General features: G+C 30.5%; 55 protein-coding genes and 1 other RNA gene (2 of these 56 cut by a window edge). 18 read left to right on the forward strand and 38 right to left on the reverse strand.

Translation table 11 applies throughout. The features are described 5' to 3' along the window. The 3 genes from AQ1689_RS02490 to AQ1689_RS02500 form a co-directional block, all read left to right on the forward strand. On the forward strand, positions 1 to 751 hold the 3' portion of the coding sequence (locus AQ1689_RS02490) for an alpha-2-macroglobulin family protein (RefSeq protein ID WP_101955078.1). It extends 5459 nt beyond the left edge of the window; 751 of the gene's 6210 nt are visible here — the last part of the coding sequence; its start codon lies off the left edge, out of view; it ends in the stop codon at positions 749 to 751. Between the two features lie 151 nt (positions 752 to 902). After that, complete coding sequence (locus AQ1689_RS02495; protein ID WP_101955079.1) at positions 903 to 4337, forward strand: leucine-rich repeat domain-containing protein; 3435 nt, start codon at positions 903 to 905, stop codon at positions 4335 to 4337. 142 nt (positions 4338 to 4479) lie between these two features. Then, complete coding sequence (locus AQ1689_RS02500; protein ID WP_101955080.1) at positions 4480 to 4977, forward strand: hypothetical protein; 498 nt, start codon at positions 4480 to 4482, stop codon at positions 4975 to 4977. 126 nt (positions 4978 to 5103) lie between these two features. On the opposite strand, the gene AQ1689_RS02505 is transcribed toward AQ1689_RS02500, so the two are convergent. The 3 genes from AQ1689_RS02505 to AQ1689_RS02515 form a co-directional block, all read right to left on the reverse strand. Next, on the reverse strand, positions 5104 to 5622 hold the full coding sequence (locus tag AQ1689_RS02505; protein WP_180947519.1) for a DUF4136 domain-containing protein: 519 nt from the start codon (positions 5620 to 5622) through the stop codon (positions 5104 to 5106). Positions 5623 to 5724: 102 nt separating this feature from the next. After that, entirely contained in the window at positions 5725 to 7227 is a 1503-nt protein-coding gene (locus AQ1689_RS02510; protein ID WP_101955082.1) for a S8 family peptidase, read from the reverse strand. A gap of 94 nt (positions 7228 to 7321) precedes the next feature. Beyond that, on the reverse strand, positions 7322 to 8344 hold the full coding sequence (locus tag AQ1689_RS02515) for a M28 family peptidase (protein WP_232122523.1): 1023 nt from the start codon (positions 8342 to 8344) through the stop codon (positions 7322 to 7324). 109 nt (positions 8345 to 8453) lie between these two features. Here AQ1689_RS02515 and kdsA point away from each other — a divergent pair, with 109 nt between their 5' ends. The 3 genes from kdsA (at position 8454) to rmuC (ending at position 12382) form a co-directional block, all read left to right on the forward strand. Then, the gene (gene kdsA, locus AQ1689_RS02520; protein ID WP_058885548.1) at positions 8454 to 9272 is read left to right on the forward strand and encodes a 3-deoxy-8-phosphooctulonate synthase; all 819 of its coding nucleotides are present in this window, start codon (positions 8454 to 8456) and stop codon (positions 9270 to 9272) included. 39 nt (positions 9273 to 9311) lie between these two features. Further along, positions 9312 to 10271 (forward strand): transglutaminase domain-containing protein, encoded by a 960-nt coding sequence (locus AQ1689_RS02525; protein WP_101955083.1) that lies wholly within the window; start codon positions 9312 to 9314, stop codon positions 10269 to 10271. A gap of 449 nt (positions 10272 to 10720) precedes the next feature. Further along, positions 10721 to 12382 (forward strand): DNA recombination protein RmuC, encoded by a 1662-nt coding sequence (gene rmuC / locus AQ1689_RS02530; protein WP_101955084.1) that lies wholly within the window; start codon positions 10721 to 10723, stop codon positions 12380 to 12382. 188 nt (positions 12383 to 12570) lie between these two features. On the opposite strand, the gene AQ1689_RS02535 is transcribed toward rmuC, so the two are convergent. Beyond that, positions 12571 to 12786 carry a DUF3820 family protein gene (locus AQ1689_RS02535; RefSeq protein WP_101914718.1) on the reverse strand — a complete coding sequence of 72 codons (216 nt, stop codon included), beginning with the start codon at positions 12784 to 12786 and terminating at the stop codon, positions 12571 to 12573. Between the two features lie 5 nt (positions 12787 to 12791). Beyond that, positions 12792 to 14000 (reverse strand): NAD(P)-dependent oxidoreductase, encoded by a 1209-nt coding sequence (locus AQ1689_RS02540; RefSeq protein ID WP_101955085.1) that lies wholly within the window; start codon positions 13998 to 14000, stop codon positions 12792 to 12794. Positions 14001 to 14172: 172 nt separating this feature from the next. Between AQ1689_RS02540 and ssrA the strand changes: the two genes are divergently transcribed. Continuing rightward, positions 14173 to 14566: a transfer-messenger RNA gene (gene ssrA, locus AQ1689_RS02545) on the forward strand. Between the two features lie 255 nt (positions 14567 to 14821). Here ssrA and AQ1689_RS02550 read toward each other — a convergent pair. The 5 genes from AQ1689_RS02550 to AQ1689_RS02570 all read right to left on the reverse strand — a co-directional run bounded on the left by AQ1689_RS02550 (position 14822) and on the right by AQ1689_RS02570 (position 18945). Further along, positions 14822 to 15193 carry a hypothetical protein gene (locus tag AQ1689_RS02550; RefSeq protein WP_101955086.1) on the reverse strand — a complete coding sequence of 124 codons (372 nt, stop codon included), beginning with the start codon at positions 15191 to 15193 and terminating at the stop codon, positions 14822 to 14824. Positions 15194 to 15235: 42 nt separating this feature from the next. Further along, positions 15236 to 15508 (reverse strand): hypothetical protein, encoded by a 273-nt coding sequence (locus AQ1689_RS02555; protein WP_101955087.1) that lies wholly within the window; start codon positions 15506 to 15508, stop codon positions 15236 to 15238. A gap of 10 nt (positions 15509 to 15518) precedes the next feature. Continuing rightward, positions 15519 to 16751, reverse strand: a complete 1233-nt coding sequence (locus AQ1689_RS02560) for a hypothetical protein (RefSeq protein ID WP_101955088.1) — start codon at positions 16749 to 16751, stop codon at positions 15519 to 15521. 206 nt (positions 16752 to 16957) lie between these two features. Next, a complete protein-coding gene (locus tag AQ1689_RS02565) occupies positions 16958 to 17239 on the reverse strand; it encodes a helix-turn-helix domain-containing protein (protein WP_058885555.1) in 282 nt (93 codons plus the stop codon). A gap of 362 nt (positions 17240 to 17601) precedes the next feature. Further along, a complete protein-coding gene (locus tag AQ1689_RS02570; RefSeq protein ID WP_101955089.1) occupies positions 17602 to 18945 on the reverse strand; it encodes a tyrosine-type recombinase/integrase in 1344 nt (447 codons plus the stop codon). Between the two features lie 288 nt (positions 18946 to 19233). Between AQ1689_RS02570 and AQ1689_RS02575 the strand changes: the two genes are divergently transcribed. The 3 genes from AQ1689_RS02575 to AQ1689_RS02585 are packed head-to-tail and all read left to right on the forward strand — an operon-like array spanning position 19234 to position 26060. Further along, positions 19234 to 21747 (forward strand): type I restriction-modification system subunit M, encoded by a 2514-nt coding sequence (locus AQ1689_RS02575; protein ID WP_101955091.1) that lies wholly within the window; start codon positions 19234 to 19236, stop codon positions 21745 to 21747. Then, complete coding sequence (locus AQ1689_RS02580) at positions 21748 to 22932, forward strand: restriction endonuclease subunit S (RefSeq protein WP_101955092.1); 1185 nt, start codon at positions 21748 to 21750, stop codon at positions 22930 to 22932. Positions 22933 to 22958: 26 nt separating this feature from the next. After that, a complete protein-coding gene (locus AQ1689_RS02585) occupies positions 22959 to 26060 on the forward strand; it encodes a type I restriction endonuclease subunit R (protein ID WP_101955093.1) in 3102 nt (1033 codons plus the stop codon). Positions 26061 to 26132: 72 nt separating this feature from the next. On the opposite strand, the gene prfA is transcribed toward AQ1689_RS02585, so the two are convergent. After that, entirely contained in the window at positions 26133 to 27209 is a 1077-nt protein-coding gene (gene prfA / locus AQ1689_RS02590) for a peptide chain release factor 1 (RefSeq protein ID WP_101955094.1), read from the reverse strand. A 257-nt stretch (positions 27210 to 27466) separates the two neighbouring features. Between prfA and AQ1689_RS02595 the strand changes: the two genes are divergently transcribed. After that, a complete protein-coding gene (locus AQ1689_RS02595) occupies positions 27467 to 29332 on the forward strand; it encodes a PLP-dependent transferase (protein WP_101955095.1) in 1866 nt (621 codons plus the stop codon). Between the two features lie 600 nt (positions 29333 to 29932). Here AQ1689_RS02595 and AQ1689_RS02600 read toward each other — a convergent pair. From AQ1689_RS02600 to AQ1689_RS02615, 4 genes are all read right to left on the reverse strand, one after another. Next, positions 29933 to 30796 (reverse strand): OmpA/MotB family protein, encoded by an 864-nt coding sequence (locus AQ1689_RS02600; RefSeq protein ID WP_101955192.1) that lies wholly within the window; start codon positions 30794 to 30796, stop codon positions 29933 to 29935. Between the two features lie 74 nt (positions 30797 to 30870). Further along, entirely contained in the window at positions 30871 to 31803 is a 933-nt protein-coding gene (ctlX, locus tag AQ1689_RS02605) for a citrulline utilization hydrolase CtlX (RefSeq protein WP_101915909.1), read from the reverse strand. A gap of 42 nt (positions 31804 to 31845) precedes the next feature. After that, positions 31846 to 32886 carry a flavin-containing monooxygenase gene (locus tag AQ1689_RS02610; RefSeq protein WP_101955096.1) on the reverse strand — a complete coding sequence of 347 codons (1041 nt, stop codon included), beginning with the start codon at positions 32884 to 32886 and terminating at the stop codon, positions 31846 to 31848. Between the two features lie 227 nt (positions 32887 to 33113). Then, positions 33114 to 33902 carry a S1/P1 nuclease gene (locus AQ1689_RS02615; protein WP_101955097.1) on the reverse strand — a complete coding sequence of 263 codons (789 nt, stop codon included), beginning with the start codon at positions 33900 to 33902 and terminating at the stop codon, positions 33114 to 33116. Positions 33903 to 34020: 118 nt separating this feature from the next. Between AQ1689_RS02615 and AQ1689_RS02620 the strand changes: the two genes are divergently transcribed. From AQ1689_RS02620 to AQ1689_RS02645, 6 genes are all read left to right on the forward strand, one after another. After that, positions 34021 to 34881 carry an SPFH domain-containing protein gene (locus AQ1689_RS02620; protein WP_101955098.1) on the forward strand — a complete coding sequence of 287 codons (861 nt, stop codon included), beginning with the start codon at positions 34021 to 34023 and terminating at the stop codon, positions 34879 to 34881. A gap of 5 nt (positions 34882 to 34886) precedes the next feature. Further along, positions 34887 to 35045, forward strand: a complete 159-nt coding sequence (locus AQ1689_RS02625) for a DUF4177 domain-containing protein (RefSeq protein ID WP_101915997.1) — start codon at positions 34887 to 34889, stop codon at positions 35043 to 35045. After that, complete coding sequence (locus AQ1689_RS13265; RefSeq protein ID WP_101955099.1) at positions 35046 to 35531, forward strand: hypothetical protein; 486 nt, start codon at positions 35046 to 35048, stop codon at positions 35529 to 35531. It abuts the gene before it with no gap. 67 nt (positions 35532 to 35598) lie between these two features. Continuing rightward, on the forward strand, positions 35599 to 35763 hold the full coding sequence (locus tag AQ1689_RS02635) for an Arc family DNA binding domain-containing protein (RefSeq protein ID WP_101915995.1): 165 nt from the start codon (positions 35599 to 35601) through the stop codon (positions 35761 to 35763). 160 nt (positions 35764 to 35923) lie between these two features. Beyond that, the gene (locus AQ1689_RS02640) at positions 35924 to 37231 is read left to right on the forward strand and encodes a DUF819 family protein (RefSeq protein ID WP_101955100.1); all 1308 of its coding nucleotides are present in this window, start codon (positions 35924 to 35926) and stop codon (positions 37229 to 37231) included. Between the two features lie 40 nt (positions 37232 to 37271). Next, positions 37272 to 37976 carry a DUF4369 domain-containing protein gene (locus AQ1689_RS02645; RefSeq protein WP_101915993.1) on the forward strand — a complete coding sequence of 235 codons (705 nt, stop codon included), beginning with the start codon at positions 37272 to 37274 and terminating at the stop codon, positions 37974 to 37976. A 211-nt stretch (positions 37977 to 38187) separates the two neighbouring features. On the opposite strand, the gene AQ1689_RS02650 is transcribed toward AQ1689_RS02645, so the two are convergent. The 19 genes from AQ1689_RS02650 to AQ1689_RS02740 all read right to left on the reverse strand — a co-directional run bounded on the left by AQ1689_RS02650 (position 38188) and on the right by AQ1689_RS02740 (position 53545). Continuing rightward, a complete protein-coding gene (locus tag AQ1689_RS02650; RefSeq protein WP_101915992.1) occupies positions 38188 to 39021 on the reverse strand; it encodes a universal stress protein in 834 nt (277 codons plus the stop codon). 83 nt (positions 39022 to 39104) lie between these two features. After that, positions 39105 to 39803 carry a sulfite exporter TauE/SafE family protein gene (locus AQ1689_RS02655; RefSeq protein WP_101915991.1) on the reverse strand — a complete coding sequence of 233 codons (699 nt, stop codon included), beginning with the start codon at positions 39801 to 39803 and terminating at the stop codon, positions 39105 to 39107. Continuing rightward, positions 39803 to 40249, reverse strand: coding sequence for a FixH family protein (locus tag AQ1689_RS02660; RefSeq protein WP_058885572.1), 447 nt, complete (start codon positions 40247 to 40249; stop codon positions 39803 to 39805). Before AQ1689_RS02660 ends, AQ1689_RS02655 begins: the two co-directional genes overlap by 1 nt. A gap of 87 nt (positions 40250 to 40336) precedes the next feature. Further along, positions 40337 to 41758, reverse strand: coding sequence for a cytochrome c oxidase accessory protein CcoG (ccoG, locus tag AQ1689_RS02665; RefSeq protein WP_101915989.1), 1422 nt, complete (start codon positions 41756 to 41758; stop codon positions 40337 to 40339). 27 nt (positions 41759 to 41785) lie between these two features. Further along, positions 41786 to 42913, reverse strand: coding sequence for a cbb3-type cytochrome c oxidase N-terminal domain-containing protein (locus AQ1689_RS02670; RefSeq protein ID WP_232122525.1), 1128 nt, complete (start codon positions 42911 to 42913; stop codon positions 41786 to 41788). 11 nt (positions 42914 to 42924) lie between these two features. Continuing rightward, entirely contained in the window at positions 42925 to 43092 is a 168-nt protein-coding gene (locus AQ1689_RS02675; protein WP_058885574.1) for a cytochrome C oxidase subunit IV, read from the reverse strand. 5 nt (positions 43093 to 43097) lie between these two features. Continuing rightward, a complete protein-coding gene (gene ccoN / locus AQ1689_RS02680) occupies positions 43098 to 45296 on the reverse strand; it encodes a cytochrome-c oxidase, cbb3-type subunit I (RefSeq protein ID WP_101955101.1) in 2199 nt (732 codons plus the stop codon). A 26-nt stretch (positions 45297 to 45322) separates the two neighbouring features. Continuing rightward, a complete protein-coding gene (gene ccoS, locus AQ1689_RS02685) occupies positions 45323 to 45493 on the reverse strand; it encodes a cbb3-type cytochrome oxidase assembly protein CcoS (RefSeq protein WP_101955102.1) in 171 nt (56 codons plus the stop codon). 214 nt (positions 45494 to 45707) lie between these two features. Then, a complete protein-coding gene (locus AQ1689_RS02690) occupies positions 45708 to 46058 on the reverse strand; it encodes a DUF5713 family protein (protein ID WP_101955103.1) in 351 nt (116 codons plus the stop codon). A gap of 37 nt (positions 46059 to 46095) precedes the next feature. Then, the gene (locus tag AQ1689_RS02695; RefSeq protein ID WP_101955104.1) at positions 46096 to 46635 is read right to left on the reverse strand and encodes a rhomboid family intramembrane serine protease; all 540 of its coding nucleotides are present in this window, start codon (positions 46633 to 46635) and stop codon (positions 46096 to 46098) included. Next, positions 46632 to 47411 (reverse strand): ion transporter, encoded by a 780-nt coding sequence (locus AQ1689_RS02700; RefSeq protein WP_101955194.1) that lies wholly within the window; start codon positions 47409 to 47411, stop codon positions 46632 to 46634. Before AQ1689_RS02700 ends, AQ1689_RS02695 begins: the two co-directional genes overlap by 4 nt. Beyond that, positions 47411 to 48055 (reverse strand): hypothetical protein, encoded by a 645-nt coding sequence (locus tag AQ1689_RS02705; RefSeq protein ID WP_145993717.1) that lies wholly within the window; start codon positions 48053 to 48055, stop codon positions 47411 to 47413. The genes AQ1689_RS02700 and AQ1689_RS02705 overlap by 1 nt, the downstream gene beginning before the upstream one ends. Before the next feature lie 115 nt (positions 48056 to 48170). Continuing rightward, positions 48171 to 48476, reverse strand: a complete 306-nt coding sequence (locus tag AQ1689_RS02710; protein ID WP_180947520.1) for an S-adenosylmethionine decarboxylase — start codon at positions 48474 to 48476, stop codon at positions 48171 to 48173. Between the two features lie 2 nt (positions 48477 to 48478). Then, entirely contained in the window at positions 48479 to 50035 is a 1557-nt protein-coding gene (locus AQ1689_RS02715) for a polyamine aminopropyltransferase (protein WP_101955107.1), read from the reverse strand. Then, complete coding sequence (locus AQ1689_RS02720; RefSeq protein WP_198913860.1) at positions 50023 to 50904, reverse strand: DUF350 domain-containing protein; 882 nt, start codon at positions 50902 to 50904, stop codon at positions 50023 to 50025. The genes AQ1689_RS02715 and AQ1689_RS02720 overlap by 13 nt, the downstream gene beginning before the upstream one ends. Before the next feature lie 21 nt (positions 50905 to 50925). After that, positions 50926 to 51732, reverse strand: a complete 807-nt coding sequence (locus AQ1689_RS02725) for a hypothetical protein (RefSeq protein WP_101955196.1) — start codon at positions 51730 to 51732, stop codon at positions 50926 to 50928. A gap of 37 nt (positions 51733 to 51769) precedes the next feature. Beyond that, complete coding sequence (locus tag AQ1689_RS02730) at positions 51770 to 52321, reverse strand: DUF4178 domain-containing protein (protein ID WP_101955108.1); 552 nt, start codon at positions 52319 to 52321, stop codon at positions 51770 to 51772. 90 nt (positions 52322 to 52411) lie between these two features. Next, entirely contained in the window at positions 52412 to 53110 is a 699-nt protein-coding gene (locus AQ1689_RS02735) for a PspA/IM30 family protein (RefSeq protein WP_101915980.1), read from the reverse strand. Positions 53111 to 53149: 39 nt separating this feature from the next. Next, positions 53150 to 53545 (reverse strand): type III secretion system chaperone family protein, encoded by a 396-nt coding sequence (locus AQ1689_RS02740; RefSeq protein WP_101915979.1) that lies wholly within the window; start codon positions 53543 to 53545, stop codon positions 53150 to 53152. 137 nt (positions 53546 to 53682) lie between these two features. Here AQ1689_RS02740 and AQ1689_RS02745 point away from each other — a divergent pair, with 137 nt between their 5' ends. Beyond that, on the forward strand, positions 53683 to 54426 hold the full coding sequence (locus AQ1689_RS02745) for a helix-turn-helix domain-containing protein (RefSeq protein WP_101955109.1): 744 nt from the start codon (positions 53683 to 53685) through the stop codon (positions 54424 to 54426). 3 nt (positions 54427 to 54429) lie between these two features. On the opposite strand, the gene AQ1689_RS02750 is transcribed toward AQ1689_RS02745, so the two are convergent. From AQ1689_RS02750 to AQ1689_RS02765, 4 genes are all read right to left on the reverse strand, one after another. Then, positions 54430 to 54849: a hypothetical protein gene (locus AQ1689_RS02750; protein WP_101915977.1), complete on the reverse strand. Its 420-nt coding sequence runs from the start codon at positions 54847 to 54849 to the stop codon at positions 54430 to 54432. Positions 54850 to 55226: 377 nt separating this feature from the next. Next, positions 55227 to 56588, reverse strand: a complete 1362-nt coding sequence (gene hemN, locus AQ1689_RS02755) for an oxygen-independent coproporphyrinogen III oxidase (protein WP_101955110.1) — start codon at positions 56586 to 56588, stop codon at positions 55227 to 55229. Between the two features lie 87 nt (positions 56589 to 56675). Then, on the reverse strand, positions 56676 to 57341 hold the full coding sequence (gene deoC / locus AQ1689_RS02760) for a deoxyribose-phosphate aldolase (RefSeq protein ID WP_101915975.1): 666 nt from the start codon (positions 57339 to 57341) through the stop codon (positions 56676 to 56678). Between the two features lie 14 nt (positions 57342 to 57355). Continuing rightward, on the reverse strand, positions 57356 to 57671 hold the 3' portion of the coding sequence (locus AQ1689_RS02765) for an AraC family ligand binding domain-containing protein (RefSeq protein ID WP_101955111.1). Its footprint extends 17 nt past the window's final position; only the last 316 of its 333 coding nucleotides appear in the window; its start codon lies off the right edge, out of view — the gene reads right to left on this strand; its stop codon occupies positions 57356 to 57358.

Consider the following 57671-nt stretch of genomic DNA (forward strand, 5'->3'; position numbering starts at 1 on the left):
GTTGCTTAAAAACAAACAAACAAATCGTTGGAAAACTACCAAAGCAACTACCGAAGCCGTTTATGCCTTACTTTTACAAGGAAGCGACTGGCTTTCAATTACCGATATGGTAGATGTGAAAATTGGAAACAACAAAATTGAAGCATCGAAACTAGAAAATGTAAAAGTAGAAGCTGGTACAGGCTATTTTAAAACATCATGGAATGGCAACGAAATTACACCAAATATGAGCGAAGTTACTATTTCTAAAAAAGGAACAGGTATTGCTTGGGGAGGTTTATATTGGCAGTATTTTGAGGATTTAGATAAAATTACATCGGCAGAAACTCCGTTAAAACTACGTAAGAATCTATTCAAAAAAATAACTTCGGATACTGGTAAAGAACTTATCAAAATAACCGATAAAACAACCTTAAAAGTTGGTGATTTAATTACCGTAAGAATCGAATTACGCTGTGATAGAAACATGGAATTTGTACATATGAAAGATATGAGAGCTTCAGGAGTTGAACCTATAAATGTACTTTCGCAATATAAATCACAAGATAATTTATATTATTATGAAGCTACAAAAGACGCTTCAACAAATTTCTTTTTCGACCGTTTACCAAAAGGTGTTTTTGTGTTCGAATATGATGTTCGTGTAAATAATTCTGGTAACTTTAGCAACGGAATTACAACTATACAAAATATGTATGCACCAGAATTTAGTAGTCATTCAAAAGGAGAAAGATTGGTTATTAATAACTAGTCAATTTATCTTTTTACTATAAACAATAATATACACCTCACCTGTTTTAAAACTTGTGAGGTGTTTTTACGAAATAGCAAAAACTACACTAAAAACTTTCGGGCAAATTTGTATCTTGTATTCGCATAAAAAAGATTAAAGAAAGAAAAAAATGAGTAAACCACAAGAAATTTTAGCCCTCGAAAAAGATTTTGGAATTGTATTAACAGAAACAAAAAATGAAAGAGATATTACCCATTTTGATAAGTCAAACTGCTATTTTTTAGATAGATCAAAAAAAATTACAGGGCTTAATATGTCAGGAAATAATATTACTAAAATTGAAAATATTAATAAATTAACAGAGCTTTCAATATTAAATATCTCAAAAAATACAATTTCTAAAATTGAAAACCTTGATAAATTAACGAAGCTTTCAATACTACGTCTTTCTTTTAATCAAATCATTAAAATTGAAAATATTGAAAAATTAATAAATCTTTCTGAATTATATATTCATAATAATCAAATCACGAAAATTGAAAACATTGAAAAACTAACAAAGCTTTCATTATTAGATATTTCAGGAAATAAAATTATAGAAATTGAAAATATTGATACACTAACCAATCTTTCTCAATTATCTATTTCAAGAAATAAAATCACTAAAATTGAAAACCTGGACACACTAACGAATCTTTCTTTATTAGATATTTCATTTAATCAAATTACGAAAATTGAAAATCTTGATAAACTAACAAACCTTTCTAAATTAAAAATTATAGGTAATCAAATTACGAAAATTGAAAATATTGACAAACTTACGAAGCTTTATGAATTAAATATTTCACAAAATAAAATTATAGAAATTGAAAATATTGATAAACTAACAAACATTTCATTTTTAGATATTTCATTTAATCAAATTGCTAAAATTGAAAATATTGATAAACTAACAAATATTTATCAATTAAATTTTCATAATAATCAAATTATGAAAATTGAAAATATTGATAAACTAATAAAGCTTTCATTTTTATTTCTTTTTAATAATCAAATTACGAAAATTGAAAATCTTGATAAACTAATAAGCCTTTCATCATTAGATATTTCAAGAAATAAAATTACCAAAATTGAAAATCTTGAAAAATTAATAAACATTTCATTATTAAATATTTCAGGTAATAAAATTTCTAAAATTAAAAATATTGATAAACTAACAAACCTTTCTAAATTAAATATTTCTGGTAATCAAATAACTAAAATTGAAAATTTAAAACAAGTACTTAATCTTAAAAACCTTTACGATTTATCTGCATACGGAAACCCTTTTACGGAAAATCATCAATTAGTTTTAGAAATAAGTACTAATCATTTAGATATTATTAAAAGTGAGTTACAAAAACTAGAAGAAAACGATATTTCCATTCAACTTCCTGTAAAAATAATGCTTTTAGGAAATCATGCTGCGGGAAAATCTACTTTATTAAAATACTTACAAACAAAGCGACGCTATAAAGTAAACCCTAATAAAAATACAAGTACGCATGTTTTATCTGTCGAACATTCTAATGAAAAGATAAATTATAATTTACCAAAAGCTATTTTTTATGATTTTGGCGGACAAGATTATTATCATGGAATATATCAAGCTTTTTTTACGCAAGAATCTGTAAATTTATTGGTTTGGAATCCTCAAAATAATGAAAATAAATTAGTTGAAAAAGATAGTAATCAGCAAAGCACTCGCAATTACAACCGAATGTATTGGTTAGCACAATTAGAATATTCTTTTTTAAAAAATTTCAATAACAAAGAATATACCGACCCTTTATTATTAGTGCAAACCCATGCCGATATAGATATCGCTAAAAAAAATTGGCAAGAAGATTTTCAGAAACATCGTATTGTAGATGAATTTCATGTGTCTTTAAATAGTGATGATAAATCGCCAAAAAACAAGGCTTCTTTAGCCTATTTAACGGCTACTTTTTGGGATGTTATTGAACAGCAACAAGCTTCGGATAAAAAAGTTCCTGAGTGGTATCCTGAATTTTTAACCTATATTATTGATAATAAGAATATAAAAGAAACTTCTTTAGATGAAATTATAAAATATTATAAACGTAAAAATTTATCCGAAGAAAAAAAGAAAACATTTTTAAAAGAAGATTTAGAACAACTTGCACGTAAAGGTTTGTTGCTATATTATAAAAATGATGAAAAACTTACTAACGTGGCTTGGTTGAACCCAGCGGGAACGGTTGAAAATATTCACAAAACTATTTTAAATAAAAAAAACATTGAAAAATATAAAGGAAAACTTTCTGAAAAAGAATTTTCAAGTTTTAATATTGATTATAAAATAGAACATTTATTACGTAATGAAAAAGTACTTTTTTATGACGATGTCAAAGGTTCGGAACAATATATTATTCCGAATTATTTGCCTTTAACTTCTGAAAATGATGAAATTTTTGATTTGCTAAAGTTCGATTTTAACAAACCAACTTTTGTTTTAAAATTTGAGCGTTTTATTCCTTTTGGGCTTATCAATCAGTTAATTTGTTATTATGGAAAAAATCAGGATAAGAAACATTATTGGCGAGACCAATTGATTTTCACTTTAGATAATGAATTTAAAGTATGGATTCAACTTGATTTTTCGAAATTAACAATTGCTGTTTCTATCAAATCGCAAGAGCCGAAAAATTCAAAAATAAACGATTGTATTGAAAAAGTATTTATAGAAATATTGACTTTATATTGGAATAAACCTTTATTCGCTTTTGAAAATAATGAAAATATAAAAAGTCCAATTAATATAAAGTTTGAAAAAAAAATGAATTCTTTTTATGCATATAAAATTGATTTTGAAAAGCTAAAAAAACCTAATGATTTATATATTTCTGTAGATAACAAGTATTTTGTGCATTATAATACTTTAAATGATGAAGAAAAAACGCATGAAAATATTGTCGCTTATGAGTTACCAAATCAAAAAAATGATTTAGATAAAACCAACACAAGAACACAACGAAGTTATGGATATCGTAACTTTACTAGCAACAAAAATATTAAAAAAATGAAAAAGATTTTTATTTCATATTCCAGAGAAGATGTAGAATATAAAGATGAATTACGAAAACATTTAAACATGCTAAAACTTTTTGATGTCGCTGATAATTGGAGTTGCGAAGATATTACCATCGGCAAATGGCACGACCAAATTCAACAGGAATTAGAAGAAAGTGATTTTGTTATTTTTATGCTGTCTATAAACTTTTTTAATTCTAAATATATTTTAGAACAAGAAGTGCAAAAAACCATGGATGAAATTGCAAACGGTTCTGATAAAAACGTGTATTCTATTATTGTTAGTGATTTTCCTGGATTAGAACTTTTTAATAAAGAAGACATGAATGACAAACAAAAAAGTGTTTTAGAGTTAGGTTCTTATCAATATGGAATGTATACAAAAACCGAAAATAGGATTACGGGAAATAAAAAAGAGGAAATAATCAGTTTAAAAGAAGCTTCAAATAGAGGAATTATTGATACTCAACTTACAAAAATTGTAACTAAAATCATGAAAGATATTTCATAGTAATTTTAGTGTAAAAATTGTCAGTTCGAGAACTTTTTTATCTTCAAAACAAATAAAAATAAAAAGGAGAAAGATTAATCATAAAATAGTTTGGCATCTAAATTGTGAGGTAGTACTTTTAATACCCTTAAAAACAAAAATTATGAAAAAATTATTATTAGCCATTGGCTTTTTAACTTTAGGAGTAACATCTGTAAATGCACAAGATATTTCAGAAAATGCCATCGGTGTCCGTTTTGGCGATAATAGCGGATTTGGAGCCGAAATTTCATATCAAAAGAAACTAAGTAATACCAATAGATTAGAAATTGATTTAGGCATTAGAGGCAATAATAATTATAGCGGAATCAAGGCTACAGGGCTTTATCAATGGGTTTGGCAGTTAGAAAACGACTTTAATTGGTATGCTGGTTTTGGTGGTGGATTAGGAACTTGGAAAGTAAAAGATAAAACCATTTCAGGAGTCAATGTAAATGGAGATTCTGAAACTTATTTATTCGGAGCTGGTGTTATTGGCGTTGAATATAATTTTGATATTCCGTTAATTATTTCTTTAGATTATAGACCAGAACTTGGTTTTGGTGATTTTTACGAAGGCTTTAATTCCGATTTTGGCTTAGGAATCCGTTACCAATTTTAAACATTTTAAATTTTAAAACAGCTAAAAACCTCCAATATTTGGAGGTTTTTTATGTTACAAACAGTACTTTTTCATCAGAATTAAATAAAACTCCATCGGGGCTAGGCATTGGTACTAATTTGAATATTACTTTTTATTTGGAGGATAATTTACCAGTATTTTTCCGATTACTTTTTTATAATGCGCTACTTTTTCTGTCGGTGTTCTTTTTTCGTTTATTTTAGTATTCGCTATTCCTTGCCATAGTAATTCATTGTTTTTGCTAGTAACAAAATCAATCGTTAATTGCTCATTTATTTTTTTACTACCAATAGGAATTCCTCCTGAAAGCCCAAAATTAACAGCTCCTCCACCGCCTATTCCAACGCCAATTGTGTTTCTATTAACAGCCGCACTTTGTTTTGATAAAATATGAATATAGATATCAGGATTTTCGGCTAAAGTCATCCCCTTTTCTTGAAGCCCCAATGTTAATTCACGGGAAATTCTTTTAACATCCAACTCATTTAATCCTTTACCTGCATCATCAAAAAAATGAAATGTTTTATAATTTTCAAAAGTAGTCTGACGATCATAATCGTACACTACTTTAGTCGATGAACAGCCTAGTATAAATAGTAAAAAAAGAATTTTTAATGGTTTCATAATAATATAATTTATTAAAACTACTACAATAATCATACCTTTTAAAACGTAAAAACCCTCGAATAATCGAAGGTTTTTATTCTTTAATTTAATTAACTTATTTTATTGAACAGCTTTTAAGGCATCAATATTTCCATACCCAAACGCTGAATTTTTATTCGGATAAAAAGACGCTGACTCTTTCATTTTTTGTAATACTTGATTTCTATCCCAAGATGGGTTTTTAGCCCATACTAAAGCGGCAATACCTGCTGTTGTTGCTGTCGCCGCCGATGAACCACCTATATAATTTGCCTGTTGGTCAAAATAACTTAATACCGCTATAAAATTACCCGCACCCGTTTTTCTCTGCATTTGAACAGTAAAATCAATTTGAGATCCTGTATGACAAATATCACATTGATTATATTCTTCGCCTTCCATTATACCTGTTACAGCAACGGTCTCCTCCATGCTTGCTGGAAAAATAACCCCATACCAAGTTGTGTATGATGTTGAAGTTCCTCCGGCAGCTAAAATCATTTTACCCTTACTATACGCATACTTTATAGCATCTTCTATTTTACCAATACCAAACGGAAAACCAATAGACATTGAAATTACTTTTACATCAGCTCTATCGGCTAAAGCAATTAAAGCATCTGCAACACCTTTTCTTTCATGATAATCATCTATAACAACATTTTCAACAGCTCTATAAGTAACTAAGTTTGCATTATACGCTACTCCTACAGGTAAATTATCATCATTTCTAGGCGCTGTGGCTATCGCTGCCATTTTTGTACCATGACCACAACGGTCATCAACACCATCATAATTTTTTGACCAAATTAACCACGAATCTATAAATGTACCATATTTTTCAACGGTTCTTCCTGATGAATATCCGTCATTAAAATATTCGTTCATCCATTTTTGTTCTGGTGATAACCCTGAATCTATAATTGCAACTGTAACACCTTTACCTGTACTATAATCCCAAGCAGCTGGAATATTATGTGCATCAAAAGTCCAAGGAACTCTTGCACCTGGTGAAATCGTTCTATAATCATTTTGTTCTAAAACAGCCGTTCCATAGCCACACCCCGAACTTTCCGAAGATGATTTTGCCGTTAAACGTGCTGCTGTTTTAGGTGATTCTTCAAATTGATAACCACCCGGTTCAATATAACGTACGCGACTGTCTTTTAAAAGCGCCTCTATAACCTGTTTATTAGTCACTTTTATATCTAAAACATTGATTACTTGATCCGCATATAACTCAGTACTAGCGCCTCTAGCTGCTGTTTTTTCAAAACCACGTACTAATTCAATAATTTCAGATTTTACATCATTCGATTTAGAACCTCTTGCAAAACTATTTTTAGAGCTACCATAACCAATTGTTAAAATATTTTGACCATGTTTTACAGCGCTCCAAATTGTATGGGCACTTTGTGTATTCCAATTAAAATTTCCTGTAGTTTTTAATGATTTTTCAATAATCGTATTAATTTCCTGTTTTGAAAGCGCTTCATTTTGCTTTACAGGCATTTCTAGCACGGTATTGTTGGTACATGAAAACATTGTAATAACAATCGCCAAGCTTACTAATTGTTTTTTCATTTTTGAAGGATTTTTAGTTAAATTGTTACGAATATAACAAAACCTTCGAATAATCGAAGGTTTTTATTAAAATACCATAAATTTCAAACAGAAATTACTCTTCTAAAACAACTCTTGTAGGCGTATCTTTTCCGTTGATAATACTCTCTGTTCCTTTTGCTACCGCTTTAATCGTTTGAGTAATTACCCCCATATTTAAGGTTTTTGCTTGATCAGAAACCTTATGATAATCTTTATCAACATCAATTGGCGTTGTAGAAAATGTATGTGAAGGAACTCCTAAACGAGCCAAAGAAGCATTGTCTGACCTAAAAAATAAATTAAATTTCTCATACGGATCAGGAAATAATTGATACCCTGTACCTACCAAATTCTTTTGGATGATTTTACCAAAATCAGAACGTTCAAACCCTGTTAACCAAGCGGTATTTTTCCCAAAACTTGGCGTTTTACCAATCATTTCTAAATTAATTCCTGCAACAAATTTAGTAGGGTCGATTCCTTTTCCAAAAAAGTCAGAACCAATTAAACCCATTTCCTCAGCAGTAAAACACACAAATAAAATAGTTCTTTCGTTTGTACCTTTTTGAGCAAAATATTCGGCTAATGTTAACACCCCAACAACCCCTGAAGCATCATCATTTGCACCGTTAAAAATTAAATCTCCTTCACCTGATTTTTTAACGCCTAAATGATCATGGTGTGCAGAAATCACTACAATTTCTTCCTTTTTACTTTTCCCTTCTAAAACCCCAATAATATTACTCATTTTAATGCCTTTATGCGTAAAATTCTGGCGATAAGTAGCCAAATTCCCATAGGTTTTTAACCCAATACGCTTAAATTGGTTTTCAATATAAACCGTGGCTTTTTCCATCCCTTGAGTTCCGGGTTTACGCCCTTGCATTTCATCCGAAGCCAAGGTGTATAAATGTTTTTTAACCGATAATGAATCAAATACAAAAGCCTTTTTCACACTCTTTTTAGCCGTATTTGTAATTACTTCGGATAAAGAATTAGCCGTTTTATTCTGATCATTTTTCACTGTTTTACATGACGATAAAAACATCGGAATAAATGCTGACACGTATACTATTTTTTTAATATTGTTTTTCATTTCAGTATAATTTGGGTGTAATTTTTAGGGTCGATTCTTATTTAATTTAAAACCGCTAAAATAGCTAAATTAATTTCTTAATTTTGTTGAAAACCTACAACTTAAAATCATGGATTTAAATCTTATTCCAAATATAAAACATACCGATGCTAACAATTTTTTCCTTTTAGCAGGTCCTTGCGCTATTGAAAGTGAAGAAATGGCAATGCGAATTGCCGAAAAAGTACTTACAATTACCGATAAATTACAAATTCCTTATATTTTTAAAGGAAGTTTTAAAAAAGCAAACCGAAGCAGAATTGATAGTTTTACAGGAATTGGTGACGAAAAAGCGTTAAAAATTCTAAGAAAAGTTTCTGAAACCTTCAATGTTCCTACCGTTACTGATATTCACGAAGTTTCAGATGCTTACAAAGCTGCCGAATATGTCGATGTTTTACAAATCCCTGCTTTTTTAGTGCGTCAAACTGATTTAGTAGTTGCTGCCGCAAAAACGGGTAAAGTTGTTAATTTGAAAAAAGGACAGTTTATGAGTCCTGAGGCAATGCAACACGCTGTTAAAAAAGTACACGATGCAGGAAATCAACAAGCGTGGATTACCGACCGAGGAACTATGTTTGGCTATCAAGATATGATTGTCGATTTTAGAGGAATCCCTACAATGCGTGAATTTGCACCTACGGTTTTAGACGTAACACATTCGTTACAACAACCCAACCAAACAAGCGGTGTTACTGGCGGAAGACCCGATATGATTGAAACAATCGCAAGAGCTGGAGTTGTTAATAATGTCGATGGATTATTTATTGAAACACATTTTGACCCTGCAAATGCAAAAAGTGATGGTGCTAATATGTTACACCTTGATTATTTAGAAAAGCTATTAACAAATTTAGTAGCCATTAGAAAAACTGTCAATAATTTATAGGCACAATTTTTGATAAATAAAGTTGTTTTAAACTCTTATATGAAGCAACTTTATTTATTTTTAGTATTCGTTATTACTAGCGCTACCCTATCGGCTCAAGATTTTTCAATTGTTGATGCCAAAATAAAAACCTACCCTAAAAGAATTACCGCCAAAAAATTAGCTGACAAAATTTCTACAGATTTTACTTCTGATAATGAAAAAGTCAGAGCCTTATTTAGCTGGCTTGCTTTTAATATTCGATACGATTTAATTGCATTTAATAACCTTAGTGCCAGAAAAACACAGTTTAGCTATAGAAACGAAGCTGAAAAAAAAGCGAAACTTAAAGCTATAAAAGATGCTCTTGTAAAAAAAACATTGGCTAGAAGAAGTGGCATTTGTGAAGATTATGCACAAACATTTGCTAATATTTGTACGCTTTTAAATATTGAAAACGAAGTAATAAAAGGTAATGTTCGAATTTCTTCAAACGATATTGGCAAAGTAAATAACCAAGCGAATCACGCTTGGAATGCTGTAAAACTGAACAATAAATGGCTGTATTTAGATGCTACTTGGGCAGCAGGAGCTGTTAAAAACGGACGTTGGCAACGTAATTTTAATGATTATTATTTTAATATTCCTAAAGAAAAATATTTCTTAACCCATTTTCCTGAAGATATTTTATGGCAATTACGTGTAAAACGAATGTCTTTAAAAAGCTATTTTCAGCAACCAATATACACCACTGATTTTCTTAAAAAACAATACAAATTAATAGCTCCAACTACTGGTATCATTACTAAAAAAACAAATACACCCATTACTTTTATCCTTGAAAATATTGCTAAAAACCAAGCTATATATTGTGGATTTAAAGGTGTAAAATATGCTCAAAAACCAAAAATTTCTTTTGAAAAAAATCAGACAATTGTAAGTATTCTCCCTCCAAAAAATAGCAACGAAGTTTTTTTACTTATTGACAAACAGGTTGTGGCAATCTTTTTAATAAAATAAACTACTATTTAAATAACGATTTTTTAGAAGCTATTTCCCGCTTTCCGCACTCGCTTTTTTTATTTTTCAAAAGAAAAAAATAAAAAAGAGCTCAAACAAAGCTTCAATCGGGGCTAGGTATTTAGTACATCAAACTTTATTTTTTAACTAAAATTGAATAATCCTGTTCAAATTCTCGATACAATTTTAATTCCTTTTAGTCATTAAAATCACTCGAATTGACAAGAGTTATCAAAATAACTGTCAGTTCGAGTGTTTTTTTCCTTCAAAAAATGTATCGAGAACTTTTTTAGTATCAACAGAAAACACTTTAAATCAGGATGTGATGCTGAACTAAATTCAGCATGATGTTTAGCTGTTTAAAAAAAAAACATTTTTCCGTGCATTATAAAAGAAAAATAGTAAATTTAAATACCTAATAATTAACACTTTATAAAAACAAAAAAGCAATGGAACAAACTATTATTTATCTTATTGTAGGCGCGCTACTCGGCGCTGTTATTGGTTGGTTTATCGGAAACTTAAAAACAAATTCGAAAATTAATTCCATTAAAGAAAAAGCTCAAACAGCATTTAATTTAATCGATAAAGAATTTGATTCTTTTAAAGCGACTTCAAAACATCAGCAAGCACAACAAACTGCAACTATTTCTGAAAAAGAAAGACTAATTACAAACAAAGAAAATCAATTAAAAACATCCGAAGAAAACAGGTTTTTTTTAGAAAAAGAAAAAGCAACATTAGCAGCAAATAATAATTCAATATCAAAAATACTTTTAGAAAAACAAGAATTTATTATCAATTTAGAAGAACAAATTATTCTTAAAACATCAGAAAATAAAGACCTATCAAACGAATTATCTACTAAAACTGCCAATTTTAACGCTGCTAAACATACACTTACACAACATGCTGAGAGTATTGAAAAACAAACATCAGCATATGATAATCTAAAAGAAAAGTTTAATACAATAAATGAACACTTAGCCACTGCAAACGCCAAAATTGTTTCATCAAACGAAAAATTAACCCGAGAAAAAAACGAAATTAAAGAACTTCGAAATCAGTTTAATACCGAGTTTCAAAATATTGCGAGTCAAATTTTAAAAGAAAATACCAAATCTTTTTCAGAAGTTAATGAATCTAAAATTAAAGAGTTATTAAGTCCTTTAAATAAAGATATTAAAGAATTTAAAACTAAGGTCGAAGATGTTTATAATAAAGAAAGTAAAGAGCGTTTTTCTTTAGGTGAAAAAGTTAAGGAATTAGCCGAAAAAAGTGAGCAAATTAGTCAAGATGCCATCAATTTAACCAATGCGTTAAAAGGCGAAGCAAAAACCCAAGGAAACTGGGGCGAAATGATTTTAGAGAGTATTTTAGAAAAATCTGGCTTGCGTAAAGATGAAGAATATTTTATGGAGCATGAGCTAAAAGACGAGAACGGAAAAGCAATTCGTTCCGATGCTGAAGGTAAAAAAATGCGCCCCGATGCGGTTATAAAATATCCTGATAACAGAAATGTAATTATCGATTCGAAAGTTTCGTTAAATGCCTTTACCCGATATATTGCCAGTTCAGATGTCGATACGCAAAAACAAGAATTGACCGCGCATATTTCGGCAATCAAAAATCATATTGTTGCATTGAGCACAAAAGGCTATGATGATTATGATAAATCCTTAGATTTTGTAATGATGTTTATCCCTAGCGAGCCAGCATATATTGCGGCAATGCAAGGCGATCACAACCTTTGGAATTACGCTTACGACAAGCGTATTTTATTAATGAATCCTACGAATTTAATAACTTCATTAAAGTTAATTGTCGATTTATGGAAGCGTGAATATCAAAATCAAAACTCGATTGCTATTGCCGATAGAGGTGCTAAATTGTATGATAAATTTGTTCTTTTTGTCGAAAATTTAGAGAAAGTAGGAAAATATATCGACAACGCACAAACATCTTACAATACCGCGTTTAAACAATTAAGCACCGGGAATGATAATTTAGTTTTACAAGCAAGTAAATTACAACAATTAGGCATCAAAAATAAAAAAGAACTCTCTAAAGAATTGAAAAATGAAGCCGCGAAGCAACTAGAGATAATCTAAAAAATGTATCGAGAACTTTTTTAGTATCAAAAGAAAACAATTCAAATTCTCGATACTATTTTAATTCCTTTTAGTCATTAAAATCACTCGAATTGACAAGAATTATCAAAATAATTGTCAGTTCGAGTGTTTTTTTTTATTTTTCTGTTATAAAACTTTTTTAGATGAAATTTAAACAGACTCTAAAATTAATTTCTGATTTTTCGTAAAATATCTTCCAAACCATTTAATTGCATTTCATAAACCAAGCCCATCATTTTACCTAGTTTCCCCGCAGGAAAGCCTTTGTTTTTATACCAAACAATATAATGTTCAGGTAAATCATCTAAATAATAACCTTTGTATTTTCCAAAAGGCATTCGCATTTGAGCCGTATCAATTAAAAATTGCTTGTCTGCTAACATATTTATTATTCTTCGCCGTTTACATAGGCCTGTAAATACGCGTAACGCTCGGCTAATTCTCCGTTTTTTGTGGTCATTTTAGCGCGTTTTAAAACACCGTCTTTATCATCATTGAAAAAAGCTGGAATTACATTTTTTAAAAACATTTCTCCAAATCCTTCACTGGCGTCTTTTGGTAATTCACAAGGTAAATTATCCACTGCCATTACAGTTATTGCTTTTTCAGTGGTAAAATCAACCTCCTTTTCGGTTTGAGCATCATAGCCATAAATAGGATCAGCAATTGTTGAAGAACGAAGTGTTGTTGCTACCGGACCATCAACATCACAAGAAATATCAGCGACATATTTAATTTTAAAATCAGCATGTTTTACATCTTCTCTAGTAAATAAATACGGCGCTCCATCGCCATAAAAATGACCTGCGATAAAGAAATCTGTTACTTTCGCATAGGGCATAAAATTACTTTGATAACCGCTCGGGTCTTTATAAAAAGCAAACTTCTCACCTACTTTACCGTCGATGCGCTTGTTATATTCCATCACATCCGACACGCAATATACAGGCTCGGTAAAATCAGCCGTTAAATATAAAGCATCACTAATTTGTGCTATTTTTAAATAATCTAGAATTTCTTTTGCTCCTTGCGCTACTTTTCCTGTTCCTGTTACTAAAATTTTGATGTTTGGCAACGTAATTTTATCTAATTCAGCTTTTACAGCATCTAAATCAGCAAGGCTTTCTACTTTTGGTAAAGTGAATAATTTTTCACGTAAACCTAAAGCTCTAAAACCATTATAAGCACCTACTAAACCTGCATAACGACCAAAACCAATTAATCGAGCACCATTTTCTTTAATGATGGTTTCATGGTCGTACATTTCAATATTTTTAGCTAACATCCCTTGTAATAACGCACGGTTGTAAGGTTGCTTTTTGATGGTGTGCGAAAAGAAAAAATATTTTTTATTCGGAATTAAAGCCTCTAAAGGAACTTCTTTTACCCCTAATAATACATCACAATCAGACATATCGGTTACAACCTCTAAGCCTGCATCTTTATAAGCTTGATCGCTAAAAACACGAATATCTGAACTTTCAACTACTATTTCTGCCGTTGGAAATTGCGCTTTAAATTCTTGTAATTTTTCAGGAGAAAATACCACTCTTCTATCTGGTGGATTTTTACGTTCTTTAATGATTCCGAATTTCATGTATGTATTTTGTATAAAATTAAACAAATAATCTACAATTGTTAAAATATAACAATTTAAGCGAAAATACTTGATTTAAATGTATTTTACAAGTAGTATTTTATTACCTTTGCATTCTGTATTCAAATATATTAATAATATTTGATACTATTTTTTAAAATTTTATCATTTTGGGGACGACTGGTTTTGACAGCGAGACCAGCGATAATGTAAGCATGCCGAGCAGTGAATAGAAACTCGTTAAACTTAATTTCAACTTTTTAAACGGCGAGAATAACTACGCTTTAGCTGCTTAATCCGAATCATAGTAGGATTGGCCTAGGCACACAAGGTGTGCAAGCTTTATGTCCACGGATAGCCTTGATTTACGGCGCTTCACTTTTGGATATCGTAAAAGTAAATATAGAAAACTTGAAGCTTCGGCAGGTTTTTGAAACTAAAGAAGATAAGCTTTTAATAGATTGTTCTTAATCAATTACTGGTCGAAAACTAAGAAAGAAATATGTATGTAGAAAGCATTTGAACTGCTTGTTTGGACCCGGGTTCGATTCCCGGCGTCTCCACTTTTACAGACCTTAATAAGCTGTTAATCAACTTGTTAAGGTTTTTTTTAGTCAACATTTAGTCAACAAGTTAGAAATACACTCGTTTTATTCACTCAAAACTTACATTTATAACCAGCTGATTTATTGATAATAGCAAACTTTTATACACCCGCATAACAAACATCCACGAACTACAAAAAAAAACCTCAGCAAACTTAAAATATAAATTAATATACTTTGTCGCTGAGGTTTAAAGATAGCTTAAAACGGCTCTTTTTACGGTTCACAATCATTAATGCTGTCTAATAAATCGACTTGATAAGGCTCTTTACTAAGCATTTTCTTAACCTTAGAGACTTTTGTATGTGATACACTTAGATTTACTGCTATTTTACGTAAAGATGTATTAGGCTCTTTAATTATTGCATTCACAATTGCCTTGTTTGCTTTTAAAAAGTCAGTTCTTAACGTCTTAGTACCTTTTTTTCTGCCTTTGTAATTATTATTTACTGGCTGTTCCTGCTCCTGTTCGCAAACTATAAGAATATCAAACCCATTTTTACTTAAATCAGTAAGCACCGTTATTATTTCCGATGGTGTTCGCCCTATTGCTGAAATAGAACTAAATATTTTTGTTTTAGCTTTCATCTTATGTAAAGTGTATTTTTTTAGAATCCTAAATATTTACAGTTATCGACTTAGTAAATTATACTGGCTAACTTTTCGAATCAACAACCTTGCATTGCTATTGTATATTGTTACTGATGGCTTTTTGTAAATTTCCGCTTTCACTTTCGTAATGGTCTTTATAAATTCACTTTTAGCTTGTATTTCATCCTGTAGCAATTCATCTGAATATATAATACCAGCACAATTGTAATAAACCGTTAAAAGCATTTTATTTGCAGGAATAATATTTAATAAATTATTTAATACTGTTTTTTCTGTTCTCTTTAAATTCATAACTATTTTTTTAAAAGATTGATGTTTGATTATTATTGTAGTTCCTTTTTCTGATTACATTTTTATCTCTAATCGAATGGGCAATTTCTTTAATCTGAATTTCAATATCTAAAAACCTATATTTCGGATAGATAAATTTATTTCTGATTTTTTCGAACTGGCTAAAATCTGTTTTTAGTAGATACTTCAATCCTGTATGGCTAAGTAAAAAACTATCTTCTTTTTGCATTGAAATATTAACACCTGTTATAAGGCAAATACGAGGACTGTTTTTAAGTTGGTTTTCTAAATATGCATAATGATACTTAGTAGAACTATCAATCTGCATATTTTTGACGTTTTTTAGTACTTTAATAAGTTGCTTCTTTTTATTGTTTTTTACTCTTTTTACAAGTGGTAAATCTGCATATTTTAAGATTTCTTTTAGTTCCGTTTCAAGTTGATTTTTTAAAGTGAAATACAAACTTTCTTTTGGTAACTTTTGCAAATACTTCTTTTTTTCATTGCTGAATTTATTTCTATCTTTATGCTTCATTGCATCGAGCCAAAACTCCGTTTGATGTTCTTTTTCAAATCCTGTTAATTTAAAATCAAACAATAATATCTTCTCCCATTGTAAAAACAAACTATCTGCCAATCTTAAATAAGTTACTGGTTCAAGTAAATCCTCCAATGTATAAATATCTAGTTTCTGTAATACTTGACTTTTTCTTGCTTTTGCTTCAAATCGCAATGTATTTTGTAAAGCGTGTTTTTTACAGTCCTGTGTTTTATTGTAAATCTTTAACGATTTGTAAGTAGTACCAGCAGTATAAAAATTTTTGTATTGCTGACTTTCTGTAATTCTTAGTTTACCGAAAAAACGCAAACAATCTAAAATATAGTTTACATCTTCTTTTGTCTGAATATTAACTCCATATTCTAAACCAATTACTTTAAATTCTTTAGGTGTTATATTAAAAGTATTTATTAATTCATTCAGTACATTAATGCAACTTAACACCGTGAACCTATTAGCATTGTGTAAACCATTATTATAGAAGTAATGCACACTACCTACAATCTCAAGTCTATTGTAATATTTTATAAAAACTAAGTTCTTATAAGTCCTGACTTCTTTTGTTCTTATTTCTCCATCTTTTGTAGAACGCTCTGTTATACTCTGATATAACAAATTAGTATTGTCCCAAATTTTATTTATTTGACTACTATTATTTGTCATTATTTTTTGATTATCAATCATTTATTAATTAATACTATCGTTAAATTTTGGCATAAGTAATGCCGTACCGCTTAGGATTAAGCAGTAGCATAATAGAAAAAGAACGCCCTAAAATAAGGCGCTCTAAGGTTTTACAATTCTAAAAAAAGAATACAATGATTATCGTTATGATAGTGGCTACAATATCAATAATTAAATCTTTTGTTTGTTGAGGTGTTCGCATTGTGCTACTTATTAAGAGTTATAAGCGCATCTTCAATACTTTTGCGGGTGTATAATACCCTGTTACCGATTTTTAAAGGAACAAGCGTTCCGTTATGCCTCCAATTATGAAGCGAACTTAAATCGACTTTTAAGAGGTCGGCGGTCTCCTGCCTGCTTAAATATTCTGTTGGTTGTTTTGGTTGGAATGTTTTTTTTAATTCCTGCAATTGGTCTGCAATGCCTTTAATGATTGCGTCCTGTAGTTGCTGTGCTGTAATCTGAATAAGTTGTACCTGTTGTTCCATATTTCACGGTTTTTTTAAGACGAACTAATCATTTTAATAAGAATACACTACATTTGTAGAATTATTTTATCCGGCAAGATTAATAATTCACAAGGTGTTTCTTTTCATTTCGATGATTAAGAGCATCTTTTTTTATACTCGAAATTGTTTAATAAGAGCTAGGCAAATCTAATCAAAATTTTAATACACCAAACAATGTTCTGAACAATTAATTAAAAAAATATCCTTGAACACCTTTTTTAAGGCTTTTAAGCTATTTTCTTGATATCATCAATGAGGTGTAAACGGATAAAAAAAAGGATGCAAATATACACCTTTTTTTTACATTGTAACGTTTTTATTCTTTTTGGCTTTACCTACTTTTATTCGTTGGATGCCTTGCCTACTACCTTTAAATCTGCTTTTGGTTTGATTGCTTTTTTATTCTTTTTACCTATTTTCTGCCATATTTTTGCTAGTTGTATTCCGTAGTCAATAGGCTCTTTACCGATATAAGTAAGGAACATTTTTTCTGTTTTATGGGCTGTTATATTCATTAAAATAGGCGTTGGATATAATTCACTCGCATAATGATTTGATGCAAATGAGCGTCTGCAAATGTGAGACGAAACTAATTCGTGTTTTGGATATATTCCGCCGATGTATCTTTTTTTAACCTCATCGAATTTATTGCCATTTACTAAAGTGTCTATTCCTGCAAGTTTAGTAAGAGCCTTTAAATGCCTATTAAATAAGGCTTTACTACTATCAATATTGTTAGAGAAAATAGGCGGAAATTGCCCATCTCTTTTGTTTAAAACCTCTAATACTTCAAAATGTATCGGTATTTGTACTAATTTATTTGTTTTCTGTTGAGTTAATACGATGAAGTCAAAATCTTGTATATGCTGAATAAAACTAACATTCATTCGTAATAAATCCGATACTCTTTGCCCGGTAAAACAGCCTATTATTAGCCAATCCCTTGCAATTTGGTGGGCTTCATTAACAAACTTTGTATTTTTTATTTGCTCTATTTCGTTGAGGTTTAAAATTACCTTTGGAGCTTCAATAGTAAATCCTGTAAAGTTTTTAAGCTGTTCACTTACTTTGAAGCCATTTTTTTCAGCATCTAAACAGATACTTTTTACAAACTTTAAATAACGCCCTATTGTGTTATCGCCTAATTTGTCAATTTCGCTTAAATAATCTATAAATTTTATTCTAAACATCAAATTAACATCTATAATCTTTGTACGACTTTTAGTGTGTTTATCAAATGCAGTTAATTTATTTACAATAGTTTGATATTTTTTTTGTGTACCAATTGAAACCCCCATCTTTTTGGTTTTATCATTTGCCTTGTATTTTAAGTTCTTAATAAAATAATTTCCGTATTCCGTAATGTAGTCAAGTTCGGCAATTTCGGATTTATTAAAATGAATATCAATTTTTGATTGAAGCCAGACGCCGTTTATTTCTACTCCTTTTGTATTTGCGTTATTCACTTCTTTTGATATGAACGTGTTTAATTCGTTAAGTGTATTTGATATATTCTCAACATCTTTAAAATTATCTGCTGGTCTGCCTTTTATTGTACTCCAATTATCAGAATGAATACTTAACGATGTTTTGCGCTTGTATAATTTATTCCGCCCTAAAGATAATCTTAAATAGATCTGTGTATTTTCTCCTTTACTTTGAATAATAAATTTTATAGTAGCCATAATTTGATATCTTTTGATTATTCAAATGTAATGACAATAAAAATTCTAGTCAACATCTAGTCAACATATATTCAATTCCAATGAATTTAACTCAATTTGCTTAAATGCTCTAAAGACCAATAACAGCAAGCCATCCATTGAAAACACTAAAGAAACAGCAGTTTTACAAGGGTTACGAAAACCACCAAAAAGAGCCGTTTTACTCCCGGCGTCTCCACTTTTACACCCTGTAAACCCCGTGTTTACAGGGTTTTTATTTTTAAGAACTCTAAAATATCCAAGCAACAAATGAATAAGCAACAATTAGCTACTAAAATATGGGAATCTGCAAACCAAATGCGTTCGAAAATTGAAGCAAATGAATACAAAGATTATATTTTAGGATTTATTTTTTACAAATATTTATCAGAAAAACAGATAGAAACATTAAAAAAGAATGAGTTTTCTAATAATGATATTCAAAACCTCAACGAACAGGATACCGAAAATGTAAACTTTATTAAAGAAGAAATTGGCTATTTTATAGCTTACGATAATTTATTTAGTACGTGGATTAACGCAGGAAAAGATTTTGAAGTAGCAAATGTTCATGATGCCCTTTCGGCTTTTAACCGTTTGATAGACGACAAACATAAAAAATTATTTGAAGGTATTTTTGAAATACTACAAACTGGTTTAGGTAAATTAGGCGAAAATGCTTCAAAACAAACCAAAGTTATTAGCGATTTAATCCATTTGATTAATGATATTCCGATGGACGGAAAACAAGATTACGATGTTCTTGGTTTTATTTATGAGTTCTTAATTGCTCAATTTGCTCAAAATGCTGGTAAAAAAGCAGGAGAATTTTATACGCCTAATGAAGTATCTGTATTAATGTCTGAAATTATATCAGACCATTTAAAAGATGCCAAGGAAATTAAAATTTACGATTCGTGTAGTGGTTCGGGTTCTTTGTTAATTAATATTGGTAACAGTGTAGCCAAATACATGACCAATAAAGGTAATATTAAATACTACGCACAAGAACTAAAAAGAAATACCTACAACCTTACTCGTATGAATTTAATTATGCGAGGAATTTTACCCGATAATATTTTTACAAGAAATGGCGATACTTTAGAGGAAGATTGGCCATTTTTTGATGAAAATGAAAAAGAAACATCATACGAAAGATTGCGTGTAGATGCCGTAGTTTCGAATCCACCGTATTCGCAAAATTGGAATACCGAAAATAAAGAATCTGAAGCTCGTTACAGCCGTTTTGGTGTAGCTCCTAAAGGAAAAGCAGATTTTGCCTTTTTATTACACGATTTATATCACCTAAAACCAAACGGAATTATGAATATCGTACTTCCGCACGGTGTGTTATTCCGTGGTGGCGAAGAAGGTAAAATCCGTAGAAATTTAATCGAACAAAATCATATACACGCAATTATTGGCTTGCCTGCTGGTATCTTTTTTGGTACGGGAATACCAACAGTAATTATCGTATTACGACAAGAACGTACAGAAAGCAATATTTTATTTATTGATGCATCCAAAGGATTTATTAAAGACGGTAAAAATAACAAACTTCGTGCTTCCGATATTAAAAAAATAGCCGATACCGTTAATCAGCGTATTACAGTTCCTAAATTTTCGAGCGTTGTTGCTAAAGATGAAATTCGTAACAATGAATACAATTTAAACATCCCTAGATATATAGATGCTTCTGAAAAAACGGAAAGTTGGGATATTTACGCTTCCATGTTTGGCGGTATTCCTAAAAATGAATTAGACGATTTAAACCTCTATTGGAATGCTTTTAACGGTTTAAAAGAACATCTTTTCAAAGAAAATACTCCCGAAAATTATCATATAAATGTTACCGATATTAAAACCACTATCAAAAATCATCAAAGCGTACAAAACTTTATAAATCAGTTTACTGAAAATTTTAACGATTTTGATGCTTTTTTAGATACACAACTTATCCAAAATAAAACAACATTACATATTTCATCAGAAAAAAATGTAATTAGCAATGCTATTTTTAAGCGTTTAAAAAATATTCCGTTATTAGATAAATACGTTGCCTACGAAGGTTTTTCCAACGAATGGGAAAAAATTAGTATCGATTTAGAAATGATACATTCCGAAGGAAGCCAAACCATAAAAAAGGTAGACCCTAATATGGTTGTTAAAAAGAAAAGCGGTAAAGATGTAGAAGTACAACAAGGCTGGAAAGGGCGTATTATTCCGTTTACTTTAGCCCAACAAATTTTATTAGAAGATGATGTAAAGGCACTTCAACAAAATGAAAACCAACTACAACAACTACAATCAGAAATTGACGAACTAACCGAAAACATAAACACCGCACAAGAAGCTATTGAAAATGGTGCGGAAAATGACGAGGAATTAGAAACTGAAATTGTTGAACATAACAAACAACTAAAAATCAATAAAACAAGCCGTACAAAATTAAATAAAATCATTAAAACACAAACAGACAGCCTACACCTGCAAACAAAAGAAACTATTGAAAACCTTACCGAGGCACAAGTAAACCAATTACTTACCGCAAAATGGATACAACCTATTGTATTGTTTGTTCATAAAATGCCCGAAAACAGCTTACAACAGCTAAACCAAAAAATAACCGCTTTAGCGAAAAAATATAGCACAACCTACGCACAAGTAGCAAACGACATACAAAAAACCCAAAATAGTTTATCTGAAATGATTAACGAATTAGAAGGTAACCAATTTGATATGCAAGGATTAACAGAACTTAAAAACCTTTTAAACCATAAATAAATGAGTACAAATAAAATACCTAAAATTAGGTTTAAAGGGTTTACTGAGGAATGGGAAGTGAAAAAGTTATCTGAATTACTACAATTGGAAAATGGCTATGCTTTTAAGAGTGAATATTTTCAATCTAAAACCTCAGAATATATTGTACTAACACCTGGCAATGTTCATTTAAAAGGAGGTTTTCAATATGGCAAAGGTAATTATTACAATATTTTAGGTAAATACCCTGAAAGATTTAACTTAAAAGCTGGTGATATTTTTGTTACTATGACAGATTTAACACCAACTGCTCAAACCTTAGGTTTACCTGCTATTGTACCTGATGATGGAAATAAATACTTACATAATCAACGATTAGGAAAATTAACAAATTTAAAAGGAGATAAGGAATTTTTGTTTCAACTTTTATGTAGTAGTAAAAACCAAAAGAAAATTGTTGTCACTTCATCTGGAACTACTGTAAAACACACTTCTCCTCAAAAAATACTTGATTGTATTAACCATTTCCCCAAACAAGAAGAACAAACGAAAATAGGTTCATTTTTTGAAAATATAGACCAATTAGTAAACCAACACCAAACGCAACATAAAAAACTAACCGCTCTTAAAAAAGCAATGCTTAGTAAGCTATTTCCAAAACAAGGAAAAAAAATCCCTGAAATTAGGTTTAAAGGATTTAATGAGGAATGGGAAGTTAAAAAATTAAATGAAGTGACAACTTACCGTTCTTCAACATTATCTGTAAGTGATGCTAAAGAAGTTGGAAATTATGAATTATATGATGCCAATAAAGTTATTGGCTATACTGATAATTATATTCAATCTTGTGAATATATTAGTATTATTAAAGATGGTTCAGGTGTTGGACGTCTTCGTTTACTGCCTAAAAACACAAGTTTTATAGGAACATTGGGAGCGATAATCGCAAATAACGTTGATATTTATTTTATTTATAATTACCTCCAAATTATTGATTTAATTAAACACGTAACAGGAGCTACTATTCCTCACGTCTATTTTAAAGATTATGGAGAAGATGAATACTTAATTCCTGTTGATAAAAAAGAACAAGAAAAGATAGGAAATTATTTTCAGAATTTAGATAGTTTAATAGCAAACCACAGCCAACAACTAGAAAAATTAGAGGTTTTAAAAAAGGCGTGTTTAGCTAAAATGTTTGTTTAAAAAATTGTTATTGAAAAAGAAAAAATATGTTTAAAAACGAAGCTGAATTTGAAAAAACTTTTATTGAAACTTTAAGAAATTTTGGTGATTGGAACGATTCCGAAGTACTTAAAAACCCAACAGAACAAGATTTATTAAATAATTGGGCTAAAATTTTATATAAAAACAATAAAAGTATTGATAGGTTAAACGAAAAACCGCTTACCAATGGAGAAATGCAACAAATAGTTGCACAAATAAACACCCTACGCACGCCATTAAACTTAAACGGATTTATAAAAGGAAAAACCATTTCGATAAAACGAGATAATAAAGACGATAAATTACATTTTGGTAAAGAAATTAGTTTAAAAATATACGACCCTTATGAAATAGGACAAGGGCAAAGTAAGTATCAAATAGCACAACAACCGCAATTTCCTACTAAAAGCAAGATGTTAAACAACCGCCGTGGCGATGTAATGTTGTTAATAAACGGAATGCCTTTAATTCATATCGAACTAAAAAAATCGGGCGTTTCGGTATCACAAGCCACGCATCAGATAGAAAATTATGCACGTTCGGGAATTTTTACAGGTTTCTTTTCGTTGGTTCAAATATTTGTAGCTATGAATCCTGAAGAGGCGGTTTATTTTGCAAACCCTGGCCCTGACGGAAAATTTAATTCAGATTATTATTTCAATTGGGCAGATTTTAACAATGTAAAAATTAATAATTGGAAAAATTTTTCTAGAAAATTATTAACCGTCCCCATAGTACACGAATTAGTAGGACTTTACACTATTGCCGATAAAAGTGATGGTATTTTAAAAGTAATGCGAAGTTATCAATACCATGCCTGTCATGCAATTTCTGATAAAGTTGCAAAAACCAATTGGAATATTCACGATAAAACCAACCATTTAGGCGGTTTTATATGGCACACCACAGGTTCGGGAAAAACCTTAACCAGTTTTAAATCGGCACAATTAATTGCCAATTCAAAAGATGCCGATAAGGTTATTTTTTTAATGGATAGAATTGAGTTAGGCACACAATCGTTAAAAGCCTACAATCATTTTACCGAAGATAACGAAGAAGTACAAGCCACAGAAGATACGCAAGTATTAATAAATAAGCTAAAAAGTAACGACCCTGCCAATACGTTAATTGTATCTTCTATTCAAAAAATGAGTAATATTACCGAAGATGGTTTACGCTCGGCAGACATTAGCAAAATAAACCAAAAACGTATGGTAATTATTGTTGATGAAGCGCATCGCTCTACTTTTGGCGATATGTTACAAACCATTAAACAAACGTTTGATAACGCTTTATTCTTCGGATTTACAGGCACACCCATACTAGACGAAAATCAGAAAAAAGACAGTACCACTACTACCGTTTTTGGGCAAGAATTACATCGATATACTTTAACTGACGGAATTACAGATAAAAATGTTTTAGGTTTTGACCCTTACAAAGTTTTAACCTATAAAGATAAAGATTTGCGTTTGGAGGTAGCTTTAGAAAAATCAAAATCGGCAGATATTACCGATGCTATGGCAGACCCAAAAAGAAAAAAAATATTTAACAAGTATATGAACGATGTTCCTATGGCTGGTTATTTAGATGAAAATAGCGTTTATAATGTTGGTATTGAAGATTTATTACCAAAATCGCAATATCAAACAGAAAACTATTATAATGCGGTTGTAAAAGATATTTTAGAGGGTTGGAAAGTTTTAAGTCAAGATAATAAATTTCATGCTATTTTTGCAACCAGTAGTATTGCTGATGCTATTATGTATTATCGAAAATTTAAAAGCGAAGCGTCACATTTAAACGTAACCGCTTTATTTGATGCAACTATTGATAATAATGGGAGCGCACCATTTAAAGAAGATGGTTTAGTTGAATTAATGGAAGATTACAACGCCAAATTCGGGCAAAACTTTACATTAGCAACACACGGTAAATTTAAAAAAGATATTGCTTTACGCTTGGCACACAAAACACCTTATCAGCGCATAACAACAAGCCCCGAAAAGCAATTAGATATTTTAATTGTCGTTGACCAAATGCTAACGGGTTTCGACTCTAAATGGGTAAATACGTTGTATTTAGATAAAATGTTAAAGTATGAAAACCTAATACAAGCCATATCACGTACCAACCGACTTTTTGGCGAAGACAAACCTTTTGGAACTATTAAATATTACAAGTTGCCACACACTATGGAACGTAATATTAATGATGCTGTAAAACTTTATTCAGGCGATAAACCCTTAGAATTATTTGTTGATAAATTAGATAAAAATTTAATCGCTTTAAATGATGTATTTACGGAGATAAAAGAATTATTTGAAAATGCTAAAATTGAATCGTTTAGCAAATTACCAACAGAAAAAGCAGAACGTGGTTTATTTGCAAAATTATTTAATACGTTTAATCATTATTTTGAATCAGCAAAAGTACAAGGTTTCCGTTGGGATAAATTAAATTATACTTTTGAAGAAAAGAATTTAAAAATAGAAATACGTTTTGATAAACAAATTTTTTTAACGTTAGTACAACGTTATAAAGAGTTATTTAGCAATTCTGATACTGATGAAAAAGATTCAGATATTCCTTTTGATATAAAAACACATATTACCGAAATAGACACGGGTAAAATAGATAGTGATTTTATGAATTCGAAATTTAAAAAGTTTTTAAAAAACTTAGAAAGTTCAGAGATCAGTAAAACAGAAAAAGAAAAAACGTTAAATGAGCTTCGAAAATCGTACGCAAAACTAAGCCAAAATGAACAAAAATATGCCGAAATATTTTTAAGAGATATAGAAAGAGGTGACGTTGTTTTAGAGCAAGATAAAGATTTTATGGATTATATTGTCATATATCATCAAAATGATGAAAACGATAAAATAAAACAAATTTCTATTGCATTTGGTTTAGAGGAATCTTTGTTACGAGGAATGATAAATACGGAGTTTTCAATGGCAAAATTCAACAGATTAAAAGAAACTGTTGATAAAGAAAAAGCAAAAATTTATTTTGAAAAATTAGAAGGTGTCAAAATATCTAAACCTAAGGTAAATATAAAAACGCATAATTTATTAAAAGAATTTATTGTAGAACAAAATTAAGAAACAACAAAAAAACACGCAACCCATAACAGATTGCGTGTTTTTCAATAAAATATATACTTGTTGATACTCTTAAATAGTTTCTCCTAATTCTTTTAATTTAGACGTATTTTCTGCAAGCATTAACTCATCAATAATTTTCTGAATATCACCATTAATAATATTTGATAAATCATATAAAGTTAACCCAATTCTGTGATCTGTCATACGCCCTTGTGGGAAATTGTAAGTTCTAATTTTCGCACTTCTATCTCCAGAAGTAACCATTGTTCCACGTTTTAAAGCATCAGCAGCATTTTTCTTTGCCAACTCCATGTCGTATAAACGAGAACGCAATACTTTAAAGGCTTTCTCTTTATTCTTATGTTGCGATTTCTGATCCTGACATTGCGCTACTAAACCAGTAGGAATATGTGTTAAACGAACCGCTGAATACGTCGTATTTACAGACTGACCTCCAGGACCTGATGAACAGAAAAAGTCAATACGTACTTCCTTCGGATTAATAACTACATCAAACTCTTCTGCTTCTGGGAAAACCATACACGTAGCTGCCGATGTATGCACACGACCTTGTGTTTCGGTTTGTGGTACACGTTGTACACGGTGTACACCTGCCTCAAACTTTAAAGTTCCATACACATCATCACCAGAAACTTCAAACTGAATTTCTTTAAAACCACCGTTTGTTCCTTCAGAATAATCTACTGTTGATACTTTCCAACCCCTACCTTCACAATATTTGGTGTACATTCTAAATAATTCACCAGCAAAAATACTTGCTTCATCACCTCCAGCACCTGCTCTAAGTTCAACAACGGCATTTTTACTATCTTCAGGATCTTTCGGAATTAATAAAAACTTAATTTCATCCTCTAAAACAGGAATACGCTTTTTAGCATCATCCATTTCCATTTTAGCCATTTCCGTCATTTCGGCATCGCTTCCGTCAGCTATAATTTCTTTAGCTTCTTCAATAGAGTCCGTTAAACTTTGATATTCTTGTCCTTTTTTAACAACCTTACCTAAATCTTTATATTCTTTACTTAACTTAACGTAACGTTTTTGATCCATTATAACTTCAGGTTGGATAATTAAATCCGAAATTTCGTCATAACGTTGCTTTATAATTCTAATTTTATCTAACATCTTCTAGCTTTTCTGGTCTGCGAATTTACGGATTTTATCGGAATTATTTTTAAAATTCATTTAACTATATTTTTAAGGCAAATCTCCTTGTTTTGCATCAATACGCTAAAACTTTATTTAGCTTTTGATAAAAGAGCCATTTCAACCTTTTTTAGTCGTTTATTTATCTCTAAAAAACAAGCAAACAAAGCCGACACTCACTCTTTTTAAATACCGCTACTTACTGTATATTTACAGCTTATATAAAGTTGGAAATTATGCAAAACAATAACATACTAGATTATATTAAAGAAGTATTAAAAAACATGCCTGCTGATTGGCTAACCCTAACCACACATCGACTAGATATTTACAATGAAAAATTAGCGAAAGTTGAATTTACAAATCAGTTCGAAAGCTTATTTAATAACAATAACAGTCAATTATCAGCATTAAGTGAATTGCCTACTGCTTATGATTATATTCGACTTGGACATCCGTTGTCCTGTGTTTTAGAATGGGTTATTTCAAAAATGAATGATTTAAATTCTGAAAATATCATCAGTTTTTCTTCTACTACAATGCCTATTTTAGCTATTCTTAGAAGTAATTTACAGCAAAATAAAAACACCCAAATTATTTATTCAGATAAATTGCCAAGCGCTTTTAATGCCGATGTTTTACAAAATATTTATGGCTATAAATTTGAACTAAAAAAAATTGCTGATAAAATTTCTAATTTCGATGGTAGTACTATTTTAATATCCGAAGAAAAAGAAATTTGTAATTTCAATATAAATAGCAACCCAAACATTGATTTTTTTATCAATATAAACACAAAATCAGGAAGTGTTTTAGCAGTAAATAAAAAAGAAAATCAAGAATATATTTCTGCAATTCAACATGTAAGACGTAGAGAAAGTATTGCGATGACTCCTGCCGATTCACTAGCTGTTTTACAATCATTTGTAGCTAAAACAGTAAACAAAACAAGTTCAATTTCTTCGGATATTCCTAAAAACACTTTATTAGAAGATAAGGCTTCGGTTTTAAAAAGCATCCAACAAATTACCCAAAGCACCACAAAACCATTAGTTGCCTCTAGCGGACTGTCTATTCAATATGCTATTTTAATGGGATTAGTTGACCATGCACAACAAAATAATAGCGGAAAAACTATTAAAATTGTCGTTCCACCAAATTGTTACGGAGGTACCAACGACCAAGCAAGACGTGTTGCCGCTTGTCTTGAAAATGTAGAAATTGTTGATTTATTAGTCGATGGCGGTAACGATATGGTAAAAAGTATCGATGCTGTGTTGGCAGAAATAGCCCTAGAAGACGCTGTTCCTTTTATCATTGCTGAAATTCCTACCAACCCAAGAGTTGAAGTTCCTAATTTAGATGATTTAAGAGCTGTTTTAACTAAAAAACGTACTACAAATTCAGGAATAGTCGCTGTTGACCCTGTTTTTATTTTAGATCAAACTTTTTGCCCGAACGTTCACTTTTTAGGAGAAAACGCCATATTATCAAGCGTTCGTACTATTTCATTTGCTAGTGGCTCAAAATTCCCTAGTGGCGGAAAATGTACCGCAGGTTATTGTGTTGGAAACAAAAAATCGGAAACCTTAATGGATAAAATAGCCATTCATTTAAACGTTACCGACAACGAAGCGACTGATTTTCAATATGAAATATTAGCAAAACAATTGCCCTCTATGAACCAACGAATTATAGATGCGTATAAAAACACCCGTGAATTTGTAACTTTTATTACCGATAATTTACCAGGCGCAAAAATAAATTTTGTATCTGAAGAATTAGCTTCTCAAGGCTTTACGCCGTCTGTTTTCTCGTTAGATTTACCGACAAAAGGAAATTCTGATGCCGAAAAAGAGACTTATAAAAGAGCTTTAAATTTAAAATTAATCAACCTAATGATTACCGAAATACCTACCCAAAGTAAATTTTGTGTAAGCTACGGACAATTAAAAGGATGCTACTGGACGATTCCTGCAACCTCAACCCAAGGAACCACCAAAGAAGGCGATAAAGATTATATTGTACGCGCCTCACTTTCGGCAAATATGGATTTAGAATTGCATAAAAAAGTATTTTTAGACTTTGTAAAAAGCATCTAATATTTCTTTTTAAAATACTTAGAGCCTGTTTAAAAATTAAATAAACTGTCAGTTCGAGTGATTTTTTTCCTTCAAAAAATTGTATCGAGAACTTTTTTGTATAAAATTCATCAACATAAAAGAACTCAAATTCTCGATACAATTTTAATTCCTTTTAGTCATTAAAATCACTCGAATTGACAAGAATTATCAAAAAAAGCTAAAAAATACGGCAAATCAGGATGCGAAACTGAACTAAATTCAGTTTGACAGATTCGATTTCTTATTTTGATGTTACAAAACTTTTTTAGATGAAATTTAAACAGGCTCTTAGAACAGCCTTTCTATTTCTTTAATATGAAGGCTGTTTTTTTTGTGTATTACTAAAAATTATTTGAAGCTATTTCCCGCTTTCCGCACTCGCTTTTTTTGAAAAAAATCAAAAAAGAGCTCAAACAAATGCGTCAATCGGGGCTAGGGGTTTGTAACACTCTTTTTAAAGATAGTTAAAATCAAGTATATTTATCAGCAATACATCTTTCAACATAAGAAATTAACAACAAAAAAACCAGCCTTTAATTTTACATCAAAGGCTGGTTTTTTATTCAATTTTAGTTTCTATTATGGCTGAATTACTTCTTCTGAAGCCATTAAACCAAAAAACTTATTTAAGTTTGGTAAAATAATTATTTTAGTTCTTCTGTTTCTTGCTCTGTTAGCGCTTGTTTTATTATCAACCAAAGGCAAAGATGAACCTCTTCCTGATGCAATTAATCTGCTAGCATTAACGCCATATTTATTTTCTAAAATACGTACAATTGACGTAGCTCTTTTTACACTTAAATCCCAGTTATCTTTAATAACCTCATTATGAATTCCTCTTGAATCGGTGTGTCCTTCAATCATCACATCCATACTAGGTTCCGATTTAATGATATCTGCCAATTTTTTAAGCGTTTTATACGCGTTTCTATTTACATTATAACTTGCTGTTTTAAACAACATTTTATCTGAAATAGAAATCATCACTACTGTTTTATCAATATTTACATTAATATCGTCAGAATTTTCTAATTCAGAAACATTTATAGATTTTTTCAGCTGATAAGAAACCGCTAAATTCATAGAATCTTTTAGCGTTTTAGCATTTGCTAATTCAGTAGCATCAACATTTTCTAAGGTTTTACGCATCTTAATTTTCATCGAATTAGATATTACAGCACCTTCCACCATATCTAATTTTATGTCATTCTGTTTTCTTAACCCTGAATTAATGCCTCTTAATGAATTTATTTTGGTGTTATAAATAGCAACTCTATTTTCAATTTTTGAAAATTTTGCTGCTAACGTTTCTTTTTCTAGGGTTGTTTTTTGAAGCGTTCCTTGTGTTGCTTTGTATTGCTGTTCTAATTGAACATATTTTTTCTTTGAAACACATGCTGTTGTTAATACAGTAACAGCTGCTAAAACTGAAACTTTTTTCATTACTTTTTTCATTACTTAATTCTATTTAATATGACAGCTAAACTTAACTTTTAAGGTTTTAGTATACAGAGTATTTATTTTTTTAAAAACACCTCAGCCATCATACAGCGGGCACTTCCACCGCCACAGGTTTCAATAACCTCTAACGAACTGTGTATTATCGTTGTATGTTTATTTATTTCCTGAAGTTGGTTTGCTGTTAATGAATTATATGCCGATGAACTCATTATTAAAAATTGCGCATCGTTTGCACCTTTTACCTGTAACATGTTTCCTGCAAACTGTACTACCTGCTCTTCTGTAATTGCAATTACCTGTTTTCCGCTTGTTTTTAAATGCTTAACAACCGATTTTTTTTCTTTCTTATCATCAATTGAAGCTAAACAAACAATAGCAAATGTTTCGGCAACACACATCATTACATTGGTATGATAAATTGCAGCAACTTCTCCATTTACGGTTTGATTTGCGGTAAAAATTACGGGTGTATATTCAAAATCTTCACAAAATTCAATAAACAATTCTTCGTCAGCTCTTGGCGATAAAGCGCAATATGCTTTTCTATTCACACGATCTAAAATCATGCTTCCTGTACCTTCTAAAAAAATACCTTGCTCTTCGGCATCAGAATAATCAACAATACTATTTATTTTAAAACCCTGTTCTTCTAAAATAGTCAATACATCTTCTCGCTTTTCTAAACGCCTATTTTCAGCAAACATTGGGTAGATAGCCACATCGCCATTTTCATGAAAAGAAATCCAATTATTAGGAAATAAGGCATCAGGAGTATCTGTTTCTTTGGTATCTTCTACGACAATAACAGTAACCCCTACTGCTTTTAATTTTACAACAAAAGCATCAAATTCTTGCTGTGCTTTTGCGTTAATTGTAGCAGGTAACATATTAGCTAATTCTTGCTGATAATAATTATTTACAGCCGTTTGCTCGTTCATTCTAAAACTAGCAGGACGCACCATTAATATGGTATTTGTAGTTTGTTGCATCTGTTTAAAAGTGTAATTATTAAAGTATAATTGTATAAAAATTTATTTATTTTTGATGATATTCACTAGGTAACTCGCATCATTTGCAACGCCTCCTAAGGTTGCCGATCCACGGGTAAACATCCAAGGTAAACCGATAAAATATAAACCTTCAATCGTACTTACGCCACGGTAATTTTTTGGATACCCATCTTTGTCTAACTCTAAACTTTCAATCCAACTAAAATTTGGGCGATATCCTGTTGCCCAAACAATATTTTTAATGCTAGAAACCGTTTGTTTTTCAAAAGTAATATCAGTGTTTAATGCGCTATTTGTACGTCCTACAGCAATCACATTTTTTCGAGAAAGAATCTCTTTTACATCCGTTCCAATAACAGGTTGTAACGACGAATTTATTTTTTTACCAATCCAGCTATATTTGCTGTAACTTAAAAAACCGATAAGTGTAAACCACCACCATAATGTTTTTCCTAAAAATTGCTGTGGTAACGACTTTACATTAGTATTCCCTGAAAAATAAACCGTTCGAGAGCCATCTTTCGATAATTCATTTAAAATTTGATAACCAGAATCACCTCCACCCACAACAAGCGCATCACCATCTTGTAATTGACTATCATTTTTATAAAAATTACTGTGCATTTGCAAAACACTTTCAGAAATTTTAGTGTGGCAAGGTGGCGTGTACGGAATATGAAAAGGACCGGTAGCTACAATAACATTTTTGGTTTGAATTTCACCCTCTTTATAGCCTACCAAAAAACCATTTTCATTTTTTTTAACCGATGTCACCAAGGTATTTAACTGTACATTGATATCAAATTTTTTCACGTAGTTTTTAAAGTAATCACTCACCTCAACCTTTGTTGGATAATGTCCTTTTGGAGCATCAAATTTAAAACCTGGTAAATGATTATATTCTGTTGGTGTAAATAATTTTAAAGAATCCCATCTGTTTAACCAAGAAGCCCCAATTTCTTTCTCACCATCTAAAACGATGAATTTTTTGCCTATCTTTTTTAAATGATACGCCATTGATAATCCTGCTTGTGCTCCTCCAATTACTACATAATCTAACATCTGTTATCTTTTTATAATTTACCCTTCAAAGATAGGCAAAATAAGAGGCATCAATTTTTGACACTAAAAACATATTGATAGTCTTTAGTGCTTAATTTTAAGCTATTTTTATTTTAAATGATTAATTCCATGTAAATCAATAAAATAACATCATTTTAAAGTGAATTCAATAAATAATGTTATGTAAAATAGAGACGCAATAAATTACGTCTCTACCTATCTCTGTTTTAACAAAAAATTTCGTTTAATAATTTTGCCAAACGCAAGCCTCCTTTTTGCAACTGTTCTCTTACTACAGGAAAATAATCATACGAATAACGGTAACTTAGTTTATCGCCAGTTTTTACAGAACCATATACTTTTTTCGTTAATGTATGCGTGTCTTGCATCCAGTCGATAACAGTTCCTTTTTGAAGTACTTTAATTTGTTCTTTTGACAAACGCTTTGCATTATCGGCTAATTCTAAATAGCTCATATCCCACATATTTATTAAATCGCCATCCCAAACTCTATGTAGGTTTGACCCTTTTCCATGCCATTGTACCTGTATTGCATTTCCTCCTTTATTTTCTTTCTGACCAATATGCAATGGCTGGTGTAAATCACCTATTAAATGCACTAGCATTTTTAAATAAAAACGCTTGTCTTTAATACTGCTATTTTCATCTTTTAAAATTTTAACACAAGCTTCAATACCTGTAATTAAATCACCTTTTGGATTTTTAGCAACCTCGCTATATTTTGCATCCAACGGCATGTTTATGTAATGCCAAGTGTAAAATTTTCCGAAGTTTTTTCTATCTGATTTTATTTCATCAGCATACGTTGACACAAAAGCCAAGCTTTGTCCTTCTAATAATTTATCAATCTGACGTTTTGCTTTTTTCGTTAAATTATTTTGCGCAATTTCTCCTGTTGCCCTATGCCCTGTTTGCCCCCAAAAATCTTCATTATTTGCGATAGCCGATGTGCTTATTAAAAAAACACAAAACAATACTAATACCTTAAGTTTCATAAAAATTACTTTAAATTTCTACAAAAATATACATTTATTTACTCAGACATTTGGTTTTAACAAAAATTTAAACATATCTTTACGATATCATTTTGATATCACTTTAAATTAAAAAAAAATGCAAAAAGAAAAAATTATCAATCCAGTAAACGGTTATTTAATGTTCGCAATCGTTTTACTGCTCGTTATTAGTGGAATTGTAGCATCAGTAATGAATGAGAATATCGGTTTTATAGTCATTTCAATAGCAGGTTTTATACTTTCGCTTGGCTTTATTTTGGTAAATCCGAATTCCTCTAAAGTATTATTATTTTTTGGTAAATATGTAGGAACGGTAAAACAAAACGGCTTGTTTTGGGCAAACCCTTTATACAAAAAAAAGACTATTTCATTACGAGCAAGTAATTTTGATAGCGAACGTTTAAAAGTAAATGATAAATTAGGAAACCCTATAATGATTTCTACCATTTTAGTGTGGCGGGTTACCGAAACCTATAAAGCAGCTTTTGATGTTGATAATTACGAAAATTTTGTCCGTGTACAAACCGATGCAGCCGTGCGTAAATTAGCAAGTATGTATCCGTATGACAATTTTGCCGATGAAGGACACAAAGAAGATATTACCCTACGTTCTAGTATTAATGAAGTTAGTCAAGCTTTAGAAAAAGAAATAGAGGAGCGTTTGTCTATTGCAGGTATTCAGGTTTTAGAAGCTCGTATTGGTTATTTAGCCTATGCCCAAGAAATTGCAAGTGCTATGTTGAAACGTCAGCAAGCAACCGCTATTGTTGCGGCACGTCATAAAATTGTGCAAGGAGCCGTAGAAATGGTTGAAATGGCTTTGAATGAATTAAATAAAAAACAAATTGTCGATTTAGACGACGAACGAAAAGCCGCAATGGTTAGTAATTTATTAGTTATTTTATGTGGCGATAAAGAAGCCTCGCCCATTGTAAACACAGGAACTTTAAGCCATTAAATAAGATGAAAGAATACAAAGTAATTAGCACTAATTTAGGATTTTCTAAACAAAAAGAAAAATTACAAGATTTATTAAATCAACACGCACGAGAAGGATGGATTCTTAAAGAGATAGAACAAGAATGGTCTATGGTTATTTTAGAGCGTGATAAAAACAGATAAATGAAAGTATTTAAAGAAGCACAAAAATTCACACAAGTTTGGGTTATTTTACTCTTTATTTTGTTGAATAGTTTTTTCCTATATGGAATTTATCAACAATTTATTTTAAAAATTCCTTTTGGAGACAATCCAATGCCGAATTCAGTTTTAATACTATCGACTATTGGTTTTATACTATTAACACTCTTTTTTTTCAGTATGAAATTAAAAACAACAATAGATGAAACAGGTATTTATTATCAATTTTATCCGATACAATTAAAGGCTAAAAAAATAAGTTGGAGCGCTTTAAAATATGCTAGCGTTGTAACATTTAACCCAATATTAGACTATGGAGGCTGGGGAATTAAGCACAATTCATACACTGTAAAAGGTCGTATTGGCATACAACTTGTTTTAAAAAGTGGCAAAAAACTACTTATCGGCACTCAAAAAGAACAGAATGCCACACGAGTTTTAGAAACCTATCAAAAAAAGATGAAATGATTGCAATTATTACGCTAATAATAGTCGTTATTTTTAATAGTATCATTTATTTTGCAAAAAAATAACAATGGCAAAAAAGAAAGCATTTGCACTTCGTATAAATGAAGACATGATTAAGGCAATTGAAAAATGGGCTGCTGATGAATTTCGTTCAACAAACGGACAGATTGAATGGATGCTTATGCAAACACTCAAGCAAGCCAAACGTGAACCTAAAAAGGACGAACAGTAATTTCATTTGTCTTTCTCTTATAAAAACAAAAACCTCTTAATTTAATATAAATTAAGAGGTTTTTAAAATAAACACTAACAATTTAAACCGAAACACCTACTTTTAATATTCCCTTTTTTTATGCTATAATTTTGATACTTTAGCAGAAAATTAGATATTAATGACAGCACCAATTATTACAAACGATGCCATTGTTTTCGGAATTTTAATGATTTCTTTAGGCTTTGTATTTTATACCGAATCAAAAACTAGCGGTTTTTGGCATAAATTTTACAAAATAGTTCCAGGATTATTTATGGCGTATTTTATACCCGCACTTTTCACCACCTTTGGCGTAATTTCCCCTGAATGGGAAACCTTAAATTCCGCAGGTGAAATTGTACAAGGAAAATCGCAATTATATTATGTGGCGAGTCGATTTTTATTACCCGCTGCTTTAATTTTAATGACTATCAGTATCGATTTAAAAGCCATTTTTAACTTAGGCTCAAAGGCGTTAATCATGTTTTTTACAGGAACTGTAGGAATTATTATCGGTGGACCAATTGCTATTTTATTAATCTCTATCTTTTCGCCAGAAACTGTTGGAGGAGCTGGTTTTGATGCCGTTTGGCGTGGGCTTTCTACCCTTGCAGGAAGTTGGATTGGCGGAGGTGCAAACCAAACAGCGATGTTAGAAATTTACAAATACAACCCGCAAAAATACGGAGGAATGGTCTTTGTCGATATTGTCGTTTCTAATATCTGGATGGCTATTTTATTAATCGGAATTGGTAAAAAAGATAAAATTAACAACTGGTTAAAAGCCGATACCTCAGCAATTGAAAAGCTAAAAGAAACCATGTCAAAATTTACAAAAGGCGTGCAAAGAAACCCAAGCTTAACCGATTTTATGATTATGCTAGCCATTGCCTTTGGTACTGTTGGTTTTGCACATTTTGTTGCAGGGTATTTAAGTGTTTTTTGTAGTAATTTAGTGGCGGGAATTCAATCAAAAGGTTGGCAGAATATCTTTTCATTTTTAGGGGCAAGCTTCTTTTGGTTAATTAGTGTTTCAACCATTATTGCTATTGGATTATCGTTTACAAAAGCCAAAAATTACGAAGGCGCAGGCGCTAGTAAAATAGGAAGTATTTTTATCTATATATTAGTGGCATCTATCGGAATGAAAATGGATTTAGCCATGATTTTTGACAACCTCGGATTAATTGTTATTGGCGTAGTTTGGATGGCTATTCATGCAGGATTACTAATTTTAGTGGCAAAATTAATTAAAGCACCCTATTTCTTTTTAGCCGTAGGAAGCCAAGCCAATGTTGGCGGTGCCGCTTCTGCCCCAATTATAGCACAAGCATTTCACCCATCGTTAGCCTCGGTTGGCGTATTATTAGCCGTATTTGGATATGCAATTGGAACTGTTGGTGCAATTATCTGCACAATTTTAATGGAATTATCCGCTACTTTATAACAGAATTCAGCATATTTGCAACTCAAAAATTATACTTATTATGAAAAAAATCATCGCAGTTTTAGCGTTTTCTATACTAGCTTTTGCTTGTTCTTCTAAAAAAGAAGGAAATATGATTGTTAAAGGTCAAATTAAAGGATTAAAAAAAGGAACGTTATATCTTCAAAAAATGAACGATACCGTATTGGTTTCTGTTGATTCTGTTGCTTTATTAGGAAGCGATAAATTTACTTTGTCAGACGATGTAAGCTCGCCGGTAATGTATTTTTTAACTTTTGATGGAAACACCGATAATAAACATATTATGTTTTTTGGTGAACAAGGAAACATTACTATTAACGATAACTTAGAAGAATTTGGCTTTAAACCTGAAATAAAAGGCTCTAAAAACCAAGAAGTAATGGATAATTTTAACAAAATTGACACAAAATTTAAAGATTTACGTTTAGGATTTATTAAAAAAGATTTTGATGCACGTGCCGCCAAAAACACTGAATTGGTAAAGCAATTAGAAAATGATTATAAAAAAATGATGAAGCGTCGTTTTTTATTTTCTACTAATTTTGCCATTGCAAATGCCAATAGCGAAGCTGCTCCTTACATCGCTTTATCTGAATTATTTGATGCCAATGTTGTATTATTAGACACCATAAATAATAGTCTTTCTAAAACTGTTAAAAGTTCTGATTACGGAAAACGTTTGCAAAAATTTATTACCGAAATTAAAAATAAAGAAACTGAGTAATTTTATATTTCTTACAACAACAAAAAGCTCGATATTATAAAATATCGAGCTTTTTTACTTTATTTTTGGTAATTTCACTCTATTTTTTTGGAGCTACTTCCCGCTTTCCGCACTCGCTCTTTTTTGAAAAAATCAAAAAAGGAGCTCAAACAATTGCTTCAATCGGGGCTAGGCTTTAGGTATTCATTTATTATTAAATAACTAAACTACCTTATATTTTAAACGATATTATCGGTAATTTACTATGATTAGCAATATCTTCAGAAATACTTCCTTCAAAGAAATGAGAAATTCCTTTACGCCCATGTGTTGCCACAGCTATAATATCGGCATTGCTTTTACCCGCGTAATATAATACACCACTCTCTACGGTATAATCTGAAATAATTTTTACATTTTTTACATTGGCAACATCTTCACCTGCTTTTTCAAAAAAACCAAGCATATTTTGCTCAATTTCTTTACTACTTTTAAAACTAATCGTTGGCGTGCTTACATATAATAATTCTAGTTCGCAATCTAGTTTTTTAAAGAAATTTTTAGCCGTTAAATATGACGTTACATCATTGGCTGAAAAATTACAAGCAAATACCGCTTTTTGTAATTTCGAAGTAATTGGCGCATCTTTTACTACTAAAACTGGCGTAGTTGCATATCTAATTACCTTTTCGGTATTTGAGCCAATAAACATTTCCTCAATACCACTTGTACCTTTAGATCCTATAACAATTAAATCTACATTTTCACGCTTTGCTAAGGCATCTAATTCTGTAAAAATTTTAAAATGCTTAATAATAGGTGTTACTTTAATTTCTGATAAATAATCTTTATCTAAAAATTCGGTAAACTTTTTTTTAGCCAATTCTAATAAAAAAACCGATTCTAATTGCGTAAAATTTGCCGATTGATTCATCATTGCATGCGACAGCTCTAACATATGAACAACAACAATTTCCGCATTATTTTTTTTAGCTAAAGAAGCGGCAGTTTTTAAGGCATTTTCAGAATACACTGAAAAATCAACGGGAACAATTATTTTTTTCATCTTAGTATTTATTTAGGTTTTAGTACTCACTAAAGTTACTAAATTTAATTGATAAAAAGAGCTATTAGTATGGCTAATTCAATTTAATGACAGCCCTGAATTGGTGCCGTTAAATTACTTACTGGCAATGGAGAAATATAGGGTATTCCTAAGCCTAAACCTCGTAAAATAAATAAGATTCCTATAAAAACTACTACATAAGGAATGGCTTGTTGTATTGTTTTTCTTAGCAATCCGTTGGCAAAATTACCAACATATACAATTATGGTCATTAAAGGAACTGTTCCTAATCCGAAGAGAAACATATACAAGCTTCCCGACAAAGCATTAGAACTAGCGAGCGCACCAAAAACAGCCATATAAACCAAACCACAAGGTAAAAACCCGTTCAAAAAACCTATGGTAAAAAAAGTATCATTCCCTTTGTTTTTAAGTTCTTTTCCTAGTGATGATTTTACCTTCATTACCCATTTATTAATCGGTTTTGAAAAATTATATTTTTGAAACGTTTTTGGTAAAAGAATTACCAAAATCATCAAAATACCTGCTGCTATTGAAAGTTGCTGCTGAAATCCGAAGAAATAAAAACCTTTTCCTAAAAAACCAAACAACAAACCGATTAAACTATAGGTGAATAATCGCCCAAAATGATAGCTTAAAATTTGAAAAAATTGGGTTATTTTATTTGTTCTATCAACAGGCAACATAAAAGCGATAGGACCGCACATTCCTATGCAATGAAAACTCCCTAACAAACCAAATATGAGCGCTGATAAAAACATTAGTACATTAATTCTTGCTCAAATAAATAAGGCGTATTTTTGTAGTTCCAAGAAACAATAATGTTCCATCGACCACCCAATAAACGTTTCTCAGGCACGAGCAAATATGTATTAGAAATTGAAATAGGTATTTCAAAATCTAATTGCTTATTAGATGGTCGGTATAGGAACACTTTTCCTGTAATATCAGTAGGATTAAATGCTGTTGGAAAATAGATTTTTAATCCTTCTGATACTCTTTGTACTTTAATGTTTTCTGATAATTCTTTGGCGTTTTTAGTAGCATCTATATCGCCCTGAAAAACCAACTCTTTTTGATAATACTCTTCTGATACCAAATCATGATTGTAATTATTTCCTGTACTCATTGATATAACAAAATACAGAATAAAACTCATAAATGCGATAATTGCAATTACGATACCCGCGCCCCAGTTTAGTTTCATTTTAAGTGTTTTAATATGATTAAAAATAAAGTAAGCCGCCTAAAAAAAACAGCGAACTTTATGTATATTTTTAGCTAGGAATAATAACTAGCGATAACTTCTTGGTCCTAAGAAATTAGTTTTTGTGGTTTCAATCAATTTATCGCCACTAAAAACACCAATTCTAAGGGTTACTTTTTCATCTTCCATTTCAGCTTGGTGCATTTCAATAAATAAGGTTCCTTCTGCTAATCCTTGTTTAGGAACCTCAAAAGCTTGCTGAGTTACCGTTTTTATCGTCCCTTTATGAGAAAGTAATTTATAGGTTACATTATCAATCTCTTTGGTTGTTTTATTGATAACCTTAAAGGTATAAACATTGCTAATTACATCATTTTTTTTGTGTTCGTATAATCGCCCTGGTAATCGTAAAATAGTAGCTTCTACGTCATTTCTTAAAAATAACATTCCTATTAAAACGGCTATTAAAATACCTAAAACAGCAGTATATCCTTTCATTCTAGCGGTAAATTGAAAAGGTGTTTTCTCTTCAATGTTTTCTTCACTAGCAAATCGAATTAATCCTTTTGGTAAACCGACTTTTTCCATCATGTGGTCACACTCGTCAATACACGCGGTACAGTTTACGCATTCTAATTGTGTTCCGTTTCTAATATCAATTCCGGTAGGGCATACATTTACACATTGAGCACAGTCAATACAATCTCCTTTTCCTGTGGTTGCTCTGTCTTCTTTTTTACTGAATTTCCCACGTCCTTTTTCACCTTCTCCTCGTACGTGATCGTAGGCTACATTAATTGTTTTATTATCTAATAAAACTCCTTGTAATCTTCCGTAAGGACAGGCAATAATACACACTTGCTCTCTAAACCATGCAAAAATAAAGTAAAAAACTCCTGTAAAAATTAATAAAGAAATTAAGGTACTTGTATTATCTAACGGATTGCCTGTTGCGTATTGAATAACAGTATCACCACCAATTAGATAGGCTAAAAACACATTGGCTATTAAAAATGAAATAATAAAAAAGATACACCATTTTAAAAGTCGTTTTTTTATTTTTTCGGCATTCCAAGCTTGTTTTTCTAAACGAATTTGTTTCCCTCTATCGCCGTCAATCCAATATTCAATTTTTCTAAAAACCATTTCTAAGAAGATGGTTTGCGGACATATCCATCCGCAGAAAATCCGACCAAAAACAACGGTAAATAAAATAATAAATACAATTCCGACAATCATCGAAACTACTAATAAATGAAAATCTTGTGGCCAAAAAGGAAATCCGAAAATATTAAATTTTCGCTTTATTACATTGAATAATAAAAACTGATTGCCGTTAATTTTTACAAATGGTGCTGCTAATAACAACAACAGTAAAAAATAACTTACATACGATCTGTATTTATAAAACCGTCCGCTCGGTTTTTTAGGATATACCCAAGCACGCTTACCGTCATTATTGATGGTACCAATACTATCTCTAAATTGTTCGTTCTTGGGTGTTTCCATTATCAACTATTAAAAACCTATTATTATTTATTGTACACTATCTTTTGCTTGTGTAATAACCTCTTCTACTGCTGCAGATTCATCTTTAAATAATTCTCCTTGCGCAGCTTTCGGGTTTGCAGGCGTAGTACCTTGAAAAGCCATAATATAACTTGCCACTTTTTGAATATCCTTAGGTTTTAAAGTTTTACCCCATGCAACCATTCCTTTTCCGTCTCTACCTCCATTGGTAATGGTGGTAAATACGTTTTTAATTCCACCACCTAAAATCCAATATTTATCGGTTAAGTTAGGACCGATACCTCCACCACCATCAGCAATATGACAGGCGGCACAGTTTAATTTATAGATAGCTTTACCTCTTTTTAAATCACTTTCTGAAGTTAAAATAGTAACGCTTTCAGCATCAATAACAGCTTCTTTTGATGTTGACTTATAGGCTGCTAATTCTCTTTTAGCAAGGGCTACCGATTCTTCATATTCCATTACTTGTGTATATCCATCTAAAACTTCAAAACGCACTAAATAAACTACAGCAAAAATAATTGAAGCATAAAATAATCCTACCCACCATGGTGGTAATGTGTTGTCTAATTCTCTAATACCATCGTAATTATGGTCTAAAATAATTTCAGCCTCTTCTTCAACAGCTTTGGCTTTGGTCCATTTAGATATTAATGTTCTTGCCCAAGCTAAATGATCTACTTCCTCAGGATTTATTCCTGCCTTAATCATTGCTGCTGCTTCAATTTTTTTAACACCTATTATTGTTAAAGCTTCTTTTGCTAAAACAACCAAACCAAAAGCTATAATTCCAAGCCAAACTAACGGGTTTTCTAAAATATTATAAGGATTTGCATACGAGCTAATTGCTTTTGCCAATGCAAATGGTGTTAAAAAGATAAACAAAAATGATATTGCCGATTGAACTCTTGTATAGTTCTTTGGCATTGCTTCATTTGCTTTGTTTACCACTGTGTTAGATAGTACTTCTTTTAGAAGTACTACCAAACCAAACCCAATGGTGATGTATAAAACTATTGAGTTTTCTAAAAAATTAAACGGTTCTTTATATGCCTTAAATACCACTGCTAAAATAAATGGCATTGAAAAAACAAAAAGAAAAGATACTATGGATTGAATATATTTTTTCATAATAATTTGTTTTAGTCATTTAAAGGTAAATCGCTTACCTTACTTATATATTCTTTTTTGGCTGTAAATACCCACCAAAATAACACTACAAAAAATGTAAAGAATATTGTTAATGAAATCAAAGGGTATATTTCAATACCTGCAATGCTATCCATATGATTTTTTACGAATTTTAACATCTTTTCTATTTTTTACTTAGTTGTTTTTGAACATCTTTTACTTTAATATCAGTACCTAAACGTTGTAAATAAGAAATTAAAGCGACAATTTCTCTATCTTTCATTTCGATAAATTCTTGTCCGTTTTCTTTCGCATATTTTTTGTCAGAAGCATAATTTTTAGCAAAATCAGGATCTTGATGTAAGTTCTCTTGAATTTTAGCTCCTTGTGCATCCATATTGGCTTGCGCATTTGCTATTTCTTGCTCAGAATAAGGAACTCCTAAAGTTACCATTACTCTCATTTTATCTTCGGTACTGCTTTTGTCTAATCTGTCTCTTATTATCCATTGATAAGAAGGCATTATTGAACCTGGCGAAGTACTTTGTGGATCGTACATGTGATTTAAGTGCCAGCTATCAGAATATTTACTTCCAATTCGGTGTAAATCTGGACCCGTACGTTTAGAACCCCATAAAAATGGATGATCATATACAAATTCACCAGCTTTTGAGTATTCACCATATCGCTCAACTTCACTTCTAAATGGTCGAACCATTTGAGAGTGACATCCTACACATCCTTCTCTAATATAAAGGTCACGCCCTTCTAATTCTAGCGGTGAATATGGTTTTACACTCGATATAGTTGGTATGTTCGATTTTACTAATATCGTTGGTACAATTTGAACCAAACCTCCTATTAAAATTGCAATGGTAGCAAAAATGGTTAATTTAATTGGTTTTCTTTCTAACCAAGTGTGCCATGCTTCTCCTTTAGTTCTGTGCTTAGATACTTTTGTTAATGGTGCTGCTTCGGCTAAATCATCAGTAACATCGCTACCAGATCTAATCGTTTGTACCATATTGTAAATCATTACAAATGCTCCAATAATAAACATACTTCCTCCAATAGCACGCATCCAATACATTGGAATTATTTCTGCTACTGTTTCTAAGAAATTCCCATAAGCTAATGTTCCATCAGGATTAAATTGTTTCCACATTGATGCCTGTACAAAACCTGCAACATACATTGGTAATGTGTACATAATAATTCCTAAAGTTCCTATCCAGAAATGGAAGTTTGCTAAAGCGGTAGAGTATAATTTCGTTTTGAATAATCTTGGAACCATCCAGTAAATCATCCCGAAGGTAAAGAAACCATTCCATGCTAATGCTCCAACGTGAACGTGTGCAATAATCCAATCAGAAAAATGCGCAATTGCATTTACATTTTTTAATGATAACATAGGTCCTTCAAAAGTTGCCATACCATAACCAGTAATTGCAACTACGAAGAATTTTAAAACAGGATCGGTACGTACTTTATCCCAAGCACCACGAAGTGTTAATAATCCGTTTATCATTCCACCCCAAGACGGCGCTAATAACATTATTGAAAATGCAACTCCTAAATTTTGAGCCCAAGTTGGTAATGCTGTATATAATAAATGGTGAGGTCCTGCCCAGATATAAATAAATATTAACGACCAAAAGTGAACTATTGATAATCGATAAGAATATACTGGTCGGTTTGCTGCTTTCGGAACAAAATAATACATCAATCCTAAAAATGGTGTTGTTAAGAAAAATGCTACGGCATTATGTCCGTACCACCATTGTACTAATGCATCTTGTACACCTGCGTACACTGAATAACTTTTCATGAAACTTACAGGTAATGATAAACTATTAAATATATGTAATACTGCAACAGTTACAAAAGTTCCTAAGTAAAACCAAATTGCTACATATAAATGACGCTGTCTTCTTTGTAAAATCGTCCAAATCATGTTTACACCAAAAGCAACCCAAACCAATGCAATTGCTATATCAATAGGCCATTCTAACTCTGCATATTCTTTGGAACTTGTATATCCTAAAGGAAGTGTTATGGCGGCAGCAACAATAATTAATTGCCATCCCCAAAAATTGAAATTACTTAGAAAATCACTCGCCATCCGTGCTTTTAGTAATCGCTGTAACGAGTAGTAAACTCCTGCATAAATAGCATTTCCTACAAAAGCAAAAATTACTGCATTTGTATGTAACGGACGTAAACGACCAAAACTTAACCATGATATTCCGTCTGTAATATTTGGGAATAAAAACATTAATGCCAATAGCAAACCTACCGAGAAACCTACTATCCCCCAAAGAAGTGTGGCGTAAATGAATTTTTTTACGATTTTATTATCGTAATAAAATTGTTGCATTTCCATAATTTAATTGAATTTAATATCTATTGTTAATTATTGTTTTTTGTTTCTTCTTTTACTAATTCGTCATCAAAAAGCATACGAACTGATGGTGTGTACGAATCATCGTACTGTCCATTTTTTACTGAAACAATAAATGCAATAAAAAAAATTAGTGCCACTAAAATACTTAGTGTAAGTAGTAAGTAAATAACGCTCATATCTTGCCTGATAATTGTACTACAAATTTACTTTTGAAGACTTTCTTAAAATATGATATTTGTCATATTTTAAAGTTTATTTAGTATTTTCATAAAAAAACACATCAAAAAAGAAGAAGAAAATTACTTTTCAGCAATAAAGCAAAAAACCTCTTAAAAAGAGGTTTTTTGCTTTATTTATACTCATTTAAAGAGTATGTATTCTATGTATATTTTACCAATCTCTATTTCCTGCTAATATTTCAATATCAGCATTTTCATATCCATATATTTTTGAAATATTTTCAAAATCAGACATTATTGATTCTCTAGCTACAGTTTCAATTTCACTTTCATTTTTGTAAAATTCATCTTGAAGTTCATTAAGTTCTTCAATATATTTTTCTCCTAATTTATATAAATATTCTAAGTTTACTATACTTTGAAATTCAATTTCTTTACAAAAATTCAATAAAATATCTTTACATTTATCTACTAAAAAATCAGGAAAAAAATTATCAGAATACATGTCTTTTAAAAAGTTATATTCTTGTGCTTTTTTATTTTTTAACTCTTCTACTTTCATTATATATTTTTTAATTTATCGGCTAAAGTAATCAATATTAATATTGTTTCTTCTTCAATAAAAATGCAGCAAGAATACCTGCCACAGCTCCAAAAAGATGTCCTTCCCATGATATATGACTTTTTAAAGATGGAACTAATCCCCAAATTAATCCACCATAAACAACAGCTACCGCAATAGAAACAAGTATTGGAATAAACTTTCGTTCTAAAATACCGTTTGCAATTAAAAATGAAGCAAGACCATATATAAGTCCACTAGCTCCAATATGATTTGCACTTCTAGCAAACATCCAAACAAACATTCCTCCAACTAAAATGATAAATATAATTACAGACAATGTTTTCTTCGGATAAAAAAAATTAAGCACCGTTAACAATACGATTAAAGGAAGTGTATTTGAAATTAAATGCCAAATATCAGCATGTAAAAAAGGTGATGCAAAAACACCAATTAATCCATTAAAAGTACGTGGTATAATTCCGAATTTAGTAATCGGAATAAAAAAACTTATCGCATGAACAACATATAAAAAGACTATTAATTGAATAGTATATTTGTGTTTTTTAGAAATCATACATTAATATTTTTTCCACAATGTGGACAGTTACATTTTTTTTCTTCGGATTTTTCTTGCTGTTTTTCAGATTGAATTTTATCAATAAAAGCCGAACTAATAATACCTGTAGGAAGTGCTACAAAGCCAATTCCGATTAAAGCAATAACACCGCCTAATAATTTACCCCAAGGCGTTACAGGATATACATCACCATATCCTACAGTAGTTAATGTTGCTACTGCCCACCAAAAAGCATCGCCGATACTTGCAAATTTTTCTGGTTGGTCATCATGTTCTATATAATACATTAATGTAGATGATAAAATCATCAGTACAAAAGTTACAAAAACAGTCATAGAAAGTTCTGCTTTTGTTTCTTTAAAAATATATTTTATTGTTTTTAATGATCTTGAATATCTACCTAATTTAAAAATTCGTAGCAACCTAAATAAACGAAGAATACGTACAATTCTTAAATCAAAAGGAAAAATAAAAGGTAAATAAAAAGGAAGTATTGCTATTAAATCGATAATTCCTAAAGTAGAAAAAGCAAAATTTAAACGTTCTTTTTTATTTTCTTTTGTAATATCAGAAACCCAGATTCGGATAAGATATTCAATAGTAAATACCGCTACAGAAAACACTTCAAAAAAATAAAAAAAAGCGCTATACTTTACATTTAATTCTTGATAAGACTCAAGAATTAAAACAATAATATTCAACACAATAAGCGCATAAATAAATTTTATAAAATACGTATTGTAAGTAATAAAATTACGTGCTTTTTTTTTCATTAAACCCAATTTTTCTTAATGTATTTGGCAATTGACTTTGGTAAACTATTTACTACTAATGCTTTTTTAGGATTGTTTTTATGATAGATTATCCATACTTTTTTAGTTCTAATTTTTTTTATAGTACCTAAACAAGTGGTTGCATATTCTATTTCTTTATCTTCAGAAAAATAAGCGAATTTAATTCGATAACCGCTTTCACCTTCTACATTATTAGAAAAATAGAGTTCTTTACCTAAATATCTTCCTTCAGTAATAATACCATTACTTAGAATTGTAATTTCTTTTACGGTATTTCGAATATATAATCTAAAAATAAATAGGGTAATCAATGGAAATACCAAATAATAAAAAAATGGATTTCCATTAGGTATATAATCAAAATTTTTAATAACACTATATGTAGGTTTTTCAATATTATAAATAATATTTACCGCATCACCTATTTTTAAATTAGCCCTAGAATTATAAGATACCCACCTATGATATTCTTTATCAATCGTATATTCAAATTCATAGGCTTTTACCATTGCTTGAAATTGGTCGTCTTCTATATCTGTAAAATATACTTCTGTAATAGTTGCTTTTGTTTGGTTTGTATTAATATTCAAATAAAAACACTCTCTAAAATCAATATTTTTCATATTAGATTTAAGCGATAAAAAACTAAAATAAAGAAGAATAAGTATAAAAATAGTAGAAAACCCTCTGTAAAGCAATCGGATTTTTAAATTTATAGGAAGTGATTTTGTTATTTTTTTATGCATTTATCTGATTCATTTTATTGATAAATAAATCTAATTTTTCTTTACTACAACTACTTAATTCAATATAACTTTTACCGCTTTCAGGAAACGTATGTATTGCTAAATGACTTTCACCTAACAACCAAAAACAAGTATATCCTTGCTCAGGAAAATGATGTTCATTAAAAAGAATAATGGTAAAACCAGCCTCTTTTAATAAATACTCATACCTTATTTTTAGTACTTTTGGCACAGTACAACTATCCCAAATTTTATGACTGTATATATTTGCTTCTATATGTTTGTAAGATGTATTCATAGTTAATATAAATCCCAATTACCGTTTAAATAATAGTTGTAAAGAACGGGATTGTGTACTTTATTAACTTCAATACTATCTTTAGAATTAAAAAATTCCTTTCCAAAAGATGTTATCAATTGCATTGCTTCGTTATTTATCCAATTGGTTTTAACATTTTTGAATTCAATTTTTTGCAATTTATCTTTTAATTGATTCGAACTAATATTCTTGTTTTTTGTTCCAAGTATCCAACCCCATTCCCCCATCGATAACACTTGATTATGAAGTTTTACCGTATTAAAACCAGCAGATGTTATTGTTTTATCAATACAATTATAAGCATTTGTTGCAAAATATGGACTTCCTGCTTGCGTAATAATAAATCCATTCGGTCTTAATTTTCGATTACAAAGTGAATAAAATTCATGTGAATATAATCTTCCTAATTCAATATTTCTAGGGTCAGGTAAATCAATAATGATAACATCATAAAAATCAGCTTTATTTTGTTCTAAATGAATATAAGCATCTTTGTTAAAAATACTCAATTTATCATTTTTCATACTTTTTTTGTTGATTTTCTGCAATACAGGATGATTTAATCCTAAATCCGTCATTTTTGGATCTAAATCAACCATATCTATTTTTTCAACAGTCGGATATTTTAATATTTCACGAACAGCACAACCATCACCACCTCCAAGAATTAAAATTCGTTGCGGATTTGGATGTAATTGCATAATCGGATGCACCAACGGTTCATGATACATTTTTTCATCAATAGAACAAAATTGCAAATTTCCGTTTAAATATAACCAATGTTCATTTTTCCATTCGGTTACTACAATTTTCTGATATTCTGTTTGTTCAGCATAAATAACTTTGTCTTTATATTTCTTTTGTTCGCCCCATTGAATAATCGGTTTTGTAAAAGAAATACCCGTTATTAAAAGCCCAAAAACAACTACTAAAACCGCTTTTAATCGAAAAATATGGCGTTTATTTATCTTTTCTTTAAATCGATAAAAAACAATTAACGCCACTAAAAAATTAATAATTCCTAATACAAAAGGCGTGTAGGCTAAACCTAATATCGGCAAACCGATAAAGGCAAAAAACACCCCTCCGATAAGACTTCCGTAGTAATCTTTTTCTAAAATAGAAGAAATATTACTTTTTAAATCTTCGTATTCTTTATTTATCCGAACAACTAACGGAATTTCTAATCCGATAAGTAAACCGATGAGCATACTTAAAGAATAAATTACAAATCCGTAATAATCACTTACCGAAGCCAAGGTATAAACCAACACCGACGAAAATGCAACAATTAAAGAAAGTGATATTTCTAAGATTAAAAAATTTTGAATTAAGTTTTTTTTAATTAATTTACTCAATCGACTACCTAAACCCATGCAAAAAAGCATCAGCGAAACAATCATCGTCCACTGAAAAATGGAATTTCCAATAAAATAAGTTGCTAAGGTCGATAAAGTGTATTCGGCTACTATTCCTGCAAATCCTGTGGCAAAAATAGCAGCTTTTAATACAAAAGAATTCTGTTTTAAATACTCCATGTAATTAATATAGCAGCCCCGATGTAAGCAAAAGCTTCCATTAAACCTGCACCAATATTTGGTTTTTCTTGATTGATAATTTCATCGGTAAGTTTTCTTCCTGTTAATAAAATTTTATCAGCAAAAAGACGCATTATTGGCAATAATAAACAGCCTAATAAAGTTTGTAAACTAATATCGATAAGCGTTGTTGTCCAGTCTAAAAATGGATCTAAAATGGCATTCATGGTAATAATTCCGATAGCAAGTATCGCTCCCGAAAAACTAACTCCAGCGGCAACATTGTCTTTTTCTATTTGATTATGAATATCATATTCCATCCAAGCAATAAACACTTTAGATGCTAAAATAAGCACGATATTCCCAAGAACCCAATAGATTATAAACGTTGAAATTCCTGCAATTAATGTTTCCGATTCCCCAATTAAAGCACCGTATAAAACAAGCCCATTTGCAATATAAATAGATGCTTCAATAACACCTGCACCTTCATTTTGATCGGTAATAATTTCTTTTTTTAAATCGAACTTATTTAAAATCACTTTATTACTAATCCAAGCGGATAAAAGCAATAATAAAATGGCAATAATTCCATAGCTAAAAATTTGTAAAATATCGGTTATAAAACCAGCAGTTTCGCCAATAATAGCACCACCAATAACAATAATTAAAGCTGCAAAATAACCTACATAAGAAATAATAAATGCAAAATTATCTTTTTCAACTAATTCATCTTGAATATTAATCTTCGGATGTAGCATTTTATACGCTATTTTTCCAAGGATAAAAATGATAAATCCACTTATAATATATCCTAATGAATGAACTATTTCTATAATATTTATGTATTCGTTAATATATTGATTCATGTTTACGAGCATTTTATACCATTATTTACCATAACCACCACTTCTAGAACGAGAAGAACTTGAACTGCGATATCGGTTACTATTTCTTGTTGTTCGGCTATTTTTCGTAGAATTTGAGTAACTTTTACTAGAGCTATATCCTTTCGACCTTAAAGAAGTCGCACTTCTCTTTACGTTAGTTCTTACTTTATCTTTAAAACTTTGAGGTTTCGAATTCCAAGTACTACTCGTATTTCTAGTTGATGATGTTCCGTAGGTATTATTTCTTCCGTAATAACTACCTCTTCCCTGATTATTGGTTCTGTAATAGTCATAATCACTTCTTCCATATCGCCTACTCGAGCCGCCTAAAAGACTACTCATAAAATGATACTGCCCATAAAATGCCCAAAAAGAAGAACCATTACTTTGTCGTTCCCAGCTTCCGTACTTTTGATTTCCTACGTAATTATTGTAACCCGCAGGCGTTGATTTTTTATCTAGAACACCATTTTTCTTTGATAAAACGGTCATTCCTAAATCTTTTTGATGCTCTTCAAAAGTGATTGCAGAAACTTTTTTCCAATCGGTACGTTTTATATCAAAATCATCTTCAGTCGGTTTCGTTGTTTTATTATTTTTTTCAAGGATAATTTTATATTTATGAAAATAGGCATCGCTATCTTCTTTATAATCCATATCAGTTAGAATAACACTGTAATTTTGTGTATCAATATACGTGGTAATAATTTCATCTAAAGGAGATTTTAGATACTTTTTTCGTTCTGACCCACAAGAAACCACAAGCAAAAGTAAGCTTGAAATTAGTAATGTTTGAAATATTTTCATTGTAATTAATTTGAAACCAAATTTAGTATTTTTAGTATTAATAGCTATCTGCAACAGGCAATATATTTGAAACAGCAAGCTCATTGATAATAATCCCTTTGCTTACTTCAAATTCTTGTTCGCCATATTGTTCTATGCACAGTGTTTTTTCTTCGGATTCATCTAAATAATCGTAAGAAATTAATTCTTCCCAATTAGAAGCGTCAAGTTCTTTGCAAAATCCTGGTGATTTTTCATCTAAAAAATAACGAGTTCCTTCAAAATTAATTTTTTTAGGTGGTTTTTGATTTTCATCCATATAATCACAAACTGTTTCACCTAACTTTCTTAGTTTTATTTTTTCTGATAAAGTAACTACTAAACCGCCATCATCTTCAAGGTTTAAAAATTTTTCAGTAGTTCCATTTTTGATCACAAATTCACGTGTAAAATAATCATCACCCCAATCGTATTCAAATAATGCTGTAACCGTCCAGGTTTCGGTAGCGTATTCAAAAATATATCCTTTTCCTAAATCGTTAATTTTAATATTGGTTGGATCAAAATGTCTTTCCGTTTCTTTTTTCTTAAAAAAATCAAGTATTCCCATGTATTTATATTGTTTTGTGTGTGTTTATTTAAAACAAAAAAAGCCCTTCTTTTATATAAAGAAGAGCCTAAATTATTAAATATAATAATTTTATAAGCCCATTTGTTTTTTTAATTCCTCTAAATTATTTGCTGCACTTGTTTTTTTAGTACCCAATGCTTTGTCTAATTCATCATCAATACTTTTTGATTCGTTAGCAATATCACCATAAGCTTCGGCTAAAGCTTCTTCTTCGGATACTTTTTCTTTCATTTTTTCTAGCATATTAACCGTACTAGAACTATCGATTGCAGCCATTTGTTTATTTAAATTTTTGGTTGCATTCGAAACTTTTACACGAGCTTTAAGAGTTTTTAATTCGTTTTCCCATTTGCTGATGTTATTTTTTAAACTGTTCACATTCGTTTCTAATTGCGATACTGATTTTGAAAAATTAGTCACCTCAACCTCACAGCGGTTCACATGTTCGGTATTTTCTTCTTTTTTAACCAATGCTTCGGTTGCTAAACGGTCGGCATTTTCGGCAGTAAGCTCTCCTTTTCCTGCTTTCTGTAAAATTAACATCGCTTTATTTTGATAATCCTTCGCTTTTATTTCAAACTGTGTTTTATCATTTTTAGAACGAATTAACATCGCTTTTACCTGCGCAAGCCCTTCTAATGCTTGTGTTAAATCATTTTTCATGTCTTTAATACCCTGCTCTGTCATTTTGATAGGGTTTTCCATTTTATCAATTGCTGAATTTGCTTCTGCTTTCCCTACGTTAAATAATCTTCTAAATATGTTCATTATATGTTTTTTTTAGTGTCTGTTAATTTGTATTTTTAATTATGCTTTCGAAAATTGAATAATATTTTCTGAATACTCACTTAATAATAAACTCAACGAATTTATAGAACCTTCCAATTCGTTTAAGTCAAGATTTTCAATTTGTAAAGTATCTCTAAAAATTACTTTCGTACCTGTTTCATCTAACACAAAAGCACCGTGAACGATGTCTCTATTTTTTTGTAATAATTGTTGAAAAATAGTTTCATCAGGATTTGTAATTTTAAAAATATATTGTTCAATAATTAAAATCGGGCTGGCAATTCCTATTATTAAATTATTAATTCCTTCATTTTCATTCTGAATCATTAAAATTCCTTCCGACGGATCTTCATGAGTAATGTTGTAATTTAACTCAAGTAAGTAATTTTTAATCCTATTAAATTGTTTTTTCATCGATATACTTCTTTTTCAAAATTGCTAATCATTTTAGAACTATTGCTATATTCTGTAATATTACTCGCTAATTTGAGTATTTTTGACAGGTCAAATATAACTATATTTAAACAAACTGCAAATAAAATTAGCAAACTATGTCATTTTTTGGTAAAAATATTAAAAAGATAAGAAGTGTAAAAAAACTTAGCCAACAAGCTTTTGCAGATATATTCAACTTAAAAAGAGGTACTTTAGGGGCTTATGAAGAAGAACGAAGCGAACCTAAAATTGATACTATTATAAAAATTGCTAATTATTTTAGCATTTCTATTGATGACATCCTAACAAAAAACATTACTGTTAATCAATTATTGCGGTTTAATGAAGGCATTACTACAGATATCAATCAAATTGTAAAAGCTAGTTTTACTGATATTCCGTTTGTAAACTCCTTAAACAGCCATCAATTTATGACTGATTTTAAAACTACAGAAAACTATGACTCTTTACCTGTACTTAGCATGCCAATAACAGCGACTGCGGCATTATTAGCATTTACAGTACCTAATTTATATATGGTATCTAATGAAGAAGGTTTATTTCCTGGTGATGTTGTAGTTGGCGAAAGTGCTATTTCTGATGATTTAACTAAAGGAGATGTCGTAATTGTATTGGCAAACGATGCCTTATCAATCAGACGCTATAATACAACCGATACAGGGTACCATTTATCAGCCGATCATATACATATTGCGCCCATCATAATTCCTTATGGAATTACTATTCATTTCTGGAAAGTTTCTTATGTGTTTTTAAAGCGATACCCAAAATTCACCTCAAAATTAGACATTCGATTAGATAAATTAGATACAGTGCTAAAGCAATTAAATAAGTTATAAAAATTACTGTTTATCTTTTAATTCCTTGAATAAACATTCATAATCGGTAATTTTATCATATAATTTTTGACACTCTTTTTGTTGTTCAAAATTAGAAAATAACCCCGCTATCGCATTTATTTTAGGCTCTTTTCTAAAATCATCTATATTTACTAAAATATAATCGAGTATCTTTTCATTCTTAATTTCTTCTAAACTTAAAGGCTCATCAGTTAAAAGCATATTGCCTTTACCTGTAATTAGCCAATTAAAGTTTAAATCAGGGAAATTATCGGAAATTAATCCGAGCCATTTTGAATTAATCTCTGTTCCTTTCTTTAAAGCATTCCGTAAAGTACCATCACTAGCACCAATAACACGCTCTAACTTACTAACAGCCACACCTTTATGTCTTATAAATATTTTAATCCTACTTGCTACCATAATTTTTCGTAAAATAATACGTAAATTATTTTCATAAACGGAAAATAATACGATATTTGCATCGTACTAAACAAAGGTACAATTAATAAGTGTTACTATTTTTCATTTAACCTGTTGTAAACTATTTGACAACTATGAAATGGAATTTAATTGATATAAAACACTTATAGCGAAGTAAATAATTGTTTTAAATAAAAAGTTATTTATTTGTTAAAAAAAGAACGTTCAATAAAAAATAATTAAAGGAGTTAGTTTACGTATTGTGGTTATTGTGAAGGGTGTCATAATAAATAAACTATATAAATCCTTTTTTTTAAACCAAGGCTTGTTTTATCAAGCCTTGGTTTCACCCCTTTATTTTTAGAAGCAGAAAACCTCTAAATTGTCATCGAAAACAATTTTGTTTCGGGCTTATTATTATGCAAACGCTTATCAAACGCCATACAAATATTTCGAACATAAGGTCTTGCTTTTTCAGGAACTGTTAAAGTATTTCCATCGATAAAAACCAAACCATCAGCCACCATTTCTTCTAATTTTTCTAAAAGGATTTCGATACCTTTAACCTTTAAATCTTGAGCATCCCACGAAGTGGTAAAATGACACATAATATTTAAAATATGCTTTCGGATAATTAAATCTTCTTCGGATAAAATATGTCCTCTAAAAACAGGGATTTCTCCTTCATTCACTATTTTTTGATATTCTTTTACTGTTTTTACATTCTGTGCAAACCCATACCAAGAATCAGAAATTGACGACATTCCTAAACCAATCATTAACTGCGTTTTATTGGCAGTATAGCCCATAAAATTACGATGCAATGTTTTTTCATGAGTTGCTTTATATAAACTATCCGATTTTAACGCAAAATGATCCATTCCTATTTCAACGTAACCCATTTCGGCAAATAACTCCTTCCCTATTTCGTACAATGCACGTTTTTCTTCATTCTTTGGTAAATCTTCCTCCTTAAAACCTCGTTGTCCAACACCTTTTACCCAAGGAACATGTGCGTAACTATAAAACGAAATTCTATCAGGCTGTAATTCTTTGGTTTTATTAATGGTATGAATTACATTTTCTTTGGTTTGAAATGGCAATCCAAAAATCAAATCGTGACTGATAGATGTATAGCCGATTTCCCTAGCCCATCGAGTTGCTTTTTCAACATTTTCAAAAGGTTGTACTCTGTGTATTGCTTCTTGAACCTTTAAATTATAATCTTGCACGCCGTAACTTACTCGTGTGAAACCGACATCAAATAAAGTTTGTAATTGTTCTTTTGTGGTATTATTTGGATGTCCTTCAAAACTAAATTCGTGCTTCGGATGTTTTTTAGCATTGATAAATAAACCATCAATTAACTTTTTTAAATTTTCTTTTGAAAAAAAAGTAGGTGTTCCTCCGCCCAAATGAATTTCCTTGATAATTGGCGTTTCATCGACTAAATTCGTATATAAATTCCATTCTTTTAAAACGGTATCAATATAATCTTCTTCTACTTCATGTCTTTTTGTAATATGTTTATGACAGGCACAAAAAGTACAAATACTTTCGCAAAAAGGTAAATGAATATACACACTAATTCCTTCGGATGAATTACTTTCTATAAACGATTTTTTAAAAGTTTCAATCCATTTATCTTTAGAAAAAGTTTCATTTTTCCAATAAGGAACTGTCGGATAACTCGTATATCTTGGACCTGGAATATTGTATTTTTGTATCAGTGAATTCATGTATATTTTTTTAGAATATCAAGTCAATTAGCCTAAAAACTTAGCGGAATAATAATAAATTGATACGCTTTAGCTAAACAACCTTTTTTAATAATTATCATTTTCAGAAACCCCTTTAGTAACCAAAGAAACCCCTGCTGATGTTCCTAAGCGAGTTGCGCCTAGTTTAATATATTTCGCTGCTGTTTCAATATCTTTAATACCGCCAGCCGCTTTTATTTGAACGCTATTTTTAACCGTAAACTTCATCAATTCAACCTGTTTAAAAGTAGCGCCACTTGTACCAAAACCTGTCGATGTTTTTATAAAATCAGCACCTGCATTTACCGCGAGCAAACAAACTGTTTTCAGTTTTTCTTCGGATAAATAACAATTCTCAAAAATTACTTTTAAAACATTATTTCCGATGGCTTTTTTTATCAGCCTTATTTCATTTTCAACATAATCATGCTCGCCAGCTAACAATTTACCAACATTAATAACCATATCAATTTCTGACGCACCATTTTCAATACAATTAACCGCCTCAAAAATTTTAACTTCGGTAGTCATTGCTCCTAAAGGAAACCCAATAACAGCGGCTATTTTCACATCAGAATTCACTAAAGTTTTTTTTGCTAATTTCACATAACAGCCATTTACGCAAACGGCAAAAAAACCATATTTATTGGCTTGTTCACACAGTTGTATAATATCGTTATCTGTAGCGGTTGCTTTTAGTAAAGTGTGGTCTATATAGGTATTTAATTGCATCAATTTTATATTTTTTATACGTTCTCAACTCTTTTTACCGTATCTGTTTTTGATAATGACAAACGTACAACACTTTCTCCTACTGCTGTTAAATCATGTACTACTTGTGGTTTTAATGAAATTATATCTCCAGCATTTAATTGCTTTATTTCGTTATCAACACCAAAATCAATACAACCTTTTATCACCTGAACAATTATTGCAAAAGGTGCTTGATGCGCTTCCATTACTTGTCCTTTTTTAAAGACAATTCGAATTTCTTTTGAAAAACCAGTATCTAATAATAATGATACCGCTGGTTTGTTTTCATTAAACTTAATATCTTCTAAA

Source organism: Tenacibaculum finnmarkense (genome assembly GCF_900239185.1).
GTDB lineage: Bacteria > Bacteroidota > Bacteroidia > Flavobacteriales > Flavobacteriaceae > Polaribacter > Polaribacter finnmarkensis.

Bases quoted from the DNA above. Each gene is read 5' to 3' on its own strand.
- AQ1689_RS02705 (WP_145993717.1), bottom strand. From the start codon at position 48,055: ATGAAAAATATTGATTTTAGAGAGTGTTTTTATTTGAATATTAATACA.
- deoC (WP_101915975.1), bottom strand. From the start codon at position 57,341: ATGCAATTAAATACCTATATAGACCACACTTTACTAAAAGCAACCGCT.
- AQ1689_RS02560 (WP_101955088.1), bottom strand. From the start codon at position 16,751: ATGATTGATAATCAAAAAATAATGACAAATAATAGTAGTCAAATAAAT.
- ccoN (WP_101955101.1), bottom strand. From the start codon at position 45,296: ATGGAAATGCAACAATTTTATTACGATAATAAAATCGTAAAAAAATTC.
- AQ1689_RS02650 (WP_101915992.1), bottom strand. From the start codon at position 39,021: ATGAAAAAAATAATTGTTCCCGTTGATTTTTCAGTGTATTCTGAAAAT.
- AQ1689_RS02510 (WP_101955082.1), bottom strand. From the start codon at position 7,227: ATGAAAAAACAATTAGTAAGCTTGGCGATTGTTATTACAATGTTTTCA.
- AQ1689_RS02500 (WP_101955080.1), top strand. From the start codon at position 4,480: ATGAAAAAATTATTATTAGCCATTGGCTTTTTAACTTTAGGAGTAACA.
- AQ1689_RS02745 (WP_101955109.1), top strand. From the start codon at position 53,683: ATGTCATTTTTTGGTAAAAATATTAAAAAGATAAGAAGTGTAAAAAAA.
- AQ1689_RS02700 (WP_101955194.1), bottom strand. From the start codon at position 47,411: ATGAAAAAAAAAGCACGTAATTTTATTACTTACAATACGTATTTTATA.
- kdsA (WP_058885548.1), top strand. From the start codon at position 8,454: ATGGATTTAAATCTTATTCCAAATATAAAACATACCGATGCTAACAAT.
- AQ1689_RS02610 (WP_101955096.1), bottom strand. From the start codon at position 32,886: ATGTTAGATTATGTAGTAATTGGAGGAGCACAAGCAGGATTATCAATG.
- AQ1689_RS02585 (WP_101955093.1), top strand. From the start codon at position 22,959: ATGTTTAAAAACGAAGCTGAATTTGAAAAAACTTTTATTGAAACTTTA.
- AQ1689_RS02720 (WP_198913860.1), bottom strand. From the start codon at position 50,904: ATGAATCAATATATTAACGAATACATAAATATTATAGAAATAGTTCAT.
- AQ1689_RS02535 (WP_101914718.1), bottom strand. From the start codon at position 12,786: ATGTTAGCAGACAAGCAATTTTTAATTGATACGGCTCAAATGCGAATG.
- AQ1689_RS02725 (WP_101955196.1), bottom strand. From the start codon at position 51,732: ATGAAAATATTTCAAACATTACTAATTTCAAGCTTACTTTTGCTTGTG.
- AQ1689_RS02555 (WP_101955087.1), bottom strand. From the start codon at position 15,508: ATGAATTTAAAGAGAACAGAAAAAACAGTATTAAATAATTTATTAAAT.
- AQ1689_RS02740 (WP_101915979.1), bottom strand. From the start codon at position 53,545: ATGAAAAAACAATTTAATAGGATTAAAAATTACTTACTTGAGTTAAAT.
- AQ1689_RS13265 (WP_101955099.1), top strand. From the start codon at position 35,046: ATGAAAGTATTTAAAGAAGCACAAAAATTCACACAAGTTTGGGTTATT.
- AQ1689_RS02615 (WP_101955097.1), bottom strand. From the start codon at position 33,902: ATGAAACTTAAGGTATTAGTATTGTTTTGTGTTTTTTTAATAAGCACA.
- prfA (WP_101955094.1), bottom strand. From the start codon at position 27,209: ATGTTAGATAAAATTAGAATTATAAAGCAACGTTATGACGAAATTTCG.
- rmuC (WP_101955084.1), top strand. From the start codon at position 10,721: ATGGAACAAACTATTATTTATCTTATTGTAGGCGCGCTACTCGGCGCT.
- AQ1689_RS02620 (WP_101955098.1), top strand. From the start codon at position 34,021: ATGCAAAAAGAAAAAATTATCAATCCAGTAAACGGTTATTTAATGTTC.
- AQ1689_RS02735 (WP_101915980.1), bottom strand. From the start codon at position 53,110: ATGAACATATTTAGAAGATTATTTAACGTAGGGAAAGCAGAAGCAAAT.
- AQ1689_RS02660 (WP_058885572.1), bottom strand. From the start codon at position 40,249: ATGAAACTAAACTGGGGCGCGGGTATCGTAATTGCAATTATCGCATTT.
- AQ1689_RS02750 (WP_101915977.1), bottom strand. From the start codon at position 54,849: ATGGTAGCAAGTAGGATTAAAATATTTATAAGACATAAAGGTGTGGCT.
- AQ1689_RS02715 (WP_101955107.1), bottom strand. From the start codon at position 50,035: ATGGAGTATTTAAAACAGAATTCTTTTGTATTAAAAGCTGCTATTTTT.
- AQ1689_RS02625 (WP_101915997.1), top strand. From the start codon at position 34,887: ATGAAAGAATACAAAGTAATTAGCACTAATTTAGGATTTTCTAAACAA.
- AQ1689_RS02565 (WP_058885555.1), bottom strand. From the start codon at position 17,239: ATGGAACAACAGGTACAACTTATTCAGATTACAGCACAGCAACTACAG.
- ccoS (WP_101955102.1), bottom strand. From the start codon at position 45,493: ATGAGCGTTATTTACTTACTACTTACACTAAGTATTTTAGTGGCACTA.
- AQ1689_RS02515 (WP_232122523.1), bottom strand. From the start codon at position 8,344: ATGAAAAACAATATTAAAAAAATAGTATACGTGTCAGCATTTATTCCG.
- ctlX (WP_101915909.1), bottom strand. From the start codon at position 31,803: ATGCAACAAACTACAAATACCATATTAATGGTGCGTCCTGCTAGTTTT.
- AQ1689_RS02670 (WP_232122525.1), bottom strand. From the start codon at position 42,913: ATGAAAAAATATATTCAATCCATAGTATCTTTTCTTTTTGTTTTTTCA.
- AQ1689_RS02550 (WP_101955086.1), bottom strand. From the start codon at position 15,193: ATGAAAGCTAAAACAAAAATATTTAGTTCTATTTCAGCAATAGGGCGA.
- AQ1689_RS02675 (WP_058885574.1), bottom strand. From the start codon at position 43,092: ATGTTAAAATTCGTAAAAAATCATATGGATAGCATTGCAGGTATTGAA.
- AQ1689_RS02640 (WP_101955100.1), top strand. From the start codon at position 35,924: ATGACAGCACCAATTATTACAAACGATGCCATTGTTTTCGGAATTTTA.
- AQ1689_RS02570 (WP_101955089.1), bottom strand. From the start codon at position 18,945: ATGGCTACTATAAAATTTATTATTCAAAGTAAAGGAGAAAATACACAG.
- AQ1689_RS02540 (WP_101955085.1), bottom strand. From the start codon at position 14,000: ATGAAATTCGGAATCATTAAAGAACGTAAAAATCCACCAGATAGAAGA.
- AQ1689_RS02575 (WP_101955091.1), top strand. From the start codon at position 19,234: ATGAATAAGCAACAATTAGCTACTAAAATATGGGAATCTGCAAACCAA.
- AQ1689_RS02580 (WP_101955092.1), top strand. From the start codon at position 21,748: ATGAGTACAAATAAAATACCTAAAATTAGGTTTAAAGGGTTTACTGAG.
- AQ1689_RS02655 (WP_101915991.1), bottom strand. From the start codon at position 39,803: ATGTTTTTATCAGCGCTCATATTTGGTTTGTTAGGGAGTTTTCATTGC.
- AQ1689_RS02495 (WP_101955079.1), top strand. From the start codon at position 903: ATGAGTAAACCACAAGAAATTTTAGCCCTCGAAAAAGATTTTGGAATT.
- AQ1689_RS02690 (WP_101955103.1), bottom strand. From the start codon at position 46,058: ATGAAAGTAGAAGAGTTAAAAAATAAAAAAGCACAAGAATATAACTTT.
- AQ1689_RS02600 (WP_101955192.1), bottom strand. From the start codon at position 30,796: ATGAAAAAAGTTTCAGTTTTAGCAGCTGTTACTGTATTAACAACAGCA.
- hemN (WP_101955110.1), bottom strand. From the start codon at position 56,588: ATGAATTCACTGATACAAAAATACAATATTCCAGGTCCAAGATATACG.
- AQ1689_RS02505 (WP_180947519.1), bottom strand. From the start codon at position 5,622: ATGAAACCATTAAAAATTCTTTTTTTACTATTTATACTAGGCTGTTCA.
- AQ1689_RS02635 (WP_101915995.1), top strand. From the start codon at position 35,599: ATGGCAAAAAAGAAAGCATTTGCACTTCGTATAAATGAAGACATGATT.
- AQ1689_RS02710 (WP_180947520.1), bottom strand. From the start codon at position 48,476: ATGAATACATCTTACAAACATATAGAAGCAAATATATACAGTCATAAA.
- AQ1689_RS02645 (WP_101915993.1), top strand. From the start codon at position 37,272: ATGAAAAAAATCATCGCAGTTTTAGCGTTTTCTATACTAGCTTTTGCT.
- AQ1689_RS02730 (WP_101955108.1), bottom strand. From the start codon at position 52,321: ATGGGAATACTTGATTTTTTTAAGAAAAAAGAAACGGAAAGACATTTT.
- ccoG (WP_101915989.1), bottom strand. From the start codon at position 41,758: ATGGAAACACCCAAGAACGAACAATTTAGAGATAGTATTGGTACCATC.
- AQ1689_RS02525 (WP_101955083.1), top strand. From the start codon at position 9,312: ATGAAGCAACTTTATTTATTTTTAGTATTCGTTATTACTAGCGCTACC.
- AQ1689_RS02595 (WP_101955095.1), top strand. From the start codon at position 27,467: ATGCAAAACAATAACATACTAGATTATATTAAAGAAGTATTAAAAAAC.
- AQ1689_RS02695 (WP_101955104.1), bottom strand. From the start codon at position 46,635: ATGATTTCTAAAAAACACAAATATACTATTCAATTAATAGTCTTTTTA.